The sequence below is a fragment of the Synergistales bacterium genome (assembly GCA_021736445.1).
Taxonomy (GTDB): domain Bacteria; phylum Synergistota; class Synergistia; order Synergistales; family Aminiphilaceae; genus JAIPGA01.
In genome coordinates this window covers 1-54,726 of record JAIPGA010000006.1, presented here as the reverse complement: position 1 = coordinate 54,726, position 54,726 = coordinate 1, and the positions used below count along the sequence as shown (strand labels likewise).

The 54,726-nt window shown below is 62.7% G+C and carries 54 protein-coding genes, 5 tRNA genes and 1 other RNA gene; 52 read left to right on the top strand and 8 right to left on the bottom strand.

Annotated features, from left to right (window positions below; translation table 11 throughout):
* The 49 genes from K9L28_02265 to K9L28_02025 form a co-directional block, all read left to right on the top strand.
* The coding region (locus tag K9L28_02265) for a hypothetical protein (GenBank protein MCF7935155.1) at positions 1-518 on the top strand (518 nt) is incomplete at its 5' end.
* Positions 488-1,231: a hypothetical protein gene (locus tag K9L28_02260; protein MCF7935154.1), complete on the top strand. Its 744-nt coding sequence runs from the start codon at positions 488-490 to the stop codon at positions 1,229-1,231. The genes K9L28_02265 and K9L28_02260, both read left to right, overlap by 31 nt.
* A 1-nt stretch (position 1,232) precedes the next feature.
* Complete coding sequence (locus K9L28_02255; GenBank protein ID MCF7935153.1) at positions 1,233-1,451, top strand: 4Fe-4S binding protein; 219 nt, start codon at positions 1,233-1,235, stop codon at positions 1,449-1,451.
* Positions 1,452-1,522: 71 nt separating this feature from the next.
* Complete coding sequence (vorB, locus tag K9L28_02250) at positions 1,523-2,596, top strand: 3-methyl-2-oxobutanoate dehydrogenase subunit VorB (protein ID MCF7935152.1); 1,074 nt, start codon at positions 1,523-1,525, stop codon at positions 2,594-2,596.
* Complete coding sequence (locus tag K9L28_02245; protein MCF7935151.1) at positions 2,596-3,342, top strand: 2-oxoglutarate oxidoreductase; 747 nt, start codon at positions 2,596-2,598, stop codon at positions 3,340-3,342. The genes vorB and K9L28_02245 overlap by 1 nt, the downstream gene beginning before the upstream one ends.
* Positions 3,343-3,354: 12 nt before the next feature.
* Entirely contained in the window at positions 3,355-3,912 is a 558-nt protein-coding gene (locus K9L28_02240) for a 2-oxoacid:acceptor oxidoreductase family protein (protein ID MCF7935150.1), read from the top strand.
* Between the two features lie 13 nt (positions 3,913-3,925).
* Positions 3,926-4,456 (top strand): NUDIX hydrolase, encoded by a 531-nt coding sequence (locus tag K9L28_02235; protein MCF7935149.1) that lies wholly within the window; start codon positions 3,926-3,928, stop codon positions 4,454-4,456.
* A gap of 94 nt (positions 4,457-4,550) precedes the next feature.
* Positions 4,551-5,438, top strand: coding sequence for a tyrosine-type recombinase/integrase (locus K9L28_02230; protein ID MCF7935148.1), 888 nt, complete (start codon positions 4,551-4,553; stop codon positions 5,436-5,438).
* A gap of 44 nt (positions 5,439-5,482) precedes the next feature.
* Complete coding sequence (locus K9L28_02225; GenBank protein ID MCF7935147.1) at positions 5,483-6,316, top strand: purine-nucleoside phosphorylase; 834 nt, start codon at positions 5,483-5,485, stop codon at positions 6,314-6,316.
* Positions 6,309-7,616 (top strand): thymidine phosphorylase, encoded by a 1,308-nt coding sequence (locus K9L28_02220; GenBank protein MCF7935146.1) that lies wholly within the window; start codon positions 6,309-6,311, stop codon positions 7,614-7,616. The genes K9L28_02225 and K9L28_02220 overlap by 8 nt, the downstream gene beginning before the upstream one ends.
* Entirely contained in the window at positions 7,613-8,122 is a 510-nt protein-coding gene (locus K9L28_02215; GenBank protein MCF7935145.1) for a sigma-70 family RNA polymerase sigma factor, read from the top strand. Before K9L28_02220 ends, K9L28_02215 begins: the two co-directional genes overlap by 4 nt.
* A 200-nt stretch (positions 8,123-8,322) precedes the next feature.
* Positions 8,323-8,409: transfer RNA gene (locus tag K9L28_02210), tRNA-Leu, on the top strand.
* Positions 8,410-8,605: 196 nt separating this feature from the next.
* The gene (locus K9L28_02205; GenBank protein ID MCF7935144.1) at positions 8,606-9,559 is read left to right on the top strand and encodes a DUF72 domain-containing protein; all 954 of its coding nucleotides are present in this window, start codon (positions 8,606-8,608) and stop codon (positions 9,557-9,559) included.
* Position 9,560: 1 nt separating this feature from the next.
* The gene (locus tag K9L28_02200) at positions 9,561-10,202 is read left to right on the top strand and encodes an HAD family hydrolase (GenBank protein ID MCF7935143.1); all 642 of its coding nucleotides are present in this window, start codon (positions 9,561-9,563) and stop codon (positions 10,200-10,202) included.
* A 100-nt stretch (positions 10,203-10,302) separates the two neighbouring features.
* A tRNA-Met gene (locus tag K9L28_02195) sits at positions 10,303-10,379 on the top strand.
* A gap of 4 nt (positions 10,380-10,383) precedes the next feature.
* Positions 10,384-10,460: transfer RNA gene (locus K9L28_02190), tRNA-Met, on the top strand.
* 71 nt (positions 10,461-10,531) lie between these two features.
* The gene (tilS, locus tag K9L28_02185) at positions 10,532-11,953 is read left to right on the top strand and encodes a tRNA lysidine(34) synthetase TilS (protein MCF7935142.1); all 1,422 of its coding nucleotides are present in this window, start codon (positions 10,532-10,534) and stop codon (positions 11,951-11,953) included.
* A 56-nt stretch (positions 11,954-12,009) separates the two neighbouring features.
* A complete protein-coding gene (gene hpt, locus K9L28_02180) occupies positions 12,010-12,543 on the top strand; it encodes a hypoxanthine phosphoribosyltransferase (protein MCF7935141.1) in 534 nt (177 codons plus the stop codon).
* 31 nt (positions 12,544-12,574) lie between these two features.
* Entirely contained in the window at positions 12,575-14,581 is a 2,007-nt protein-coding gene (ftsH, locus tag K9L28_02175) for an ATP-dependent zinc metalloprotease FtsH (GenBank protein ID MCF7935140.1), read from the top strand.
* Between the two features lie 115 nt (positions 14,582-14,696).
* Positions 14,697-16,709, top strand: coding sequence for an excinuclease ABC subunit UvrB (gene uvrB / locus K9L28_02170; GenBank protein ID MCF7935139.1), 2,013 nt, complete (start codon positions 14,697-14,699; stop codon positions 16,707-16,709).
* Positions 16,669-19,506, top strand: a complete 2,838-nt coding sequence (gene uvrA / locus K9L28_02165) for an excinuclease ABC subunit UvrA (GenBank protein MCF7935138.1) — start codon at positions 16,669-16,671, stop codon at positions 19,504-19,506. Before uvrB ends, uvrA begins: the two co-directional genes overlap by 41 nt.
* Entirely contained in the window at positions 19,499-20,254 is a 756-nt protein-coding gene (gene rlmB, locus K9L28_02160; GenBank protein MCF7935137.1) for a 23S rRNA (guanosine(2251)-2'-O)-methyltransferase RlmB, read from the top strand. Before uvrA ends, rlmB begins: the two co-directional genes overlap by 8 nt.
* 35 nt (positions 20,255-20,289) lie before the next feature.
* A tRNA-Val gene (locus tag K9L28_02155) sits at positions 20,290-20,364 on the top strand.
* Between the two features lie 360 nt (positions 20,365-20,724).
* A complete protein-coding gene (locus tag K9L28_02150; GenBank protein ID MCF7935136.1) occupies positions 20,725-21,096 on the top strand; it encodes a holo-ACP synthase in 372 nt (123 codons plus the stop codon).
* Positions 21,093-22,622, top strand: coding sequence for an NAD(P)H-hydrate dehydratase (locus tag K9L28_02145; protein ID MCF7935135.1), 1,530 nt, complete (start codon positions 21,093-21,095; stop codon positions 22,620-22,622). Before K9L28_02150 ends, K9L28_02145 begins: the two co-directional genes overlap by 4 nt.
* On the top strand, positions 22,615-22,845 hold the full coding sequence (locus K9L28_02140; GenBank protein ID MCF7935134.1) for a hypothetical protein: 231 nt from the start codon (positions 22,615-22,617) through the stop codon (positions 22,843-22,845). The genes K9L28_02145 and K9L28_02140 overlap by 8 nt, the downstream gene beginning before the upstream one ends.
* Before the next feature lie 51 nt (positions 22,846-22,896).
* Positions 22,897-23,403, top strand: coding sequence for a tRNA (adenosine(37)-N6)-threonylcarbamoyltransferase complex ATPase subunit type 1 TsaE (gene tsaE, locus K9L28_02135; protein ID MCF7935133.1), 507 nt, complete (start codon positions 22,897-22,899; stop codon positions 23,401-23,403).
* On the top strand, positions 23,403-24,059 hold the full coding sequence (gene tsaB, locus K9L28_02130; GenBank protein ID MCF7935132.1) for a tRNA (adenosine(37)-N6)-threonylcarbamoyltransferase complex dimerization subunit type 1 TsaB: 657 nt from the start codon (positions 23,403-23,405) through the stop codon (positions 24,057-24,059). The genes tsaE and tsaB overlap by 1 nt, the downstream gene beginning before the upstream one ends.
* A gap of 157 nt (positions 24,060-24,216) precedes the next feature.
* On the top strand, positions 24,217-24,537 hold the full coding sequence (locus K9L28_02125) for a (2Fe-2S)-binding protein (protein ID MCF7935131.1): 321 nt from the start codon (positions 24,217-24,219) through the stop codon (positions 24,535-24,537).
* A gap of 13 nt (positions 24,538-24,550) precedes the next feature.
* Complete coding sequence (locus K9L28_02120) at positions 24,551-25,651, top strand: NAD(P)/FAD-dependent oxidoreductase (protein ID MCF7935130.1); 1,101 nt, start codon at positions 24,551-24,553, stop codon at positions 25,649-25,651.
* 4 nt (positions 25,652-25,655) lie between these two features.
* Positions 25,656-26,162 (top strand): 4Fe-4S dicluster domain-containing protein, encoded by a 507-nt coding sequence (locus K9L28_02115; protein ID MCF7935129.1) that lies wholly within the window; start codon positions 25,656-25,658, stop codon positions 26,160-26,162.
* A gap of 2 nt (positions 26,163-26,164) precedes the next feature.
* On the top strand, positions 26,165-26,446 hold the full coding sequence (locus K9L28_02110; GenBank protein MCF7935128.1) for a (2Fe-2S)-binding protein: 282 nt from the start codon (positions 26,165-26,167) through the stop codon (positions 26,444-26,446).
* Complete coding sequence (locus K9L28_02105) at positions 26,446-27,600, top strand: FAD-binding oxidoreductase (GenBank protein MCF7935127.1); 1,155 nt, start codon at positions 26,446-26,448, stop codon at positions 27,598-27,600. Before K9L28_02110 ends, K9L28_02105 begins: the two co-directional genes overlap by 1 nt.
* A gap of 209 nt (positions 27,601-27,809) precedes the next feature.
* The gene (locus K9L28_02100) at positions 27,810-28,019 is read left to right on the top strand and encodes a 4Fe-4S binding protein (GenBank protein MCF7935126.1); all 210 of its coding nucleotides are present in this window, start codon (positions 27,810-27,812) and stop codon (positions 28,017-28,019) included.
* Positions 28,012-29,145 (top strand): 2-oxoacid:acceptor oxidoreductase subunit alpha, encoded by a 1,134-nt coding sequence (locus K9L28_02095; protein ID MCF7935125.1) that lies wholly within the window; start codon positions 28,012-28,014, stop codon positions 29,143-29,145. The genes K9L28_02100 and K9L28_02095 overlap by 8 nt, the downstream gene beginning before the upstream one ends.
* A 2-nt stretch (positions 29,146-29,147) precedes the next feature.
* Positions 29,148-29,963 (top strand): 2-oxoacid:ferredoxin oxidoreductase subunit beta, encoded by an 816-nt coding sequence (locus tag K9L28_02090; GenBank protein ID MCF7935124.1) that lies wholly within the window; start codon positions 29,148-29,150, stop codon positions 29,961-29,963.
* Between the two features lie 4 nt (positions 29,964-29,967).
* Positions 29,968-30,513, top strand: a complete 546-nt coding sequence (locus tag K9L28_02085; protein MCF7935123.1) for a 2-oxoacid:acceptor oxidoreductase family protein — start codon at positions 29,968-29,970, stop codon at positions 30,511-30,513.
* Positions 30,514-30,658: 145 nt separating this feature from the next.
* Entirely contained in the window at positions 30,659-32,044 is a 1,386-nt protein-coding gene (gene rlmD / locus K9L28_02080; protein MCF7935122.1) for a 23S rRNA (uracil(1939)-C(5))-methyltransferase RlmD, read from the top strand.
* A 38-nt stretch (positions 32,045-32,082) separates the two neighbouring features.
* Positions 32,083-32,158: transfer RNA gene (locus K9L28_02075), tRNA-Gly, on the top strand.
* A 255-nt stretch (positions 32,159-32,413) separates the two neighbouring features.
* Positions 32,414-32,713 carry a hypothetical protein gene (locus K9L28_02070; GenBank protein ID MCF7935121.1) on the top strand — a complete coding sequence of 100 codons (300 nt, stop codon included), beginning with the start codon at positions 32,414-32,416 and terminating at the stop codon, positions 32,711-32,713.
* A complete protein-coding gene (locus K9L28_02065; GenBank protein MCF7935120.1) occupies positions 32,694-34,703 on the top strand; it encodes a V-type ATP synthase subunit I in 2,010 nt (669 codons plus the stop codon). Before K9L28_02070 ends, K9L28_02065 begins: the two co-directional genes overlap by 20 nt.
* Positions 34,704-34,726: 23 nt before the next feature.
* Positions 34,727-35,206 carry a V-type ATP synthase subunit K gene (locus K9L28_02060; GenBank protein ID MCF7935119.1) on the top strand — a complete coding sequence of 160 codons (480 nt, stop codon included), beginning with the start codon at positions 34,727-34,729 and terminating at the stop codon, positions 35,204-35,206.
* A gap of 25 nt (positions 35,207-35,231) precedes the next feature.
* A complete protein-coding gene (locus K9L28_02055; GenBank protein ID MCF7935118.1) occupies positions 35,232-35,813 on the top strand; it encodes a V-type ATP synthase subunit E in 582 nt (193 codons plus the stop codon).
* A gap of 18 nt (positions 35,814-35,831) precedes the next feature.
* Complete coding sequence (locus tag K9L28_02050; GenBank protein MCF7935117.1) at positions 35,832-36,845, top strand: V-type ATPase subunit; 1,014 nt, start codon at positions 35,832-35,834, stop codon at positions 36,843-36,845.
* A 22-nt stretch (positions 36,846-36,867) separates the two neighbouring features.
* Entirely contained in the window at positions 36,868-37,173 is a 306-nt protein-coding gene (locus tag K9L28_02045) for a V-type ATP synthase subunit F (GenBank protein ID MCF7935116.1), read from the top strand.
* Between the two features lie 45 nt (positions 37,174-37,218).
* A complete protein-coding gene (locus K9L28_02040) occupies positions 37,219-39,015 on the top strand; it encodes a V-type ATP synthase subunit A (GenBank protein MCF7935115.1) in 1,797 nt (598 codons plus the stop codon).
* Positions 39,005-40,435 carry a V-type ATP synthase subunit B gene (locus tag K9L28_02035; GenBank protein ID MCF7935114.1) on the top strand — a complete coding sequence of 477 codons (1,431 nt, stop codon included), beginning with the start codon at positions 39,005-39,007 and terminating at the stop codon, positions 40,433-40,435. Before K9L28_02040 ends, K9L28_02035 begins: the two co-directional genes overlap by 11 nt.
* A gap of 19 nt (positions 40,436-40,454) precedes the next feature.
* Positions 40,455-41,081 carry a V-type ATP synthase subunit D gene (locus K9L28_02030; protein ID MCF7935113.1) on the top strand — a complete coding sequence of 209 codons (627 nt, stop codon included), beginning with the start codon at positions 40,455-40,457 and terminating at the stop codon, positions 41,079-41,081.
* A 57-nt stretch (positions 41,082-41,138) separates the two neighbouring features.
* On the top strand, positions 41,139-41,660 hold the full coding sequence (locus tag K9L28_02025; GenBank protein ID MCF7935112.1) for a gamma carbonic anhydrase family protein: 522 nt from the start codon (positions 41,139-41,141) through the stop codon (positions 41,658-41,660).
* Here K9L28_02025 and K9L28_02020 read toward each other — a convergent pair.
* Entirely contained in the window at positions 41,645-42,451 is an 807-nt protein-coding gene (locus K9L28_02020; GenBank protein MCF7935111.1) for a protein-glutamate O-methyltransferase CheR, read from the bottom strand. The genes K9L28_02025 and K9L28_02020 overlap by 16 nt on opposite strands.
* Before the next feature lie 149 nt (positions 42,452-42,600).
* Here K9L28_02020 and rnpB point away from each other — a divergent pair.
* Positions 42,601-42,972, top strand: an RNA gene (rnpB, locus tag K9L28_02015) — RNase P RNA component class A.
* An 83-nt stretch (positions 42,973-43,055) separates the two neighbouring features.
* Here the strand turns inward: rnpB and K9L28_02010 are convergent.
* Positions 43,056-45,044 carry an ABC-F family ATP-binding cassette domain-containing protein gene (locus K9L28_02010; GenBank protein MCF7935110.1) on the bottom strand — a complete coding sequence of 663 codons (1,989 nt, stop codon included), beginning with the start codon at positions 45,042-45,044 and terminating at the stop codon, positions 43,056-43,058.
* A 181-nt stretch (positions 45,045-45,225) separates the two neighbouring features.
* On the opposite strand from K9L28_02010, the gene K9L28_02005 reads away from it, so the two are divergent.
* Positions 45,226-46,638 (top strand): purine/pyrimidine permease, encoded by a 1,413-nt coding sequence (locus K9L28_02005; GenBank protein MCF7935109.1) that lies wholly within the window; start codon positions 45,226-45,228, stop codon positions 46,636-46,638.
* Between the two features lie 101 nt (positions 46,639-46,739).
* Here the strand turns inward: K9L28_02005 and K9L28_02000 are convergent, their stop codons facing one another.
* From K9L28_02000 to K9L28_01985, 4 genes are all read right to left on the bottom strand, one after another.
* Positions 46,740-47,669, bottom strand: coding sequence for an ABC transporter permease (locus K9L28_02000; protein MCF7935108.1), 930 nt, complete (start codon positions 47,667-47,669; stop codon positions 46,740-46,742).
* Positions 47,669-48,733, bottom strand: a complete 1,065-nt coding sequence (locus tag K9L28_01995) for an ABC transporter permease (GenBank protein MCF7935107.1) — start codon at positions 48,731-48,733, stop codon at positions 47,669-47,671. The genes K9L28_02000 and K9L28_01995 overlap by 1 nt, the downstream gene beginning before the upstream one ends.
* Positions 48,723-50,255, bottom strand: coding sequence for an ABC transporter ATP-binding protein (locus K9L28_01990; GenBank protein MCF7935106.1), 1,533 nt, complete (start codon positions 50,253-50,255; stop codon positions 48,723-48,725). Before K9L28_01990 ends, K9L28_01995 begins: the two co-directional genes overlap by 11 nt.
* A 158-nt stretch (positions 50,256-50,413) precedes the next feature.
* Positions 50,414-51,499 (bottom strand): BMP family ABC transporter substrate-binding protein, encoded by a 1,086-nt coding sequence (locus tag K9L28_01985; GenBank protein MCF7935105.1) that lies wholly within the window; start codon positions 51,497-51,499, stop codon positions 50,414-50,416.
* Positions 51,500-51,676: 177 nt separating this feature from the next.
* On the opposite strand from K9L28_01985, the gene gpt reads away from it, so the two are divergent.
* Positions 51,677-52,162, top strand: a complete 486-nt coding sequence (gene gpt / locus K9L28_01980) for a xanthine phosphoribosyltransferase (protein ID MCF7935104.1) — start codon at positions 51,677-51,679, stop codon at positions 52,160-52,162.
* 50 nt (positions 52,163-52,212) lie between these two features.
* Here the strand turns inward: gpt and K9L28_01975 are convergent, their stop codons facing one another.
* Both K9L28_01975 and K9L28_01970 read right to left on the bottom strand, forming a co-directional pair.
* Entirely contained in the window at positions 52,213-53,196 is a 984-nt protein-coding gene (locus K9L28_01975) for a paraslipin (protein ID MCF7935103.1), read from the bottom strand.
* Between the two features lie 137 nt (positions 53,197-53,333).
* Positions 53,334-54,726, bottom strand: a 1,393-nt coding sequence (locus tag K9L28_01970) for a FapA family protein (protein MCF7935102.1), incomplete at its 5' end; no start/stop codon positions are given.

Genomic DNA, 54,726 nt, shown 5'->3' with positions numbered 1-54,726 from the left:
GGCCGCTCCTCGGCCGTGAGCGAGTGGCGATCGGGTCGGAGGAAACCGCCGGCGGGATGCTGGAGGACCTGGCCCGTAAGGGTGGTAAAATTCTGACGGATGTTTTACAATTATTACAGAATAGCGAGGTCGACGAGCGGCCGCAGGATCACCAAGAGGCCACCTGCGCGCCGAAGATCAGCAAAGACGAGGCCTGTATCCGGTGGGATGCAGGAGGAGATGCCGTTCACAACCTGGTCCGAGCGCTCCATCCTTCCCCTGGGGCGTACGCTCTCCTAGCAGAGAAACGAGTCAAGATATGGAAGACCCAGCCTGTACGGCACGCACTGCCGGCGGGTTCGCTCCAGCCGGATAGCGATGGGTACCCGCTGGTCGGATGCGGCACTGACGCGGTGCGGCTGCTTTCCGTACAGCCCCAGGGAAAGAAGCCGCAGGACGCCCGGGACTGGTTCAACGGACTGCAGGGAAAGAAGGGACTCTGGTTTTCATGCAGCCACAGGAACGACGCACGGCACTGATCGAGAAGCTCCAGACTGGTCCGCAGGCACTGGGCAAGAGCATCGCCCTGATCGGGGCACTCGGCTCGGGCAAGACCGAATGGCTTGTCAATCTCGCTGCGGTGTTTGCCGATCTGGGAGGGCCCTCTTCTCTCGTCGATGCGGACATCATCAACCCCTATTTCAGTCTCCGGAGTATCGAAACGAAGCTGGAGGACAAGGGGCTGGAGGTGATCAGCACCGAGGGGAACGCCCGGTGGTCCGATCTGCCCCTCATCCCGTCGCGGTTGCCTTCGCTGGTGGCGGGCCCCAGACGGGTGTTCCTCGATATCGGCGGTGGTCAGCGGGGGACGCTGGCGCTGACCCAGCTGCGGCCGTACATGGAGGAGGCGGGCTATTCGCTGCTTGTGGTGGTCAATGCGGCCCGGACCGGGACGACCCGGCCGGAGCCGGTGGTGGATTTCGTCCGTTCCGTAGCGGCCCGGACGGGGCTCGAGCCGACGGGACTCATCAGCAATGCCCATATTATGGAGCAGACCGGAACGGATATCATCCGGTCCGGCATAGCAGTGGCAGGGGAAGCGGCGGCTGAGCTGTCGCTTCCCCTTTTGTTTGCGGGAGTCGGCGAAACATGCTGGCCTGCGGTAGAGGAAGAGTTGGGGACGGAAGTGGATGGGGTCCCCCTCTGGCCGCTCGCGCGGTACGTTCTATTGCCATGGGAAAGGGGTGAGTGATTTGCCCAAGGGACACATCAGGGTGAACGAGGAACGGTGCAAAAGCTGCGGACTCTGTGTGGAGGTCTGCCCTTCGGGGGTTCTCCGGATCTCGGAACGGATCAACAGCCGGGGATACAGGCCGGTGGAGCAGTTCAAGGAGGGCTGCATCGCCTGCAGGATGTGTGCGCTTACCTGTCCCGATGTGGCCATCGAGGTCTATCGTGACGACGAGGAGTAGGCAGACTGGATGGGAACGGTGTTCGGGGTGCCCAGGCGCGCCCCGTGGTTTCGGAGGAGGTGTAACCATCGATGAGTGATCGAGTGCTCATGAAAGGGAACGAAGCGCTTGCGGAAGCAGCCGTACAGGCGGGGTGCCGGCATTTCTTCGGGTATCCCATCACCCCGCAGAACGAGCTGCCCGAATACATGTCCCGCCGGTTGCCCGAGGTGGGCGGCGTCTACCTGCAGGCCGAGAGCGAGGTTGCCGCGATCAACATGCTGATGGGTGCCGGGGCGACGGGAGAGCGGATCATGACCTCCTCGTCGAGTCCCGGGATTTCCCTGATGTCCGAAGGAATCAGCTATATCGCCGGTGCCGAGGTGCCCTGCGTGCTGATCAACATGGTGCGCGGCGGACCGGGACTGGGCGGGATCCTCCCCGGGCAGGCCGACTACCTGCAGGCCACCAAGGGCGGGGGGCACGGCGACTACCACCTGCTGGTCCTGGCGCCCAGCACGCTGCAGGAGGGCCTGGATCTCACCATGCTCGCCTTCGATCTCGCCGAGAAGTACCGCAACCCCGTGATGGTCCTGGCCGACGGGTTTATGGGCCAGATGATGGAGGCTGTGGAGTTCCGCAAGCCCGAACCCATGGATCTGCCCGACAAGAGGGAGTGGGCCATCGGCTACATGAAGGAACGGGGCGGGCGTTCCCTGGTGGAGAGTGTCCACCTCGATCCCGACGAGCTGGACGAGCACAACGAGAAGCTGCAGGCGAAATACCGGCGGATGCGCGATGAGGAGATCCGCGTGGAGACCTATCGCCTCGACGATGCCGAGCTTGTCGTCGCCGCCTTCGGCACCACGGCCCGGATCGCCCGCTCCAGTGTGGACACCCTGCGCGAACAGGGGGTCAAGGTGGGGCTGGTCAGGCCCATCACGGTCTATCCCTTCCCCTATGAGACCTTCGAGACACTGCCGGAGAGCGTGAAGGCGATCCTGACGGTGGAGATGAACTGCGGCCAGATGATCGAGGATGTGAAGCTCGGCGTGGGACACGACATCCCCGTCTCCTTCTTCGGGCATTCCGGGGGGCACCCGCCGCAGGTGGAGGAGATCACCGAGAAACTGACGGAGCTGGCACGGGAAAGGGGGTGTGCCTGATGGCGGAAACCAGGATCTTCGAACGTCCCAGGGCGCTCTATGACGTGGCGACGCACTACTGCCCGGGCTGCATGCACGGCACGGTGCACCGGATCATCGCCGAGGTGATCGACGAGCTGGGAATCCAGGAACGGACCTTCGGCGTAGCCCCCGTAGGCTGCTCGGTCTTTGTCTACAACTACATCGACACGGACATGTGCGAAGCGGCCCACGGGCGGGCTCCTGCAGTGGCGACGGGCATCAAGCGGGTCCGTCCCGATATGATCGGCTTCACCTACCAGGGCGACGGCGACCTGGCCTCCATAGGAACGGCGGAGATCATCCATGCCGCCAACCGCGGCGAGCGGATCTCCGTGATCTTCATCAACAACGCCATCTACGGGATGACCGGCGGCCAGATGGCCCCGACCACCCTGCTGGACCAGAAGACCACCACCTCGCCCAGGGGCCGGGATCCCAAGGCCCACGGCTATCCTATGCGGATGTGCGAGATGCTGGCGACGCTGGCGGCTCCCGGCTATATCGCCCGGGTGACCGTGGCGGAGCCCAAGTACATCACCAAGGCCAAGCAGGCCATCAAGAAGGCCTTCCAGGTGCAGATCGACGACCGGGGCTTCTCGATGGTGGAGGTGCTCTCCACCTGTCCCACCAACTGGGGCATGCGGCCTGTGGACGCCAAGAAGTGGCTTATTGAGAACATGATTCCCTACTATCCGCTTGGGGAATTCAAGCAGCCTGAGGAGTAAGGGGGGATACGCATGGCAGCCTTTTTCCGTAGTCTTATCGTTGCAGGGTTCGGCGGCCAGGGGGTGTTGACGCTTGGCCAGCTGGTGGCCTACACGGCCATGAACCAACAGCGCCAGGTGACATGGATTCCCTCCTACGGTCCGGAGATGCGCGGGGGAACGGCCAACTGCACCGTTGTGGTCTCCGAGGCGGAGGTGGCCTCGCCGGTGGTGCAGAGCCCCGACGTGCTGGTGATCATGAACAAGCCGTCGCTGGCCAAGTTCGTGGACAGCGTGAAGCCCGGCGGGACGCTTCTGTACAACCAGGATCTGGTGGAGTACGAGAACCCCCGTGATGACATCACCATTGTCCCCGTTAAGGCGAGCTCCATCGCCAACGAGCTCGGCAACAGCAGGGTGGCCAATGTGATCACCCTGGGTGCGCTCGCCGAGGCCACGGATCTTGTGGATCCCGAGATCTGCCTGGAGACCATCAAAGAGAAACTCGGCGCCAAGAAGGCCCATCTGCTGGAGGTCAATGTGGAGGCCTACGCCCGGGGCCGCGAGATCGGCAAACGCCACGTCTCGTGACAAAGGAGAGAGCATGAACGAAGCCTGTCGCTCCAGCGATATGATCTACAGGGGTCGGATCGTCAATCTCCGTGTCGACGAGGTGACGCTGCCCAACGGCAAGACCGCCGAGCGTTCCGTGGTGGAACACGCTCCGGCGGTGGGGGTGCTGGCCGAGACGGAAAGGGGCGACATCTTTCTGGTCCGGCAGTTCCGGTATCCGGTGGGCAAGATGCTGCTGGAGGTCCCCGCAGGCATCGTGGAAGAGGGCGAAGAGCCGCGGGAGACAGCCCACCGGGAACTGCAGGAGGAGATCGGCTTTGCCGCCGACGAACTGGAAGAGGTCGCCCGGTTCTACACCTCGCCGGGGTTCAGCGACGAGCTGCTGATTCTCTACCACGCGCAGGGCCTGACACGCTCCTCACTGGAAGGTGACGACGACGAGTTCATCGACATCGTCAGGGTGTCTTCGGAGGAGATCCCTCAGCTCCTCGCCCGGAATGCGGTGGAGGACGGCAAAACACTGACGGCGCTGTTCTGGCTGCTCTGCAACCGCCGGCGCTGAACCATCTCCGCGATGCCGCGGCAGCTGCATATGCTATCCTGTAGGCGGGCCGTGCGGCCCGCCTACAGACTTGTGCTGAGAGATGGTGACCCCCATGGAGCGCTGTAGTGAGGCCCTGGCGGCCTTTCTCGACTATCTCGCCATGGAGCGCGGCAGCAGCAGGAACACCCTGATGGCCTACGAGAGCGATCTCCGCCGCTGGTGCGCCTTCTGTGCGGACCGTGGGCTCTCTCCCTACGATCTCGGGGAGGCCCAGGTGACCGGCTATGCCCGTTCGCTGGCCGCTGCCAAGTACGGCAAGGCCAGTATCCAGCGGCATCTCGCTGCGCTGCGCTCCTGGGCCCGCTATCTTGCGGAAGAGGGTGCCATCGAGGACGAACCCTTTGCGGCACGCCTCCCCGACCGGGGGAAGACGCTCCCCAGGGTGCTCAGCGAATCCGAGGTGACCACCCTCCTCGATGCGGTGGAAGGCTCGGACCCCCTTTCCCTGAGAGACAGGGCGCTGCTGGAGGTTGCCTACGGTTGCGGCTTGCGGGCCAGTGAGCTTGCGTCGCTGACCATGGCGCGGCTGGACGGGGCGAACGGCACCATCAAGCCCGCCGGCAAGGGGCAGAAGGAGCGGCTGCTGCCCTTTGTCGGCGAGGTACGGCGCCGGACGAAGCGCTACACCGAAGAGGGGAGACCGCGGCTGAACCGCCAGGAACGGAAGGAGCTCTTTCTGTCGCGCCGGGGGAACCCAATGGGGCGCGAGGATATCTGGCTGGTGGTCAAACGACGCGGTCTGGCCGCGGGGCTGCCGGAGCGCAAGCTCTACCCGCATATCCTGCGTCACTCCTTCGCCACCCATCTGCTCCGCCGCGGCATGGATCTCCGTACGCTGCAGGAGATGCTGGGGCATGCCTCCATCGCGACCACGGAGCGGTATACCCATCTCGACGACGAGACCCGCAGGGTCTTTGACGCCTGTCATCCCAGGGCGTAGGAACTGCTGCTGGAACGATAACCAAAAAAGGTGGTGCATGCTTCATGGAGAGCAAAACAAGGGTAGACAAGGCCTGTTCGCTCCTGCAAGAACGGATTGGGGCCCGACCGAGGGTGGGCCTGGTTCTGGGCTCCGGCCTGGGCGGACTGGCTGATTTCATCACCGGGGCGACGGTGGTGCCCTACGAGGAGATCCCGGCCTGGCCGCACAGCACGGCTCCGGGCCACGAGGGCCGGCTGATCGCGGGAGAACTGGGGGGCGTGTCTGTGCTCGCCATGCAGGGGAGGGCCCACGCCTACGAGGGGTACAGCCTGGAGGAGGTTGTCTTTCCCGTACGTGTCATGGGGCAGCTGGGGATCTCCGTCTATATCGCCACCAACGCCTCCGGCGGTATCCACAGCGGACTGAACCCCGGGGACCTGATGCTCATAAAGGATCATATCAACCTCATGGGGGCGAACCCGCTGGTGGGGCCCAATGAGGCGTCCTGGGGGGACCGCTTCCCCGACATGTCTACAGCCTACGATCCCGGACTGCAGGCTGTGGCGGAGGAGACCGCCGCAGAACAGGGGATCCAGCTGAAAAAGGGGGTCTATGTGGCCTTTGGCGGCCCCTCCTTTGAGACCCCTGCGGAGATCCGCATGGCCGGCATGCTCGGCGCCGATGCGGTGGGGATGTCCACCGTTCCGGAGGTGATCGCGGCCAACCATATGGGCATGAAGGTCTGCGCCATCTCCTGTGTGGCCAACTACGCCGCCGGGATCTCCCGGACCCCCCTGAGCCACGAAGAGGTGCTCCGCGAGGTGGGCAGATCGGCGAACCGGCTCCAGCGGCTTGTCTCGTCGATGCTCGGAAAGCTCGGTGAAGACGGTGCGTGACCCGCTGGCCTTCGTCGAGGCGAAACGGGACGGCAGGGCCCACGGCACAGCGGAACTGCAGGACTTCGTCCGTGCCTGCGGGGCGCAGGAGATCCCCGACTATCAGATCGCGGCCTGGTTGATGGCGGTATATTTCCGGGGCATGGAACCGGAGGAGCTGGTGGCCTTCACCGACGCGCTGGCCCGGTCGGGCAGCATGGTGGCCTTTCCCGGCGGGCAGCGCTGTATGGACAAGCACAGCACCGGCGGCGTGGGGGACAAAACCACGCTGATTGTCGCGCCGCTGGCCGCCGCCTGTGGGGTTCCCGTGGCCAAACTCAGCGGCCGGGGGCTTGGCTTTACCGGCGGGACGGTGGACAAGCTGGAGTCGATCCCGGGTTTCGACGCCCATCTCTCCATGAAGACCTTTGTCGCCCAGGTGGAGAGGCTGGGATGTGCCGTCTCGGGCCATTCCGGCGAGCTGGCCCCGGCGGAGGGGATCTTCTACGCTCTCCGGGATGTCACGGGAACGGTGCCCTCGCTCCCGCTGATCTGCAGCAGCATCCTCGGCAAGAAGATGGCCGGCGGTTCGGCGGGCTTCGTCTTCGATGTCAAGTGCGGCAGCGGCGCCTTCATGGAGACCCCGGAGGAGGCCCGAACACTGGCCGAACAGCTGGTGGGTCTTGCCCGGCGGCTGGACAGGAGGGCCGTCGCCCTCATTACGGGGATGGAACAGCCCCTTGGCGAGTGGGTGGGCAACGCCTGCGAGGTCCGTGAGGCCTGTGCGGTGCTGCGGGGTGGAGGGCCCGCCGACACGAGGGAGCTCTGCCTGGAGCTCGCCGCGGAGATGATCCTTCTCCACGGCGACGCCGCGTCCCCGGAGACCGCCAGGGAGCGCTGCCGCAGGGTGCTCGATTCGGGGGAGGCCTACCGCCGTTTCCTCGCCATGCTGGAGGCCCAGGGTGTGGAACGACGCGTGCTGGACAGTCCGGAGGAGCATATGGAGCTTGCCGCTTCGTACTACGATATCAGGTCGGACCGGGAGGGAACGCTCCTGCGGCTGGACGGACGACGGATCGGCGGTGCGGTGCGCGATCTCGGCGGCGGTCGGAAGCGTACCGACGATCCCATCGACCACGCCGTGGGGATACGCATGCTGCGCAAGGTGGGCGATCCGGTGTCGAGGGATGATGCCCTGCTGCGGCTCTACTACAACGACGGAAGTCGGCTGAACGATGCCCTGGCCATGCTTGAAGATGCATGGACCGTCGGCGACGGGGCCGCTGCCCCGTCTCTGATGCTCGGTCGTGTGGGATCATGAGTGTCGAGGAACACCAGGGGGAGGGGGGCGCTCCCGTTGATGCCCGGGAGGCCCTCATCGCCTTCCTCCCCTATGCCCGCAAGAAGGCCGGCGACCTTGCCGGAGGGGACGCCCATCTCAAGGACGATCTGATCCAGGAGGGGATGATCGGTCTCTACAACGGGATCGGGCGGTTCCGCCCCGAGCGGGGTTCCTTCGCCGGCTTTGCCTGCAGCTGCATTCGGAACCGGATGATCTCCTACCTCCGGCGGATCCGGCGCTATCGGGAGCAGCCGGAGACCATGCCCGAGCACGATCGCCCTATCTGGGACGTGGTGGAACGGAACGATCTCTTCGAGCGGTTGCTCGAAAGGCTGACCCCGCTGGAGACGGCGGCGCTGGATGCCTTCTGTGTCGCCGGGGGATGTGCGCAGGCGGCGCGCCTGCTGGGGTGGCCCTACAAGCGTATGGAAAACGCCCTCTCCCGTATCCGCACCAAGGCCTGGGCGCTCTGGAGGGAATCCTGACCGCCTCCTGTCCCGCAATGCCCCCTCCTGCCTTTCCATTCGGTACGAACGCAGGACGGAGACGTTTCGCCGAAAGCCTTCGAGGAGTACACGGGACGAGAGGAAAAGCCTCTCTCGGAGCGCTGTGACCGCCTCCCGGCGACCGGTGCGCGAACCCGCTTGACGACTGCCTCTGTGCGCTTATAATGAGGTTATCCCAAGCCGGGCTGGCGGAAGTGGTAGACGCACGGGACTTAAAATCCCGGGGGCAGGTGCCCGTGGGGGTTCAAGTCCCCCGCCCGGCACCAGAACTGATGTTTCCCGTAGAGCAGGGAGGTTTGCCCCTTGGTTCTGCGGGCTTTTCTTTGTCTGGCCATCCTTCCTCCTCGACGATGATATACTGCCTTACAGGGCGTACCACATCCCGGCATGCCGGTGCGGTGTTCCCGAGGGGAGCGCGGCACCGGAAGGAGCAGGCTGTGGAAGGGCCGGATAGGAGGCATCATGGGAGAGCTGCGGATCGGGACCTGCTCCTGGGCGGAATCGAGTCTGATCGATTCGGGGTTCTATCCCGGGAGCGAAAACAGACCCGCCAAACGGCTGCGCTACTACGCGAGGTTCTTCGATACCGTCGAGGTAGACAGCACTTTCTATGCCATGCCGGCCCAGGAGACGGTCTACCGCTGGGCCGCCCGGACGCCGCCGCGTTTTCTGTTTAACGTAAAGGCCTTCGGGCTTTTCACCTTCCATCCCGTGGTGGTGACGCGATTGCCCCCCTGGGCACGGGGGGCCGCGCCGCAGAAAAAGGAGCGGGTCACCCTCTGGGATCTGCCGCTGGGTGTTCGGCGGCAGCTCTGGGCCTATTTCAAGCGGTCCGTCGGCCACCTCGCGGGGATGGGGAGGATGGGATACCTGCTCTTCCAGCTGCCGCCGTGGTTCAAGTTCTCCCGGAAGAACCTCGAGTACTTCACCCGGATCAGCGAGGTGGCCGCCCCCATGAAGGTGGCTGTGGAGGTGCGCCACCGTTCCTGGTTTGACGAGGAGAACCGACAGCCCTTTCTGAAGACCCTGGAGCGGGAGAACATCGCCTACGTCGGCGTCGACGAGCCGGAGCTCGCCTGGACGGTGCCGCCGGAATGGCCCAGGACGGCAAGCTGGGGGAGCGTCCTCCGTTTCCACGGCCGCAACAGGCGGGCCTGGAGGAAGAAGGGCGCTACCGTACAGGAGCGGTTTGCCTACCGCTATGACTCGGCCGAGCTGGAAGGGTGGAAGGATCGGATCGCCGGACAGGTCTGGAAGGAAGGACGGGTCTTTGTGATGTTCAACAACTGCTACCGGGACTGGGCTGTGGAGAGTGCGCGGAAGATGCAGGCTCTGTTCGGCTTCGCCCCGGAGCGGGGGCCGCGGCAGATGACCCTTACCGAAGGAATCGGATTGAACGATGGAGGCATTCCCTGAGATGAAGACGGTACTCTTTGATTTCGACATGACCCTGGTGGACAGCGCGCCGGCGATCACCTACTGCATGAACCGGCTCGCCGAGGAGGCGGGTCTGCGCCGTTGCTCGGAAGAAGAGGTCCGGGCCACTATCGGCCTGCCCTTCCGCGAAGCATTGATCGAACTCTGGGGCGACTACGATCCCGAGTGGCCGGAGATCTACCGCTCCCGACTCAGGGGGGAGGAGCATCCCCGGCTGAGCCTGATGGAGGGGGCCCGGCAGCTGCTGGCGTACTGCCGTGACGAGGGGATCGCCACGGCGATTGTCACCAACCGGCACCATGCCGGGAAGGCAGCCGGCGCCATCGGGCTGAACGACGCCGTGGATCTGGTGATCGGTCTGGAAGAGGGGGTTGCGGCAAAGCCCTCGCCGGCGATGCTCGAGCTGGCCCTCCACAGGCTGGGCGGGGAGAAGGAGAGCGCCTGCTATGTGGGCGACACCGCCATCGATATGCGAACGGCTGTAGCGGGTGGTGTCCCCGGGATCGGGGTCGCGACCGGGGCCACGGGACGCGATGACCTTGCCGAAGCCGGCGCGGCCGTTGTGGTGGATTCCCTGCTCGAACTGGTCCCGTTTCCCGAGCCGGCACCGCAGACCGGATAGCCGCGGCCCCAGTTCGACGGATTTGAAACTTTTTTGCGAAAACCCCTTGCCAGGGACGGCGAGGTTTGGTATCATTCCTCTTGTCGCAAAAAACAGGGATCGCGGGGTGGAGCAGTCCGGTAGCTCGTCGGGCTCATAACCCGAAGGTCGCAGGTTCGAATCCTGCCCCCGCAACCAATTCGGCGGTGTAGCTCAGCTGGCAAGAGCATGCGGTTCATACCCGTAGGGTCGGTGGTTCGAGCCCACTCACCGCCACCAGGCAAGGAAGCTCAAAGCAGTTTTATAGAGGGCGGGAGCGCTGCTCCCGCCTGATTTGTGCGTGGTGAGCGATGGAACGGTACGAGTGTGGCCGCGTGATCCTTCCCGCGGCAATCCGCGAATCTGTGGTCAGACATGGAGAGAAAGAGGAATGGCTCTACGGATCGGGAACGATCCTGGTCGCCGTCTCCGGAGGATGCGATTCCGTCGCCCTTCTGGTGATCCTTGCGGCGCTCGTGGAGCGCAGACGGCTTGTGGTCGCACATCTCGAACACGGCATGCGCGGTCAGGAATCCCTTGAGGACGCGGCCTTTGTCCGCAGGCTTGCCACCTCCCTCCACCTTCCCTTTTCATCCCGGCAAACGAACATCACCAGGCGCAAAGAGCGCCACGAAAGCGGAGAGCAGTGCGGGAGAAGACTCCGGTACGCCTTCCTGGAACAGGCCGGAACGGCCCATGGCGCCTCGTGGATCGCGACGGCCCACATCGAGGATGACCAGGTGGAGAGCATCCTGTTCAATATCGCCCGGGGGAGCGGCCTCGACGGTCTGCAGGGGATCGCCCGGAAGCGGGGGCGGATCATCCGTCCCCTCCTGGATATCGACAAGGAAACCCTCAGGGCCTTTCTGCTGGAGAATGGCTATACGTGGAAGGAAGACCACACCAACCGGGATATCCGGTACAGCAGGAACTACATCCGCGCCGTGCTCATCCCGGGCTTCGACAGTGTGAACAGTGGGGCCCGAAAGCATATCCTCTCGCTGGGGAAGGAAGCGGAGGAGCGGGTGCTGTGGGACCGCCGGTGGGCGGAGGCACGTATCTCCGCCATCCGGCACACGCTTCCCTTCGGTCTGGACTGCTGGAGGCAGGAAGCGCTGCGGCGCCGGGAGGATCCGGCGCTGCAGATCCTCTTCCGCGTCGGGGCGGAGCGGCTTGGTCTGCCCACGCTGGAACGGAAACGGCTGGAGGAGCTGATCGCTCTCCTCCGCAGGAGCGCCTCCTGGCGGTTCCAGTGGAAAGAGGATTTTGAGCTCTTCTGCGGCAAGGGTATGATTGTATGGGGGAAACGGTGTATGCTTGATCTGTTGCCTTCATGCCCCCTCCGGTCCGGCGTCAACGGCCGGTTCCGCTGGGGCCCCTGGGAGATCCGCCTCGATGTGGGGTGTGCCGGAGCAACCTCTGGTGAGGTGCAGAGCGGCTGGACGACCTGCTTTGCGGTGGAACCCGACGAAGAGGTCCTTCTTCGGCCGGTGTCCGGGGGCCTTCCCAAAAAGAAGAGAAGGGCTGTCCCCTGGTGGGCCAGAGCGCAGTGGCCTGTGGTTCTCTGTGGCGACGGCCGGTGGTGGGTGCCCTATTGGGGCGGAAGAAACGGAAAATCCGACGGCAATCCATCGGCACAAAAATCAAATCATGTTAGAATGATTCGGCTGAATATGAGCCTTGGTCCGGATTCGGCACATGCGGCCTGCGGCCAGGCCCCCGAAAAGGGCTGACCGATGGCGGCAGGCAGGGACGGACCGAGGTAGACAGGGAGGGTGTTGGATCTCCGATGGCGTTGACGTTGGCAGAGAATCTGCTTTCCAGGGACCAGATCGCCGCACGGGTGCAGGAATTGGGAACGCAGATTTCAGATGAATACGCAGGAAGCGAACTGGTATGTGTGGGTATCCTCAAAGGTGCCTTTGTCTTTCTATCCGATTTGATCCGTCATATCGACGAACGCGTGGATACGCGGATTGACTTCATGGCTGTCTCATCCTACGGTGACGCAACGAAATCCGCGGGAATCGTCAAGATCGTCAAGGATCTCGATGCCGATATCAGAAGCAAGCATATCCTCATCGTCGAGGATATTGTCGATACCGGCCTCACCCTCTCCTATCTCTCCTCGATCATTCGAGAGCGACTTGCGGCGTCCACGAGGATCTGTGCGCTGCTTGACAAGCCCGAACGGCGAGAGGTGGATGTCGCGGTGGATTACGCGGGATTCCGTATCCCCGACAAATTTGTTGTCGGATACGGCCTTGACGCTGGAGAACGGTGGCGTAATCTGCCGGATATAGCAACAATCGAAGAAAATTAGGGAGCGGCGCACGCGAAAGGGTGGTTAGAGTTTGAAGAGGCTTGCAAAGAACCTGGGGCTTTACCTGGTGCTGATCGTCCTTGTCGTCAGTATCGTCAATGTTTTTCTGACACCGACGACAGGTCCGCAGCAAGCCCGGGAGATTTCCTACAGTTCCTTTCTCAAAGCGGTGGATGCCGACCGCGTCCAGAGTGTGACGATAAAGGAAAACAGCGTGGAAGGGGTCTTCAAAGACGGGAACGCCTTTGTGACCCATGTGGTGGGGGTCGGCGATATGGCCCCGAAGCTTGCCGAAAAGAATATCGAGGTGAAGGTGAACCCGCCCCAGCAGACCCCCTGGTGGGCCAGCATCATGTCCACGCTCTTCCCGACGATGCTTCTGATCGGGGCGTGGATCTTCATCATCTACCACATGCAGGGCGGCGGCAACAAGGTGATGAACTTCGCCAAGAACAAGTCGAAGGTCTTTATCGACAACCGCCCCAAGGTGACCTTCGCGGATGTGGCCGGCTGTGACGAATCCAAGGAGGAGCTCCAGGAGGTCATCGAATACCTGAAGGACCCGGATCGCTTTACCAGCTTCGGGGCCCAGGTGCCGCGGGGCGTGCTCCTTCTGGGGTCGCCTGGAACGGGCAAAACGCTGCTCTCGCGGGCAGCCGCCGGCGAGGCGGATGTGCCCTTCTTCAGCATCAGCGGTTCCGACTTCGTGGAGATGTTCGTCGGCGTCGGCGCCGCCCGGGTGCGGGATCTCTTTGAGCAGGCCCGCAAGTCCCAGCCCTGCATCATCTTCATCGACGAGATCGATGCCGTGGGACGCCAGCGGGGCGCCGGCCTCGGCGGAGGGCACGACGAGCGGGAGCAGACCCTCAATCAGCTGCTGGTGGAGATGGACGGTTTCGAGGCCACCACCGGGATTATCCTGATCGCCGCCACCAACCGGCCCGACATCCTTGACCCGGCGCTGCTGCGCCCCGGCCGTTTCGACCGGCAGATCATGGTGGATCGTCCGGATGTGAAGGGGCGCAAGGAGATCCTTGAGGTCCATTCCAAGGAGAAAAAGCTCGACGACGAGGTGGATCTCGACGTGATCGCCCGCCGGACGCCGGGCTTCGTCGGCGCCGATCTGGCCAACCTGATCAACGAGGCCTCGCTGCTGGCGGCGCGGCGCAAAAAGAAGAAGGTCCAGATGGACGAACTCGAGGAGGCCATCGACCGTGTGCTGGCCGGTCCGGAGCGCCGGAGCCGGATCATCAGCGACAAGGAGAAGGACATCATCGCCTACCACGAGTCGGGCCACGCCATCTGCGCCAAGCTCCTGCCGGGGACCGACCCGGTCCACAAGATCTCCATCATCCCCAGGGGAAGCCAGGCGCTGGGCTACACGCTGCAGCTGCCCGAAGAGGACCGGTTCCTGATCTCCAAGAGCGAGATGCTCGACAGGATCAAGGTGCTCCTCGGCGGCCGGGTGGCGGAGCATATGCACACCGGCGACGTGACCAGCGGTGCCCAGAACGACCTGGAGCGGGCCACGGATATCGCCAGGGAGATGGTGACCCGCTACGGCATGAGCGACCGTCTGGGACCGATCACCCTGGGCCGGAAGAAACACGAGGTCTTCCTCGGCCGGGATCTCGGCGAGGATCGCAACTACAGCGACGAGGTGGCCTACGCCATCGACCAGGAGATCCGGAGTATCATGGACGATTGCTACGACGAGGTGACCCGGATCCTCGGCGAGAACGAGGAGATCCTCGAACGCCTCGCCAGGTCGCTGCTCCAGCGTGAGGTCATCGAGGCCGACGATCTCGAACAGCTGATGGTGGGAGAGCTGCCGCCCCTGGAGGAGAAAAAGGAAGAGGAGGAACCCGCCCCTTCTGAAGAGAACGATGAGGACCGGACCGCCGACGAGGATGCCTCCTCAGAAGCAGAAGCAGAAGCAGAAGAAGCGGCCCAGGCGGCCGAAGAGGAATCGGGCGCAGACGAGGCCGATTCCGGGGAGAAGCAGCACGAATCCGACGAGAACGTCAGGCAAGCCTAGACCGCCGCGGTCCAACGGCGGAGGCGACGGGCAACCGAGACAGGATAAGGGAGCATCGGACACGCGCTGCAGCTCTAGCTGCAGCGCGTGGATTGCGTTCAAGGAGGGCCGGCGAATGAGCTCTCATGCATTTTCCCTGGAAGCGGACTGGGAGCCGGCAGGGGATCAGCCGAAGGCGATCCGCGAGCTCACCGAAGGCATCGAGCAGGGCGAAGAGCTCCAGACCCTGCTGGGGGTCACCGGCAGCGGGAAGACCTTCACCATCGCCAATGTGGCCATGCAGATCCAGCGTCCCATGCTGGTCATGGCTCACAACAAGACACTGGCGGCCCAGCTGTACAGCGAGTTCAAGGCCTTTTTCCCCAACAACTCGGTGAATTACTTTGTGAGCTACTACGACTACTACCAGCCGGAGGCCTACGTCCCCACCCAGGACCTCTATATCGAGAAGGATGCCTCCATCAACGAGCGGATCGAGAAGCTCCGCCTGGCCACCACGAAATCCCTGCTCGAGCGGCGGGATGTCATTGTGGTGGCCAGCGTTTCCTGTATCTACGGCCTGGGGAAGCGCCGGAACTACGAGGAGGCCATCTTCTCCTTCTCCGTGGGGGAGACCGTCACCAGGCGGACCTTTGTGGAGCGACTGGTCCAGAGCTACTACGAGCGGAACGACTATGCCATGGAACCGGGCTATTTCCGGGTCCGGGGCGATGTGGTGGAGGTCTACCCCGCCTACAGCGATACGGCGCTGCGGGTGAGCTTCTTCGACGACGAGATCGAGACCATCGACGAGATCGACCCGGTGAGCGGCCACAGGATCGAGAAGAAGGACCACGGCGCCGTCTACCCGGCGCGGCACTACGTGACGGGGCCGGAGGCGATCCAGAAGGCTCTGTCGCAGATCGAAGCGGATATGGAGCGTCAGGTCGAGGCCTTCGAACGGGAGGGCAAGTATGTGGAGGCGCAGCGCATCCGTTCCAGAACGCGCTACGATATGGAGATGCTCTCCGAGGTGGGCTACTGTTCGGGCATCGAGAACTACTCTGTATACCTCGACGGCCGGAACGCCGGCGAGCCTCCCGGCGTGCTGCTGGACTTCTTCCCCGACGATTTCCTGATGGTCATCGACGAATCCCACATGACCATCCCGCAGATCCAGGGGATGTTCAACGGCGACCGGGCGCGCAAGCAGACCCTGGTGGACTACGGGTTCCGCCTCCCCACGGCGCTGGATAACCGGCCCCTCCGCTGGGAGGAGTTCCAGTCGTACATGAACCAGGTCATCATGGTCTCGGCGACCCCGGCGGACTGGGAGCGGAGTCACTCCTCCCGGATTGTGGAGCAGATCGTCCGGCCCACCGGTGTGGTGGACCCGGAGGTGGTCATCGTTCCGGCGCAGACCCAGGTGGACGACGTGATGGAACGCATCCGCGGCACCGTGGAGCGCCGGGAGCGGGCCATCATCACCACCCTCACCAAGCGTTCCGCCGAGGATCTGGCCGAGTACCTGGGGGAGCTGGGGATCAAGGTGCGCTATATCCACTCCGAGCTCGACGCCTTCGAGCGGGCGGAGCTGATCCGGGATCTCCGACAGGGGACCATCGATGTCCTGGTGGGGGTGAACCTCCTGCGGGAGGGGATCGACCTCCCGGAGGTGACGCTGGTGGCGATCCTCGACGCCGACAGGGAGGGGTTCCTGCGCTCAGCGCGTTCGCTCATCCAGATCATCGGCAGGGCGGCCCGGAATATCAGCGGTACGGTGGTGCTCTACGCCGACGAAGAGACCAGGGGTATCCGCCAGGCCTACCAGGAGACGGCGCGGCGGCGCGGTATCCAGCAGCGGTTCAATGAGGAGCACGGCATCACGCCCCGGAGCATCGAGAAGGCCATCACCAGCCTGCTCCCCGATGAGCTGATCGAGAAGGAGGCGACACCCAAGAGAAAGGGGGAGCGCGTCGCCGAGAGCCGCGATCTGCCGCCGGAATCGCTGGAGGAGTTGATGTGGGACGCCGTGGAGAACCTCGACTTCGAGCGGGCGGCCCAGCTGAGAGATCTGATTTCCAAGGAGCAAGGAGGTGCCCCGACGGGTGTCGCAGCAAATCGTCGTACGAGGCGCACGAGAGCATAATCTCAAAGACATCGATGTGACCCTCCCCAAGGAGCGGATCACCGTGATCACCGGACCGTCGGGGTCGGGCAAGTCCACGCTGGCCTTCGACACGATCTATGCCGAAGGGCAGCGGCGCTATATCGAATCGCTGTCCGCCTACATCCGGCAGTTTCTCGGGGTGCAGGGCAAGCCCGATGTCGAGGACATCTCGGGGCTCTCGCCGGCCATAGCCATCGAACAGCGGGTGCACTCCCACAACCCCCGTTCCACGGTGGGGACCACCACCGAGATCTACGACTACCTCCGGCTGCTCTTTGGCAGGGTGGGGCGGCCCACCTGCCCCTCCTGCGGCAGGGAGCTGCAGCGGCACACCCTGGACGAGATCGTCGATGTGGTGCTCCAGCAGTACAGCGGGTCGCGGCTGGAGATCCTGGCCCCGGTTGTGCGCAACCAGCGGGGGCAGTTTCGGAATCTCTTCAAGCAGATCCAGCAGAAAGGCTACCTCCGGGCCCGGGTGGACGGTACGGTGTTCTGGCTCGAAGAGGAGATTCCCCTGGAGAAGAACGCCAAGCACACCATCGAGATTGTCCTGGATCGGCTGCGGGCGGCCGAGGAGAAACGGGATCGGCTCAGCGAGGCCGTACAGCTTGCCATGCAGGAGAGCGACGGCTTTGTGCTGCTCGTCGTGGACGGTGGCTCGGAGCATCTCTTTACCGAGAAGTACATCTGTCTGGACTGCGGGGTGGCCTTTCCGGAGATCGAACCGCGGCTCTTTTCCTTCAACAGTCCCTACGGCGCCTGTCCGGACTGCCACGGACTGGGGAGCCACGAGTACTTCGCCGAGGATATCGCCGTCGACCCCGCCCTCTCTGTCTTCGACGGGGCGATGCTGCCCTGGAAGGGCAAGCACTACATGCTCCGCCGTCTGCGGCAGCTGGCCGACGCGAAGGGGTGGGATCTCTCGGGGGCCTTCGGAGAGCTGGACGAAGACCTCCGGCAGGTGGTGCTCTACGGCAGCGATGAGCGGGTTCCCATGACCTTCTACGAGGGCAGCCGCGAGCACAGCTACATGGGCCGCTACGAGGGGCTGATGCACTGGCTGGAACGGCGCTGGAACGAGACGGAGTCGGAGGGTGTCCGTGAAGAGCTCGCCAGATACAGAACCGAGGAGCTCTGCCAGACCTGTCGGGGGGTCCGGCTCCGGGAGGAGGCCCGGAGCGTTCTGGTGGACGGCCACAGTCTGCCCGAGCTCGTCAGCGCATCTGTGGAGAATCTGTTGGAGATCCTCCGGTCGCTGCGGCTCGGCGAAACGGATCGGACCATCGTGCACCAGGTGCTGGAGGAGCTCGACAAACGGGTCTCCTTCCTTGCCGAGGTCGGCCTGGGCTATCTGACGCTGCTGCGACGCGCCGATACCCTGAGCGGCGGCGAGAAACAGCGGATCCAGCTGGCTACCCAGATCGGCTCCAAGCTCTCCGGCGTTCTCTACGTGCTTGACGAGCCCACTGTGGGGCTCCATCCAAGGGATACCGGCCGCCTGCTCAACACGCTGCGGGAGATCCGGGATCTCGGGAACACGGTGATTGTGGTGGAGCATGACCGGGACACCATGCTTGCGGCGGACCACCTGGTGGAGATGGGGCCCGGCGCCGGCGAGCAGGGTGGGGAGATTGTGGCCGTGGGCGGACCGGAGGAGATGCAGAGCCGGCACTGCCTCAGCGGGCCCTATCTGACCGGGACGGCCACCGGAGTGGTGCAGTCCCTGGCGAAACGCAGGCCGCCCACAGGGTGGATCGCCGTCGCGGGGGCGGCGGAGAACAACCTGCAGGAGATCGACGTGGCCTTCCCCACGGGTGTTCTGGCCTGCCTCACCGGCGTCTCCGGCTCGGGCAAGAGCTCCCTCATGTACGAGGTGCTCTACAAGGGGTTGCGGCGGAAACTGGACCGCCAGTACCGCGTGCGGCCCGGGGCCCACCGCTCCGTAGCGGGATACGAGGCCCTGCGGAATGTGGTGCTCATCGACCAGAGCCCCATCGGCAGAACGCCGCGGTCCAATCCCGCCACCTATACGGGGGTCTTCACGCCGATCCGGGAGCTCTTCGCCCAGCTGCCGGAATCGCGGATACGGGGGTACAGGCCCGGGCGGTTCAGCTTCAACGTCAAGGGCGGCCGCTGCGAGGCCTGCAAGGGCGACGGTGTGGTCAAGGTCTCCATGCTCTTTCTCCCCGATGTCTACGTAACCTGCGATGTCTGCAAGGGGAAACGCTTCAACCGGGAGACGCTGGAGGTGGAACACCACGGCAAAAACATCTCCGATATCCTGGAGATGACCGTCGACGAGGCGCTGGAGCAGTTTGCGGATATCCCGCGGATCGCCGGAAAGCTCCGGGTCATCTCCGAAGCGGGTCTGGGCTATATCCGGCTGGGACAGTCGGCCACCACGCTCAGCGGCGGCGAGGCCCAGCGGGTCAAGCTGGCTACGGAGCTCTCCAAACGCTTCCGCGGTCAGACCTGCTATCTGCTGGACGAGCCCACCACGGGACTGCACTACACGGATGTGCGCAAGCTCCTTCGCCTGCTCCACAAGCTGGTGGACCAGGGGAATTCCGTGTTGGTGATCGAACACAACCTCGATGTGCTTGCCTCGGCGGATTATCTGGTCGATCTCGGTCCCGAGGGCGGCGAGCGGGGCGGCACCCTGGTGGCTGCGGGTACGCCTGAGGATGTTGCTGCCGGCGGATCGGGCCATACCAGTGCCCATCTCAGCCGGTTTCTGGAACAGATCGGTACGGGGGGAGGACAACAGGATGGCTAAGAGCGTACAGAGCACCTTCTTCTGCACCGGGAAGTGGGCGGTGCTCTCCCTTCTGGAGCACAGCCCGGGCCATGTGGAACGGGTGCTGGTTCAGGAGGGCACGGAAAATGACCGCCTCAGAGAGGTGCGCAGGTTGACGGAGCGCGGGGCGGTCCCTCTGGAGACCCTGGCCAGGGGGGAGCTTGCCAGAGTGGTGGGCGAGCCGAAACACCAGGGCATCGCCGCGGAGGTCCGCCGGCTGGAACAGAAGGGATTCGGAGCCTTCCTGGAGGCCCGGGAGGGAGAGGGGCCGCTGCTCGTGGTGGCCCTGGCCCATCTGCAGGATCCCCACAATGTGGGGGCGGTGATCCGGTCCGCCGAAGCCTGCGGCGCGGCTGCCGTGGTCCTGCCGGAACGACGTTCGGCGCGGATCGCCGGCGGTGTGCTGAAAAGCAGCGCCGGCGCGGCGGCGCGTCTGCCGCTTTTCGCGGTGCCCAATCTCTCCAGGGCGCTGCGGGAATCAAAGGAGCGGGGGCTGTGGGTGGTCGGTCTCGACCCTGAGGGATCTGCCTCGCTCTGGGAGTGTGACGGCATGCCCGCACGCTGTGTCCTGGTGGTGGGCAACGAAGAAAGAGGGCTCGGCCATGCCGTCACCAGGAATGCCGACATGCTCTACCGCATACCGCTTCAGGGGACAACGGCCTCGCTCAACGCCAGTGTGGCCGCGGCACTGGGGATGTTCGAATGGGCCAGGCGAAGGAAATGTTGACAACTCCCCGTTGGTCGAGTAGAATCTCTGCCGTTGGGTGGTTAGTTCAGAGGAAGAACGCTTCCTTGACGCGGAAGAGGTCATAGGTTCGAGTCCTATACCACCCACCATCTGAAAGCAACCCCTTGTGCCCCAGGGCATGAGGGGTTTTTTCTGCCTTGCAAAAATACCCCCTGAAATCCACGTCCGCTTCCTAGCCCGTTTTCTGTTGTCAGGAAGATGGCATTTTCTCCTCCTTGGGGCTTTTTGTCAGCCCTTAAGTGTTGCCCACCGATTTGCTTTCCAAATTGTCAGCCTGCCGAATTGCCGGTCATTCCCCCTTCCGCGGCCTCCGCGTGGTTGCTCATTGTATTATATGAAAAAATTGTGAGGCTGGATACCATGGCCCATCGAAGAGATGGGCATTTCCGTGTATCATTGATTCTGTTCGCCGACCTGCAGAGCGGTATACTTGTGCCCGGGGTGAGCCCATGATAGTCGGTGTTGGTGTGGATCTCTGCTCAATCAGGAGAATGGCGCGGGCTGCAGGGAGTGATCATTTTCTGCGGCGCGTGTTTCTGGACGAAGAGCTGGAGTACGCCCGTGGCGGGAATCGGATGGCCCAGTCCCTGGCCGGCTCCTTCGCGGCCAGGGAGGCCTGTGCCAAGGCCTGCGGGCAGGGGCTCGCCGCGCTGGGGTTGCGCGGGGTGGGGCTCCGACGGGGGAGTGACGGCCCGTCGCTGATCATCGACGAGAGGGTCGGGCGGATGTTCCGGCGTCGCGGGGTGACATCCAGTTTTGTCAGCATCAGCTATGAAGAGGGGATGGCGGTTGCTGTTGTGGTATTGGAGGGAAGAGAATGAGGCATCTCTATACGGCGGAACAGGTACGTGAAGCGGACCGCAGGGCCATCGAGGACATGCAGATTCCCGGAGAACTGCTGATGGAAAACGCCGGAGGAGGGGCTGTCCGGGAGATCCTGCGCCGTTTCCCGAAGACGCGGAGGGCCGTGGTCCTCGCCGGCCCGGGGAACAACGGCGGTGACGGATTCGTGGCGGCCAGGCACCTCGCGATCAACGGTGTGGAGCCGGTGGTCGTCGCAACGGCCGAGGCCGGGCGGTATCGGGGGGATGCCGCGCTGAACAGGGGCATCGCGGAGCGTCTGGGGATTCCGCTCCATCTGTCCGGCGCACTGGCCGATCGCGAGATAGGAGGGTTGCTCGACAGGACGGATCTGGTTGTCGACGCCCTTCTGGGAACCGGGAGCAAGGGGGCGCCGCGGGGCGAGATCGAGCGTCTGCTCACCTTCTGCCGCAACTGCGGTGCGCCCGCTGCGGCCCTGGATGTCCCCAGCGGGATCGATGCGACCACAGGCGAACGGGCAGATCTCTTCTTCCGGGCGGACCTCACCGCCACCTTTCTGGGGGCCAAGGCCGGTCTCTACACAATGCCTGCGCGGGAGGCGGCCGGGGAGATAACGGTTGTGCCCATCGGCGTGCCCGGGAAGGCGGTCTTCCCCCAGGAGAGCGGGTACGCGCTGATGGAGCCCGCCGAGCTGCGGGCCTTCTATCCCGGAAGGGCGAAGGACACCCACAAATCGCGGGAGGGTGTTGTCCTTGTGGTCGGTGGGAGTGCCTTCTACCGGAGCGCACCGGTGCTGACCGCTCTCGGCGCGCTCCGGGCCGGAGCGGGGCTGGTGGTCCTGCTGGTGCCGGAGGCGGCGGCCGGAAGCTGTGCCGCCCAGCTCCCCGAGGCCGTTGTCCAGAGCGCCTGTCCGGGCGATGTGCTCGGCCCCGATGCAATGGAGACGGTCCGCGCCTGGACGGAGCGTGCGGATGTGGTGGTGCTGGGCCCCGGCTGCGGCAGGGAGGAGTCCACTGTCCAGCTTTGCGCCTCCCTGTGGGAAGAGCTGGATATCCCCATGGTTGTTGACGCCGATGCCCTCTACGCCCTGGCTGTGCAGACGGTGCGGCGCTTCCGCGGTGACACCGTCCTCACCCCCCATGAAGGGGAGGCCGCCCGACTGCTGGGGAGCAGTGTCGCCGGTGTCGCCGATGCACGGATGGATGCCGTCCGGCAGTTGGCGGGACGGTACGGCTGCTGCCTGCTCAAAGGGGCGAACACCCTGGTGGCCGATGCACATCGTGTCTTTGTGGTGGACCGGGGCGGCCCCCGGCTGGCGGTCCCCGGTTCCGGGGATGTCCTGGGCGGTGTCATCGCCTCACTGATGGCGAAGGGGCATCCGCCGGAGAGAGCGGCCGCCGCAGGCGCCCTCCTCCATGCCATGGCCGGAGAGGCGGCGGGGGAGAGCTGCTCCGAGGAGGGGCTGCTGGCCTCGGAGATCGCCCATGCTGTCCCGAAGGTCCTGGGGTGTCCCGCCGATGACTAGAAAGAGACGGCGCGTGGACTGGGAGGAGGAGGAACGGCGCACCGAGGAGACCCGGATCAGGGGATTGAAGTTCACCCTGGGTGCCTTTGTGATCGCCCTGGGCTTTCTGCTGGCCACCAAATCCCTGCACCGAGGGTGGCCTGTGGGGTCTGCGGTCACCGTTCTGGCGGCGCTCGCGGGCGGGACGCTTCTGCTGATCCTGATGGCGCGGGGGAAGAAGTGACTGTATGGAAACCCTGATCGAGACGGAGGGATAGGGCTGAAGGAGTATCGATTGTATCTGGAGGATCTCGCCGAGACGCAGCAGTTGGGGCGCGTTCTGGCGGAATCCGCCTACGAAGGACTCATTGTGTTGCTCGACGGCGAACTCGGGACGGGGAAGACGGAGTTGGTCCGGGCTATCGCAGCCCGTCTGGGGACAGCGGAGACGAGGAGCCCATCGTTCACCCTGGTCAACGAGTATAGAGGGACCGTCCATGTGGTCCATGCCGACCTCTACCGCATTGCTCCGGAAGAGGTGGGCGAGCTGGAACTGGAGGAGTACGCCCGGGAGGGCGCGCTTCTCCTTGTCGAATGGGCCGAACGGTGGCGCCGCCCCCCGGGCAGTGATGTCTGGCGCATCACGCTTGCCTTCGGGGAAGGTGTCGGGACGCAGCCGTGGAACGCCCCGCGATCCTGTCGTCTCACCGCCCGGGGGAACCGGGCATGGATCTCCCTGGACGGTGCCATGGCGGCCCTGGCGGGGGCGGACGCCGCGTCCGCGGAGAGGGAGGTGGAGTGATGGGTGTGACCCTTGGAATCGACTGTTCGCTGCGTGCGACCAATATCGGGCTCGTAGAAGATGGTAGCTGTATCGGCGAGACCACGCTTGTTTCCGGCCGGCGGCAGGCCTCCGCGCTTCCCGGTCTGGTGGATCATCTCTTTGCCTCTCTTGGCTGTTCCCTTCAGGATCTCGACCTCATCGCCATCGCCAACGGCCCCGGCTACTTCACTGGGATCAGGGTGGGCCTCGCCTACGGGGCCGCCCTGGCGCATGGACTGGGGATTCCCGTCTGCCCGGTGAGTACGCTGGAGGCCATGGCGTGGCAGCTTCCGGTCCCCGGCAGGAGGGTCTATCCTGTCGTTCGGGCCAGAAGGAATCTTGTCTTTACTGGGGGGTTCCTCTGCACCGATGAAGGGGGGCTCTGCTCCATTCTCGGCGAGACGGTGATGCCGGAAGACGAATGTCTAAAGATTCTTGCATCGGAGGAGCGCACCACGGTCCTCTGTAACGACCGGGCCTCTCTTTCGTTCCTTGAAGGGGCCGCAATGCCGGTGATAGACGGCATTACGGCCCGGGGAGGGACGGTGGCGCGCATCGGCGGGAGACGGATCGATCAGGCGGTTGCCCCGGACACGATCCAGGGCAATTATCTCCGCAGCCCCGATATCGGGTAAGCTGTGCCTTGCGGGCTTGTGAACGGAGTGCTATAAATTATGTATCATATACTGGATACAGTTGAACCTCGCTTCAGGAGCTGTGGGGGTGGTTCGCAGGGACGAAAACGGCGTTGCATGCTGGCACCGAGTATATCCAACAAGGAGGGGTGAAGTATTGAAACTGATCGAGGAGCATCCGATACTGGATTTTTCCCACGGACGTCGCGTGACGTTCTCCTTTGACGGGAAACCCATGGAAGGTTTTGAAGGCGAGCCCATCGCGGCGGCGCTGCACGCCAACGGTGTCCGGACCTACCGGGTCACGCCGGAGATGGAACGGACGCGGGGGTTTTTCTGCGCCATCGGAAAGTGTTCTTCCTGCTTCATGGTCGTCGACGGCGTACCGAACGTGCGTACCTGCGTGACGCCCCTGAGCGAGGGAATGCAGGTGGAGACACAGAAGGGCAAAGGCGTCATCAGCCCGGAGAAGGCGTAAGGGGGTAGATCAGGTGCGTCAGACAGAGGTACTCGTAATCGGAGGAGGCCCGGCCGGACTTTCGGCGGCCGTGGAAGCAGCGAAACTGGGAGCGGAGGTCACCGTCGTGGACAGCGACCTTCGGCTCGGCGGCCAGCTCATCAAGCAGACCCACAAGTTTTTCGGTTCCCGGGAGGAGCACGCCGGGACCCGGGGGTACAAGATCGGCGACATCCTCTTTGACGAGCTGGAAGGACTGAAAGACAAGGTCACCATCCTCTCCAACTGTACCGCCACAGGGTACTACAAAGAAGACGGCGTGGTGTCCTGTACCATCGGCGAAGACGAATACTTCCGGATGAAACCCAGGAAAGTCATCGTCGCCACCGGAGCGCAGGAGCGGCTCATCCCCTTCCCCAACAACGACATGCCCGGCGTCTACGGAGCCGGAGCCGTCCAGACCCTGATGAACGTCTACGGCGTCCTGCCCGGTGACCGGGTGCTCATGGTAGGAGCAGGGAACATCGGCCTCATCGTCAGCTACCAGCTCATGCAGGCAGGCGTGGACATCGCCGGCGTCGTGGAAGCCATGCCCAAAGTCGGCGGGTACTGGGTACACGCCGCGAAGATCCGCCGCCTGGGCGTTCCCATCTACCTGCGCCACACCGTCAGCGAAGCCTACGGCGAGGGCATCGTAGAAGGCGCCGTCATCCAGGAGATCAACGAGAACTTCCAGCCCGTGGGCGATCCCAAGAACATCGACTGCGACATCATCTGCATGGCCGTCGGCCTCACCCCCACCTGCGAACTCCTCTGGCAAGCCGATGCAGAGATGCGTTTCGTCCCGCAGCTCTGCGGATACGTGCCGCTGCGGAGCGACGACATGCGGACCAGCAACCCCGATTTCTGGGTCGCCGGAGACGCCGCCGGAATCGAAGAAGCCTCGTCGGCCATGGTGGAAGGACAGATCGCCGGAGTCTTCGCCGCCGCCTCCCTGCGGCACGGGAACGAAGAAGACATCAGGGAGAAATCCAGGCATCTGCGCGAGCGGCTGAACCACCTCCGTGCCGGAGAAGTGGGCGCCAAGATCCGCAGCGGGCTCGAAGAAGTCTGCCAGACCTGCTGGGAGGTATAAAGCCATGACAGAGAAAGAACAGCTCTTCAACAGCGGCGTGCTCACCGAAGAGCGTGCCGGCGCCGTCACCCCGCCGAAAGATCTGTGGGAGAACAAAGCCAACGGACTCGTCATCATCGAATGCCCCCAGCGGATCCCCTGCAACCCCTGCCACACCAGCTGCCCCACCGGCGCCGTGCAGCCCTTCAAAGACATCAACGACGTGCCCACCATCGACTACAGCAAGTGCACCGGCTGCGCCATGTGCGTCGCCAAGTGCCCCGGCCTCGCCTGCTTCGTCGTGGACCTCACCTACGGCGGCAAAGACGAAGCCCTGATGAAGCTCCCCTACGAGATGCTGCCCCGCCCCGAGAAAGGCCAGGAGGTCGCCTGCCTGGACCGGGAAGGCCGGGAAGTCTGCCGGAGCAACGTCGTGAACGTGCAGGAACCCTGGAAAGACAGCACCCTGGTGGTCCACGTCAGCGTCCCCAGGGACAAGGTCAACGACGTACGTGCCGTGAAGGTGGTGTAGAGATGGCTGACAAGAGCAACGAAATCGTCGTCTGCCGCTGCGAAGAGGTCACCATGGGCGAGATCCGCGAGTGGATCGCCAAGGGATACGACACATTCGACGAGCTGAAGCGGGTGCTGCGGGTCGGGATGGGCCCCTGCCAGGGCCGCGGGTGCCGGGACATCATCCTGCGGGAGATCTCCAGGATGACCGGCACCCCCTACAGCGAGGTTCCGCCGGGCACCTTCCGCCCGCCCAGCAAGCCCGTCAAGCTCGGTTTGCTGGCCGAGGGGGGCGACGACTGATGGCCGAGTGGAAGAAGAGCGCCGATGCGGTGATCATCGGGAGCGGCGTGCAGGGCTGCTCTCTGGCCTACAATCTGGCCAAACTCGGCATCAAGGATGTGGTTGTCCTTGAAAAGGATTCCCTCTGCTCCGGTTCCTCCGGCCGCTGCGGCGCCGGCATCAGGGCGCAGTGGGGAACAGAGATGAACTGCCGTCTTGGTCTGGCCTGCCTGGAGAACTTTGAAAACCTCGAAGAGGAACTGGGCATGAAGATCGACCTGCATCAGGGTGGCTACATCATGATCGCCTACGGCGACAAGGAGTACCAGCAGCTGAAACAGAGCGTAGGTCTGCAGAACCGAATGGGCATCGCCTCCCGGGAGCTGTCCAGGGAGGAGGCCTGCGAGATCGCTCCCGGCCTCTGGGCCGAGGACGCGGCGGGCTTTTTCTATCACGACAGGGACGGCCACGCCGATCCCTTCCTGACCACCTACGCCTACCACGAAGCCGCCAAGCGCCTGGGCGTCACCTTTCTCAAGTTCACCGAATGCACGGGCATCAAGGTGGACAAGGGACGGGTGGCCGGTGTGGAGACCACCCGCGGCGAGATCGACACGCCGGTGGTGGTGAACTGCGCCGGCGGGTACGCCCAGCAGGTGGCCAAGATGGCCGGCATCGAGCTGCCCAACTACTCCGAACGGCACCAGATCATCGTCACCGAGCCGGTGGAGTACGGCCTCTGTCCGCCCATGCTGATGAGCTTCACCGGCAACTTCTATATCCAGCAGCGCCCCAACGGCTCGATCATCGGCGGCTGCAGCCCCGAAGGGCATCCCGACGACATGGCCAACGGCAACACCTGGGAGTTCCTGGAGAAGATGTCCCGGAAGTTCACCCGGCTCCTTCCTGCCACCAGGGAGGTCAGGGTTGTCAGGCAGTGGTCCGGCCAGTACAACATGACCCCCGACAAGCAGCCCATTCTCGGCGAGGCCGACGGAATCAAGGGGTTCTATCTCTCTGTCGGCTATTCCGGCCACGGGTTCATGTTCGCCACCATTACGGGGCCGCTCATGGCCGAACTGATCAATGGGCAGGAGCCCTCCATTCCAATCGAGATGCTGCACTACCGACGCTTCGCCAAAGGCGAGCTGATCCTGGAACCGGCGGTCGTCTGATCGGGGAGTGTTGGCAAGGCTTGAAGGGAGAGGGGATGCCCCTCTCCTTTTTCTTGGCGCGCCACAGGGCGCCCAGGGGTGAATTGTCGGAAAATTAGTATTTTTTGCGCAATGTGCTCACAATTCGCGCTTGCAACTTTGTTCAAAAAGTGTCATAATGCCGAGCGGTTTCGAGCGCCGAAGCTCCACACGGAAGGATGGTGCAACGAGTGAGTAAGCAATTCACAGTCACGATCAACAAGGGTTGGTGCAAGGGATGTGAGCTGTGCATCTCGGTCTGTCCCAAGAACGTTCTCGAGCTTGACGACAAGATGAAAAGTGAGCCGGCCCGCATGGATGATTGCATCGGGTGCATGCAGTGCGTCAATATATGCCCGGATCTGGCAATAACGGTAAAGGAGCGTGGAACGGATGCCTAAGACGGAATTTTGGCAGGGCAATGTAGCGCTCGCCCAGGGAGCCCTCGCCGCCGGGTGCCGATTCTTCGGCGGATACCCCATCACGCCGTCCTCCGAGATCGCCGAAACGATGTCGAAGGAGCTGCCGAAACGAGATGGCCGTTTTATCCAGATGGAAGACGAGATCGCCAGCATCGCGGCCACCATCGGCGCGTCCCTGACAGGGAAAAAATCGCTGACCGCCACCTCGGGGCCCGGTTTCTCGCTGAAGCAGGAGAATCTGGGGCTCGCCTACCAGGCGGAGGTCCCCATTGTGGTGGTCGATGTGATGCGTGGCGGTCCCTCCACCGGGCTCCCCACCAAGATCTCCCAGCAGGATGTGATGCAGGCCCGCTGGGGAACCCACGGCGACCACGCCACCATCGCACTCTGCCCCTCGTCGGTGCAGGAGTGCTACGAGCTGGCGATCGATGCGTTCAACCTGGCAGAGCGGTTCCGCCAGCCGGTGATCATCCTCAGCGACGAGGTGCTGGGCCACATGCGGGAGCGGGTCATCGTCCCCGAGAGCGATTCCATTGCACTTGTAGACCGGAAGAAGCCGGAGGTCTCCCCCTCGGACTTCGTCCCCTACAAGGCCGATCCCAAGGATGACATCCCCGCCATGGCCGGTTTCGGCGACGGATACCGCTGGCACGTCACGGGGCTCACCCATAACGAGTGGGGATTCCCGACCAACAAGGCTCCCGAGATCGAACAGAAGATGCTGCGGGTGATGCGGAAGGTCGAGCGGTTCCGTGACGACATCATCAAATACGATACGGAAAGCATCGAGGATGCCGAGGTCATCGTGCTGGGGTACGGCAGCGTGGCCCGCACCGGCCTCAGCGCAGTGCGCGAGGCCCGCGCAGCCGGGCACAAGGTGGGATACTTCCGTCCCGTGACCCTGTGGCCCTTCCCGGATAAAGAACTTCAGGCGCAGCTGGATACGGCCAAGACGGTCATCGTGCCGGAACTGAACTGCGGCCAGATGGTACACGAAGTCGAACGAGCCTCCTGCGGGCGCGTTGAGGTTGTCCAGCAGACACTTGTCAACGGAGAGCTTTTCAAACCCTCCGAGATTCTCGAGAAAATTAAGGAGGTTGTATAGCCATGCCCCGCCCAGAAGTAATGGACTGGTTGCGGACGCGGTTCTTCCCGCATATCTGGTGCCCGGGTTGCGGCCACGGCATTATCATGCACGCAATCCTCCGTTCCCTGGTTGACACGGGCAAGAAGCCCGAGGAGACGGTCATCGCCTCGGGGATCGGCTGTTCCAGCCGTATGCCGGGATACATCGATGCCTGTACGGTGCACACCACCCACGGCCGTTCGCTGGCCTTCGCCACCGGCATCAAGCTGGCCAATCCCGAGCTGACCATCGTCGACGTGATGGGTGACGGAGACTGCAGCGCCATCGGCGGCAACCACTTCATCCACGCCGCACGGCGGAACATCGATATCACCGCCGTGATCATGAACAACAACATCTACGGCATGACCGGCGGGCAGTCTTCGCCGACAACGCCTATCGGGGCCAAGGCTTCCACGGCTCCCTACGGCGCCATCGAGCCCAATTTCAACCTCTGCGAGCTTGCCGCCGGTGCCGGCGCCTCCTATGTGGCACGGTCCACTGTGGCGCAGCCCAATATCTGCGAGAAGTACATCAAGAAGGGGATCGAAAACAAGGGCTTTTCCGTGGTGGAGATCATGACCTTCTGTCATACACAGTTCGGCCGGCGGAACAAGATCCCCAAGCCTGTGGACAACATCAACCGACTCAGGGATAAGAGCGTTCCCAAAGCCAAGGCGGAGAAGATGGCTGCTGAAGAGCTGCAGGACAAGATTGTAACCGGTGAGTTTGTTGAAAAGGACACTCCGGAGTTCGTGGCGGAGTACGAGCAGCTCATCGAACGGGTGAGGGGGTAGCATCATGAGTGATCGCTTTGAGATTCGTGTCGCCGGTTCCGGCGGTCAAGGCGTTATCCTTTCCGCCGTGATCCTTGGAGAAGCCGCGGTGCTCCATGAGGGGCTGCTGGCGGTGCAGAGCCAGTCCTACGGGCCGGAGGCCCGGGGCGGATCCTCCAAATCGGAGGTTGTGGTCTCCCGGAGCGAGATCGATTATCCCAAGGCAACGGCGCCTGATCTGCAGATCATCCTTACCCAGGAGGCCTGCGGTGATTACCACGGTGACACCAAACCCGGCGGGGTTGTCATTCTCGATGATTTCTTTGTTACCGATATCCCTGAAATCGATGGGGAGGTCCACCGTCTTCCCATCGTGCGCACCGCCAGGGACAAGATCGGGAAGATGATCGTGACGAATATGGTCGCTCTCGGTGCTGCGGCGAAGTTCCTGGAGCGCAAGGGGCTTTTCAAGCCGGAGTCCATCAAGAACGCCATCCTCGACAGGGTTCCCAGGGGAACGGAGGAGCTGAACGCCAAGGCCTTTGAAGAGGGGTACGCCCTGGTGAAGTAGATCCCTTCCGCAGGGAACCCCTGAAGATATCACCTGATAGAATAGGGGGAGGAGCAGGGTTTCCCTGTGTCCTCCCCCTATTTGTCGTTTCTCCCCTTCTGTCCCTGATCTGCAGGAACCAGAGGAGTCTATGGAGCTGAGGCGTATGCATGAACAGGCAAGAACATTCGAGGTTTCCGCTGTCAACAGCCGCGGTGAGGGGATCGGCCGCGAACCGGAGAGCCGGAAGGTGGTCTTTCTTCCCGGGGCGCTCCCCGGGGAACGGGTGATCGCCAGGACCATCCGGGAACGGAGGAGCTATGCCTATGGAGAGGTGCTGGAGATCCACAGGTCGAGTCCCTTCCGTATCGCTCCGCCCTGCAGCCACTACGGCAGCTGTGGCGGCTGTCATCTCCAGCATGCCGCGCCGACCTTGCAGATGAGACTGAAGCAGGCGATTCTGGAAGATCACTTCAGAAGGATCGGCGGCGGGATCGTTCCCGAGGAGGGGATCCCTCTCTGTCAGCCAAGCCCGGATCGCTTCGGCTATCGGAACCATGCGATCCTGCGGGGCTGGTATCCGGCGGGATCCCGGCGGCCGAGTGTTGGGTTCTATCAGGAGAAGAGCAGATCTGTGGTTCCCCTTTCCCGGTGTCCCGTCCTTGCCCCTCCCCTGGAACGGCTGCTCCAGGATCTTCCTGAGCTTCTGGAAGGGATGCAGGGTGCCCTTGGAGAGCACAAAGGGAGTGAAGGAGTCGCACTGCGCCTCCGTACGGGGGTGCGCACGGGGCATGTGGCTCTCGGGATCGACCACGCGTCACCGTTCTCCGAAAGGGAGCTGGACAGGCTGTATGGAGCGCTCCGGGAGTACGGTGCCTCCGCGTCCGTCTTCGGCCGGTTGCCCGGAGAGCGCCGTTACAGGAGCATGCACGGGGAGCCCTCGCTTGCGGAGTGTCTCTGCGGTCTCCGGTTTGCCTTTCATATGGAGTCCTTTTTCCAGGTGAACACCCTGCAGGCGGAGCGGCTCTTCAACTATGTCCTTGCCGAGGTGGATCGCTGCGGCTGCGAAAGGGTGGTGGAGCTCTTTTCCGGTGTCGGCGTGCTGGCCCTGATGCTGGCGCCTCATGTAGGGGAGGTGGTGGCGGTGGAGGGACAGAACGCGGCTGTCAAGGATGCCCGGCGTAACGGCGCCGCCCTCGGTGCGTCGAACGTGTCCTTTGTCTGCGATGACGTCACGGCGGCCGTGAGGAGGATGGAACGGTGCCCCCAGTGCGTTGTCCTCGATCCGCCCAGGAGCGGCTGTACGCCGGAACTGCTCCAATGGATCCAGAGCGCCGGGCCGGAGACGGTGGTCTATGTTTCCTGCAATCCCGCTACGCTTGCCCGGGACCTCCGTGTCCTTGTGGAGCGAGGTGGGTACAGGATGCCCCGGATGCGTCTCTTCGATATGTTCCCCCAGACCTATCATGTGGAGTCCGTGGTGACGTTGCAGAGGGACCTGCGGAAAACGGGGCCCCGGGAGAGTGAATGCAATAATTGGCGCTTGCATTGATGCCCCTGGGCTTCTATAATTCAGGGCGTGTTGCGAAGGCGGAAATAGCTCAGTTGGTAGAGCATCAGCTTCCCAAGCTGAGGGTCGCGGGTTCGAGTCCCGTTTTCCGCTCCAGGGTATTCAGGGAGGCCTAGCCTCCCTTTTCTTGTATCTGCCGAAAGGTTGATGCAAGTTTGTCTTTCTTTCGAATATTTTGCGAATTTTTCGCGAATTGCCTGATTTGACACAACTTTGTGGCTTCGCGTAGAATTGTTTTAATGTCCTGTGGGGTAATCCCACAAATTGTCTTTCCTGAGGAAGCACCGACAACGTGCTGAAAAGGGGGGTGGTATGGTGAACGCGCAGAATACGACCGAGGAGATACGTGCAATGGAACGGGAGGCCCAGGAGACGGTCAAGACTGCACGACGAGAGGCGCAGCAGATTGTCGAGAAGGCCAGAACCGATGCGGAAGAACGGAAGAAGGAGGCGCGCCAGCAGACAACGAGAACCTACCGTAAATCCATTGAGCGCTTCAGGCAGGAGGCCGCCGAACACGCGGAATCGATCCGGAAGAAGGGCATCGAGAAGGCGGAAGAGGACGTCCGGAAGCAGGAGAGTCGTGTGGATAAAGTGGCCGACTGGGTTGCGCAAGAGGTGATGAAGCAGTATGGCTATCGCAAAGGTTAAAAAGGTCAGAATCATAGCGCATCGCGACGCCAGGGATGATATCATCGGCATTCTGCAGGATATGCGTTCCTGTGAGCTGATTTCGGAGCAGGAGCAGGGTGGGAAGAAGAAACAGGCCGGGGGGATGGACAGCGACGCATTGCAGCATCTCGAGAATGAGCTGACCGATCTCCGCTTTGCCCTGCGTTTCCTCGAGTCCCACTACGATGACCCGGAAAACGCCATGGAACGGCTTCTCGGAGCAAAGGATTCCTATTCCCTGGAGGAGCTGAAGGATCTGAAGGACGCCGCCGACTTCGCCTCTCTCTCCAAGGAGAGCCGTACGCTGGAACGGCGGCTGAGCCAGATCAACACGGAGAGGGGACAGATCGCCTCTCTGCTTGAGACGTTGTCTTCCATCCGATCATTTCCCTACGAACTCTCCCTGCTGACAACGGGAACAGAGCGTGTCCGCGGCGTGGTGGGAACGATCCCTGCGGCGCAGGCGGAGCAGTTCGAGGCGGTGATCGAGGAAAATCTGGATACCATGGGGGAATGCCGCCGCTTTGCCCCCGAGGAGAAGGATGCGCCGCCGGTGGTCGCCATCCTGTACGAGACGGAGAAAGCGCAGAAGATCGAAGAGCTGCTCGGGCAGTATCCCTTTTCCAAGGTCGACCTCCCGCAGAGTCTGTCCGGGTTTGTCGGAGACGAGGAGGCACGCCTCCACGATCGTGAGGAGGCGTTGCAACAGGAGCGTCTCGAGCTGGAAGAACGGGCCGCTGCACTGGCTGATGAATGGGTGCCCGAATGCCGGAAGGCAGTGGACTACCTCGGTGTGTTGCGGGACCGCGGCGAGGCCTTGAACAAAGCGGGACGTACGGAACGGACGGTGGCGTACACGCTCTGGTGCCCCGCGGATCGGCTGGAGGAGCTTGAAGCAGCGGTCAGCGCCCTGGATCTTCCCACCGATCTGAGCAGCACCGACCCCGAGCCTGACGAAGACCCGCCCGCCCTGCTGCGGCTTCCTGCCTACGCACGACCCTGCGAGGTCCTGACCAAGCTCTACGGGGCACCGCACTACCATGCCATGGATCCAACCGTTCCCATGGCGCCCTTTTTTATCCTCTTTTTCGGAATGTGCCTGAGCGATGCCGGATACGGGGTGGTCATCACGGGATTGATCCTCCTTCTGATCTACAAATACAGGATGGAGGGTGAAACCCGTCGCTTTTTCAATCTCTTCCTCTTCGGCGGCGTCTCCACCATTGCTGTAGGCATCCTCTGCGGGAGCTGGCTCGGCAACCTCTTTGCCGCCTTCCCCTTCCTCTCCTTCTTCCAGCCTGTGGTAGAGGGGATCTCGCTCATCAACCCCATGGAAGATCCCATCACCTACCTGCTCATAGCCCTGGCGTTAGGATTTGTACAGGTGCTGTACGGTCTCGGTCTCGCCTTCCGCGACAACTGGAAGCAGGGAGACCGGATCGCGGCGATCGGCGATCAGGGCGGCTGGGGGCTCATCCTTATCGGAATCCTCCTGATCGCGCTGGGGTCGCAGGGTGTGGGCGCCTCGTTTTCCCTTCTCGGGAAGCTCTGCGCCGCCTTCGGCGCCGGCCTGCTTGTGGCGACCCAGGGCCGGGAGAAGCCCACACTTCTGGGGAAGGCCATGACGGGTTTGCTCAGCCTGTACAATGTGACCTCCTATATTTCCGACATCCTGAGCTACAGCCGTCTTCTCGCCCTGGGCATGGCGACAGGCGCCATCGCGATGATCGTCAACATGCTGGTGACGCTGATAGGCGATGTTCCCTATGTGGGGTGGCTCATCGGTCTCTTTGTATTCCTGATAGGGCATACCTTCAGTATCGCCGTCAACGTACTCGGGGCCTTCATCCACTCCCTCCGTCTGCAGTATGTCGAGTTTTTCAGCAAGTTCTACAGTGCCGGCGGACGGTTCATGGAGCCCTTTGAATACAATACGAAGTACATCAACATTAAGCATAATAAAACGTGATTTCTTGAGAGGAGTGGTTTTTTATGGAAGATATCATGGGCACCATGCTTGCCGCCCTTGGGGCAGCATTGGCTGCAGGGTTCGCCGGAGCGGGTTCCGGTCTGGGAATCGGCGTGGCCGGCGAAGCCGGTGCAGGTGTGATGACCGAAGACCCGAAGAAGTTCGGCCTCGTGCTGCTGATGCAGGCGCTCCCCGGAACACAGGGCATCTACGGGCTGCTGGCGGCCTTCTTTGCCATCCTCAAGGTCGGCCTCTTCGGCGGCGGTGATGTCGAGGTCTCCCTCTGGCAGGGACTGGGTATCCTCTTTGCCTGTCTTCCCATCGCCATCGCCGGGTTCTACACGGGTTGGGCCCAGGGCAAGACCTGCGCTGCCTGTATCCACATGGTCGTGAAGCGTCCGGAAGAAACGGGGAAAGCCATCGTTCTGCCGGCAATGGTGGAGACCTACGCAGTCTTTGCGCTCCTGGTGACCATTATCCTGCTGAACAGCATCCAGCTGTAACTCCCCACGGGAAGGGGGAACCATTGTGGCACTCGCAGATATCAAAACGAAGATACAGCAGGAGGCCGACGAGAAGGCCCGGGAGATAAAGGAAAAGGCGAACCGAAAAGCGACGAAGACAAAGGAGTTCGCCGAACAGGAGATAGAGGAACGGGAAAAGGAAAACCAGAGGAAGATCAACGACGAAAAGCCCAAGGTGTTTCAGCGTCATGAAATCGTTGCCGATCTGGACATCAAGAAGGCCAGGCTGGGCTTCCAGAAAACGCTGATCCGCGATGTCTTTGCCAAGGCTCTGGACAGACTGCAGAATCTCTCCAATGAGGAATACGGTTCCTTTGCGGAGCAGCTTCTGGAAGAGGCCATGGTTTCCGGAGACGAGGAGGTCGTCGTCGGGAAGGCGGAGAAGGTGCTTACCCGGGAATGGCTCGATGCCTTCAACGAAAAGCACGGTTCTTCGCTGAAGCTTGCCGGAGAGCAGGGCTCTTTCCAGGGTGGTTTTATCCTCCGTCGCGGCCGTATCGAGACGAACTGCACCTTTGAGATGCTTGTCGCAACAACACAAGAGGATCTGGAATCCACGGTCTATGAAAAGCTCTTTTCCGCGTAAGCGAGGGTGGTGCGCCTGATGTCCAGAGTAGAAGCCTACGGGTATGCCATTGCACGGATACACTCCATGGGAGTCCGGCTGATCGATGAGAGGGTCTACAACCGCCTGCTTGAGGCCCCGGATTTCGCTGCGTGCTACAAGATACTCGGCGAGACCGCCTACGCCCCCTGGCTCAACGAGGCGGGCGAGAGGACGGACTTCGAGCAGGTTCTCGTGCAGGAGCTGGCAGACATCTTCACCCAGGTCAAACGTTTTGTGCCGGACCCGCAGCTGGTCACCCTCTTCCAGCTGCCCTACGATGTACACAATCTGAAGGTGGCGTTCAAAAGCACAATACTCCAGAAACAGGGGAAGGAGCGCCGATGGGATCTGCTCTCCTCCCTGGGGAGCATCGAAACCGACACGATCATCTCGGCTGTCGAGACGGACAACTTCGACCAGCTCCCCTACGGGTTCGATGACGCGATGCGCGACTGCAAATCAACCTGGGAGCAGCATCACGAGATGCTCTGGGTGGAGTGCGAGCTCGATGCCGCCATGTACAAGATCATGGGCGCCTTTGTCTCCAGGCTGGCGTACCCCGGGGTGATCTCCTGGTACAAATCCCGGGTGGACGCCGAAAACCTGCGTTCCCTCATGCGGCTCAAGCGCTTCGGTGTCGAGCAGGGATCGATCTACGGCTTTCTCCTCGACGGCGGGGTGATCTCGCAGCCGGTCCTCTCTGCCATGTACGCCGAAACCCCCGAGTCCTGGAGCAGACTGCTCGGCTACGCCGACGCCTCGGCCATGATGGCGAAACTGGAAGAGCCGCGGAACTACGAGCTGAGCGTAGAAACCCTGGACAGGCTGCTTGACGAATTTCTGACGTTTGTTATCGACAGGTACGCCAATCAGCCCTTTGCCCCGGAAGAGGTCATCCGGTTCCTCTGGCAGAAGGAGATAGAGACCAAGAATCTCCGGATTGTGCTGGTGGCGAAGAAGAATCAGATGAATACGGACAAAGCCTGGGAGTTGTTGCGGAATGTCTCCTGAACGGAATAATCGGAAGGCCCGGATGGTGGCGGCGGGGGACAGGGACAGCGTCCTTCCCTTCCAGGCTGTCGGTGTCGAACCCCATGTCCTTGATGAGGGGGAAGCACTGGAAAGCCTGCGCAGGCTCGCAGCGGAGTGTGCGGTGATCTTTCTCGACGAGAACTGGTTTATCGAACTCCGCGAAGAGGTGAACGAGCTGAACCAAACCTATCCGGTGAGTATCATCCCGCTCCCGAACCAGAAGAGCGCCACGGGAATCGGATCGGAGATGATTCGGACGAGTGTCGAGAAGGCTGTTGGCATGGACATCTTTGCGAGTGGTTCCTAAGACACCGCTTGCGTATCTGGCAGGATATTCTGGAGGCGATACTTGGTGGCCCAGCAAAAAACAATACAAGGCAGTATCAAGAAGATATCGGGGCCGTTGGTCATAGCGGAGGGCATGCAACAGGCTGGCATGTTCGACGTGGTGCGCGTCGGTGAGATTGGGCTTGTCGGCGAGATCATCGAACTGAAATCCGGCGAGGCTTCGATCCAGGTCTACGAAGAAACCTCGGGCATCATGCCCGGCGAGAAGGTGGTGAGTACCGGGGAACCGCTGAGTGTGGAACTCGGTCCCGGCCTTATCGAGCAGTTCTATGACGGTATCCAGCGGCCCCTTCGGTTGATCGAGGAGGAGGCGGAGAGCCCCTTTATCTCCAGGGGGATCTCGGTCCCCGCAATCAACCGAAATCAGGAGTGGGCCTTCGAGCCCCAGGTGGAACAGGGGAGTACCGTCAACCCCGGCGATGTCCTGGGCGTGGTACAGGAAACCGTTCTGGTGGAGCATCGTGTGCTGGTTCCCGGAGGGGTCTCCGGAACGGTCAAGAAGATCGAGAAGGGCAGTTTCACCGTCGAGGACGTGGTGGTCGTCATCGAGGATGACAACGGCGGAAAACACGAGGTCAGGATGCTGCAGCGCTGGCCGGTGCGGTTCCCCCGGCCGGTGAGCCAGAGGCTTGCGCCGGAGGTGCCGCTCAACACGGGACAGCGTGTGGTGGACACCTTCTTCCCCATCGCCCGGGGGGGCACCGCCTGTGTCCCCGGTCCCTTCGGTTCGGGGAAAACGGTGATCCAGCACCAGCTGGCCAAATGGGCCGATGCGGAGATCGTGGTCTACGTAGGCTGCGGGGAACGCGGCAACGAGATGACCGACGTGCTGCTGGAATTCCCCGAGCTGGAAGACCCGCGGACCGGCCACCCTCTGATGAAACGGACCGTGCTGATCGCCAACACCTCGAACATGCCGGTGGCGGCCCGCGAGGCCAGCATCTACACGGGGATCACCATTGCCGAATACTTCCGCGACATGGGGTACTCCGTGGCGCTCATGGCCGATTCGACGAGCCGCTGGGCCGAAGCGCTGCGGGAGATCTCCGGACGTCTCGAGGAGATGCCCGGAGAAGAGGGCTATCCCGCCTATCTCGGTACCCGGCTTGCCTCCTTCTACGAACGCGCCGGCAGGGCGATCTGCAAGGGCAGACAGGAACAGGAGGGCGCCGTCTCGGTGATCGGCGCCGTCTCGCCGCCGGGGGGCGACCTCTCCGAGCCGGTCACCCAGAATACGCTGCGTGTCACCAAGGTGTTCTGGGGGCTCGATGCGAATCTCGCCTATCAGCGGCACTTCCCGGCCATCAACTGGCTGAACAGCTATTCACTCTACGACGATCGGTTGGGGCAGTATTGGGACCGACAGTACGACGACGAGTGGAGCGCCCTGCGCACCGAGGCCATGTCGCTTCTCGAGGAGGAAGACCGGTTGCTTGAGATCGTGCGCCTTGTCGGTGTGGACGCTCTCTCCAGAAAGGAGCGGATGGTGCTGGAAACGGCGAAGTCCCTGCGCGAGGACTTTCTCCACCAGAACGCCTTCCACGAGATCGACACCTATGCATCCATGGAAAAGCAGTTCCTGATGCTGAAAAACATCCTGGAGTTCCACAGGGAAGGCCTCGATGCGCTCAATCGGGGTACGCCCATGGATTCCCTGTTTTCACTGCCCGTGCGGGAGAAGATCGCCCGTATGCGCTATCAGGAAGAATCCGACCTCGATACGATACGGGCGCTGGAAGACGAGATTGTGCAGGCGATCCAGGAGATCCTGCCGACAGGTGGTGAATCTGATGTTGCCTAAGGAATACCGAACCATATCCGATCTCTCCGGACCGTTGCTGATGGTGGAGAGGGTGGAGGATGTCCGGTACGATGAACTGGTGGAGATCCAGCTCAGTAACGGGGAGCGCCGCAACGGCAGGGTGCTGGAGATCTCCACGGACAGCGCCATGGTGCAGGTCTTCGAGGGAACCTCCGGTATCGACCTGGACACCACCAGGGTGCGCTTTCTCGGCAAGGTGCTGACCCTGCCGGTGAGCGAGGGGATGCTGGGGCGTATCTTCAATGGACGCGGCGAGCCCATCGACGGGGGCGAACAGATTGTCGCCAACAAGAAGATCGATATCAACGGGTACCCCATCAATCCCTTTTCCAGGGACTACCCTTCGGAATTCATCCAGACCGGGGTCTCGGCCATCGACGGGATGAACCCCATTGTCCGGGGACAGAAGCTGCCGATCTTCTCGGGGAGCGGCATGCCCCACAACCGGATCGCCGCCCAGGTGGCGCGGCAGGCCACGGTCATCAGCGGTCACGAGGCCTTTGCCGTGGTCTTTGTCGCCATGGGGATCACCTTCGAGGAGGCCTCCTTCTTCATGGAGGATTTCCGGAAGACCGGTGCCCTTGAGCGGGCGGTCATGTATGTCAACCTGGCCGATGATCCGGCGATCGAACGGATCACCACACCCCGGCTGGGCCTTACCTGTGCCGAATACCTGGCCTTCGAGCAGGACATGCACGTCCTGGTTATCATGACGGACATGACCAACTACTGCGAAGCGCTGCGGGAGATCTCGGCGGCCCGCAAGGAGGTCCCCGGACGCCGCGGCTACCCGGGCTATCTCTACACGGACCTGGCCACCATGTACGAACGCGCCGGACGGATCAAGGGGCGCAAGGGCTCGATCACCCAGTTCCCCATCCTGACCATGCCTGAAGACGACAAGACACATCCCATTCCCGACCTCACCGGCTACATCACCGAGGGACAGATCATCCTGAGCAGGGCGCTCCACCGCAAGGGGATCTATCCGCCGGTGGATGTCATGCCTTCCCTCTCCCGTCTGAAGGACAAGGGGATCGGCAAGGGCAAAACAAGGGAAGACCACGCCGACCTGATGAATCAGCTCTTCGCCGCCTACGCGAGGGGCAAGGAGGCCAAGGAGCTTGCGGTGATCCTCGGCGAGGGGGCGCTCTCCACGGAGGACAAGGCCTTTGCCGATTTCGCCGACGACTTCGAGGAACAGTACATCCGCCAGGGCGAGTACGAAGAGCGCACCATCGAACAGACCCTCGAGCAGGGGTGGTGTCTCCTCACCCGGATACCCACCAGGGAGCTCAAGCGTGTCCGCGACGCCTACATCGAGAAGTATCTGAAACCGCGGCTGGAGGGACTGGAAGAGCAGAATGAAGAGTCGACCGAGAAAGCGGAGCAGCACTAGCGTGTAGGGAGGCGTGGCCATGGCCAAACGACAGAATGTGAATCCCAACAGGATGGAGCTTTCTCGGCTGAAGAAGCGCCTCATCGTTGCCAAACGGGGTCACAAGCTCCTCAAGGACAAACAGGACGCCCTCATTAAAGAGTTCCTGCAGCGGGCCAAAACACTGCGGCAGCTCCGGGAAGAGGTGGAGGAGCATCTCATGACCTGCCGGAAGAACTTCCTCCTCGCCCGGGCCCAGACGGTGCCCGCCGTTCTCGAACAGGCGTTGATGATTCCCGGCATCCAGAGCAGTCTCAATGTACGCTTCAAGAACGTCATGAGCGTGGAGGTGCCGGAATACGACATTGTCCAGGAGGGCAGTGTCCGCAACTACGGATTCGCCACCACCGGCGGAAGCCTCGATGTGGCCCTGGAGCATTTCTCCAGGCTGTTGCCCGAACTGCTCAAACTGGCTTCGGAGGAGAAGGCGCTCAATCTGATGGCTACCGAGATCGAGCGCACCCGGCGGCGTGTCAACGCCCTGGAGCATGTTCTGATCCCTTCCTTTGAGGAGACCATCCACTACATCACCATGAAGCTGGACGAACAGGAGCGCGCCACCCTGAGTCGGCTCATGGTGATCAAGGAGATCATCAGGGCCCACTAGCCGGAAGGCCCTGCAGCACGAGACTGCGCCGGCAGAACGACAGATGGGAGTGATCCGATGGGTGTTCCCTATCTTTCCATCCCCTTCGACGGCAACACTCCCCGGACAGCGGAGGCAGCGTGGATAGCGCCCTCCGCTGTCCTTATCGGGGAGGTTTCGCTCGGCACGGACGCCAGTGTGTGGTTCCATACGGTGCTCCGGGGGGATATCAAGCGGATCGAGGTGGGAGAGCGTTCCAACATACAGGACAACAGTACGGTCCACGTCACCCGGGAGCTCCCGGCCCTGATCGGAAGCGACGTGACCGTGGGCCACGGCGCCACGGTCCACGGCTGTACCGTTGGGGACGGGACGCTGGTCGGGATGGGGGCCACGGTCCTGGATGGAGTGGTGGTGGGATCGCACTCCGTGGTCGCCGCCGGTGCGCTGGTCCCGGAAGGCATGGCGATACCCCCCTGCAGTCTCGTCATGGGGGTGCCGGCGAAGGTGGTCCGTCAGGTCAGTGAAGAGGAGGCGGAGCGGCTGCTCCGCCAGGCGGGGGAGTATGTCCGTTTGGCAAAGGCCTACCGCGGCCGCTGATAGAGAAAGGGTCCGGCCGAAGCGAAACCGATCTTTCGGTATTCGAAGATCTGCTCCGTGGAACCCACAACGAGGTAGCCGCCGGGTTTCAGCGCGTTGAAGAACTTTCTGTACAGAAGCGACTTGGTCTCCGGGGAAAAGTAGATCACCACGTTCCGACAGAGGATCATATCGAAGTGCTCCTCCGAGAAGGCATCGTCGATGAGGTTGCCCCGGACGAAATTGACCCTGTCTTTGATATGCTGTTTGACGGTGTAGATATTCTCTTCTACAGGCTCCAGATGCCGCTGCAGCCATTCCTGAGGCACGTTGGCGAGCTGCCGCTTGAGATAGTGGCCCTTTTTCGCCTTGGCCAGGGCTCCCGCATCGATGTCCATGGCCTGCACCTTGGGCGGGACCTTGAGCCCTATCTCAGCAGAAAGGATGCCCAGCGAGTAGGGCTCTTCACCCGTGGCGGCGCCGGCGCTCCACAGGGCAAGCTTCTTCGATTTCCGCAGTTCCATGAGGTTCGGGATGAGACTGTCTCTGATCTCCCACCAGCGTGGGGGGTTCCGGAAGAACTCGGATACGTTGATGGTCAGGTAGTCCAGGAACTCCCGCAACCTGTCCTCGTTGTCTTTGAGGAGGCGGAAGAAGGCCGTGTAGTCGTCGATACGCCAGCGCTGCATCAACATGTGGACCCGGCGATGGATCTGGTATTTGTAGGAGTTCAGGTCGATGCCGGTGAGATTCCGGATCTGCTTTTTGAATTCTTCGTATTCGGGCGGGGCTGGATAAACGCGTTCGCTCATGGTATCCCTCTCCGTTTCTTGGACTGGTGTCGGCAAAGCGATGGTGCCTGTGGCGAGGAACGAACAATCGATGCTCTGTAGCCTGCTATTGTACACGGAACGCCGACGTGCTTCCATTTTTGCGGATCCCTGGTATAGTATCTCCCTGGTGAGTACTTCAGACCACCGCCGGTGCAAACCGGAGGAAAGTCCGGGCTCCGCAGGGCAAGACGCTGGATAACGTCCAGTGGGTGCGAACCCCAGGCTGTGCCACAGAAATATACCGCCCGGTACCCTGCTGTAGGTTCTATGCTGCTTTGGTTTCTTCCAAGTGCCGGGTAAGGGTGAAACGGTGAGGTAAGAGCTCACCAGCCGCCGGGCGACCGGCGGGCTAGGTAAACCCCGTCTGGAGCAAGACCGAATAGGGGGGGACGAGGCGGCCCGCTGACCCCCGGGTACGGTCGCTGGAGGGAGGGCGCGAGCCCTCTCCGAGATAAATGGTGGTCTTTGATACAGAACCCGGCTTACGGAGTGCTCACCGACGTCCCGTGTCAGGCCTTTCGCCTGGTGCGGGACGTGTTGCGCCGGGCCGCATGCCCGGTGGGGTTGCCGTGTCCCCTGGGGGTCAGCCTGTGGCCTCTTCGGCGGCGTGGAGCTGTTCCATCAATCTCTCCCACTGCGGAAAGAGTGTGTCGAGGGTTCCATTGATGTCGTTGAGGCGCCGCATCAGCGACTGTACCTCCTGAGCGTTCTGGAGCGTTTGGGGGTCGCAGAGCCTTTCTTCCACCTCGCTCTTTTCCCGTTCCAGCTCCTCGATCTGTTCTTCCAGCGGTTCAAGCTGGTCGGTGACCTCTCTCCGTTCCCGACCTTTCTGTTTGCGTTCCTCCGATTCCTTCCGCCGTGCTTCCTTCCGGGAGCGGGGCTGTTCCGGCGTCGGCGTTTTGGTGGCGGTGTCGCTGGATTGGGAGGCGGTATCCCCCTGCCGTTCGCGTTGTTCCGCCCGTTTCTCGATGAAATAGCTGTAGTTGCCGAGGTATTCGTGAAGTCCTCCCCCACGGACCTCCAGGACCCGCGTGATCAGCTGGTCGAGGAAGTACCTGTCGTGGGAGACGATGATCACCGTGCCCCCAAAGGAGAGCAGCGCGTCCTGGAAGAGGTCCTTGGTGGTCATATCCAGGTGGTTGGTCGGTTCATCGAGGATCAGCAGATTCAGCGGCTGGAGGAGGAGTTTGAGCAGGGCCAGCCGGGATTTCTCTCCCCCCGAGAGGAGTTGCACCGGTTTGTGGATGTCGTCGTCGCGGAAGAGGAATCCGCCCAGGAGATCCCGTTTCCTGCAGGCGTTGATCTCCGACCCCGTGTTGGTGATCTCCTCCCAGACGGTGCGGCTGTAGTCCAGGTTGTGCTGGCTCTCCTGGGAGAAGAAACCGAGGTGAACATTGTAGCCGTAGGCCACATCCCCAAGGGTGGGCGGCTCCTGCATGCTGAGCATCCTGCACAGCGTCGATTTCCCGGCCCCGTTCGCCCCCACAAGCGCCACCCGCTCCCCGCGCTGGACCTCCAGGGAGACACCATCGAAGACGGTGTTCTCCCCGTACTGTTTCCGTACATCCCTGGCTGTGACGACCTGCAGGCCGCTGCGCGGGCATTCGGGGAAGGCGAAGCGGACGCGTTGCGGTTCTTCGGGAAGCGTCTGCTCCTGCGCCTCCAGTTTCTCCAGCTGCTTGATCTTGCTCTGCACCTGCGAGGCGTGGCTGGCGGTGTAGCGAAAGCGGCCGATAAAGCGTTCGAGCTGCTGTTTCCGCTCCTGGAGCTGGGCCTGTTCCCTGCGGATCTGTTCGATATACTGGTTCCGCTTCTGCAGGAACTGGCTGTAGTTGCCCTGGTAGACCATGATCCGTTGCGATACCAGCTCGGCGATGCCGCCCATGATACGGTCGAGGAAACGATGGTCGTGGGAGATGGCGATGATCGTCCCGGAATGGGCCTGGAGATACTGTTCCAGCCATTCCATACTCTCGGTATCCAGGTGGTTGGTCGGTTCGTCGAGAAGCAGGATATCAGGTCTGGAGAGGAGCAGAGCGCTGAGGAAGATCCGCATCTTCCACCCCCCCGAGAATTCGCTGCAGGCCCTGGAGGCGGCACCGGGGGGGAACCCCAGGCCCGCCAGGGTTCTGCTCATCTCGGCTTCAAAGCCGTATCCGCCGAGGAGGTGGAACCGGTGGAGGACCTGGTCGTGGCGGTGGAGGAGCGACTGGAGTTCCCGGTCATTGTCGTGCTGTTTCCTTGCGCTCAGCCCGGTGATCCGCTCCTCGAGGCGGGCCAGTTCCGCTTCCAGCTGCGCCATACCTGTGTAGGCTTTGAGATAGGAGAGCACCGTGCCCTCGCCGAGAGCCACCGTTTCCTGGGGAAGGAATCCCAGCCGCGCCTTGCCAGGGGTGGTGACCGTACCGCTGTCCGGGGTCTCCTGGCCGAGCATCAGGCGGAAGAGCGTGGTTTTGCCTGCGCCGTTGCGGCCTACCAGGCCGATCTTGGCGCCATCCGGGATATGCCAGGTGAGGTTCCGGAAGAGTTGGGTCTCCCCAAAGCTCAGGTTGATCCCTTCGAGTTTGATCATCGATGACCGACGTCCTTTCTATGCTGCTGCATAGGAATTCTAGGGGTGCGGCGCCCTGCTGTCAAAATGGACGCTTTGAGACAACGGCGGTGGAAATCCTGTGCCGGTTCTGTGATAATGTCCGAGGTTTTCGGACTGCCCTGCAAAAGATAGAGGCAGTATCCTGAGGGAGGTTACAGTGATGTCGAGAAAGACAGTGGTGTACGGTCTGCTGGACAGGCCGCCGTTGCCGATCATGCTGCTCGCCGGAGCACAGCATGTGTTGACCCTCTTTGGGGCGACCACGCTGGTTCCGCTGGTACTGGGGCCTGCGATGGGGATGAATACGGCGCAGATCGCCGCCCTGATCTCCTGCGTCTATCTGGCCATGGGGATCGCGACACTGATCCAGACCAGTCCGTTGCTGGGGTCGGGATTGCCGATCGTGCAGGGGTCGAGCTTCAGCTTTATCCCCCCTATCATGACGGTGATCGGTATCTACGAAGCCATGGGGCCCGGCGTGATCATGCAGTATGTCGGGGGAGGTCTGATTGTGGGCGGTCTCTTCCTTTCGGTGATCGGATACAGCCGGATCGTGGGGTTGATCCGCAAGCTGATCACGCCGATCGTCATCGGGCCGACCATCATGGCCATCGGGTTTTCCCTCTACGATGTGGCCGTCAAGTCCAACGCCGCCCAGTACTGGCCGGTCTCGCTGCTTGTGGTGGTCTGTGTGTTCTTCTTTGGGCTGATGAGCAAAAACAGATACTTCAATATCTTTTCGGTGCTTTCTTCCGTGGTGATCGCCTACCTGGTCTGCTACATCGGCAGTGTCGCCGGGATCTTTGGGCCCGGCCATCCGGCCTTTGTGGATATGACGGAGATCGCGAACGCCCAGTGGTTCCGGTTCACCGGGTTGATGCACTGGGGGCCCCCGAAGTTCAGCTTTGTGGCGGTCGGTGCGCTGGCTGCCGGATTCTTTGCCGCCATGATCGAGTCCATCGGCGACTACCACTCCTGTTCCTATGCCGCGGGGCTCGACGACCCGAGCCCGCAGACCATCAGCAGGGGGGTTGGGGCTGAAGGCGCCAACTGTGCCCTGGCCGGTTTCCTCGGTGCCGTGGGGACCACATCCTACACCGAGAATGTCGGTCTCATCGGACTGACAGGTGTGGCCTCCCGCTGGGTGGTGCGGACCGGTGCCGTCCTGCTGATCATGATGAGCATGGTGGGGAAGCTGGGCGCCCTGGTCGCTACGGTACCCACCCCGGTGATCGGCGGTGCCTACATAGCGCTCTTCGGCACCATCGGCGCCCTGGGGATCCAGGTGCTCACCAGGGCCGACATGGGCAGTCAGCGGAATATCCTCATCGTCGGGTTTTCGTTCCTCATGGCGCTCGGATTGCCCGGCTGGGCGACCGAACAGAAGGCCTACTTTTTCGGTATCGGTGTCGCCGGACAGGTGGTCTGGGCCCTCATGAGCACGCCCATGGCCGTCGCCGGGATCTGTGCGGCCTTCTGGGATTCCATCGTTCCCGGGACGCCCGAGGAACGCGGTATCGGTGTCCCCATGCCCGGAAGCGAGCCGCCGGAGGAACCGAAACAGGAAGAGTAAAGGGAGCCGGGAACGTCGCCCGGTACTGAATCGATGAGCGCGGCCGTGGGGGAACCCGTGGCCGCGCTCATCTGTACTGGAGAGGAAGGATGCGCTCCAGTCTATTCCCGTTCCTCGCGGTTGAAGTGCTGACCCAGGCCCGCCGGCGCGCCGAGGAGCACGCCTTTGCCTTTCCGTACGGCGATAAACACAAGAACGACGATAGTGAGGATATAGGGCAGCATCAGGAGAAGGGGAGCGGGGACCCGGGTCCCAGCGGCCTGGATACGGAGCTGGAGCGCACCGACTCCGCCGAAGAGGTAGGAACCGAAGGCGGCCCGCAGGGGATGCCAGATTCCGAAGATCACCAGGGCGATGGCGATCCAGCCCCGGCCCGCCGTCATCCGTTCCACCCACATATGGCTGGTGACCACCGAGAGATAGGCCCCGCCCACTGCAGCGATCCCGCCTCCCAGCAGTGTGTAGAGGTACCGTGTCCTGGCCACGCTCAAACCCACCGATTCGGCGGACTGCGGGCTCTCGCCGACGGCCCGAAGACTCAGTCCGGGCCGGGTAGAGGAGAGGAAGAACCAGATCCCTGCGACCAGGAAGAAGGAGAGATACACCAGCGGATCCTGCCGGAACAGCACAGGGCCGAGAACAGGGATATCCCCCAGAAGGGGGAGATGGACAGGGGAGAGGCCCTGAATGGTCTTGCCGATGAGATCCCTGCCGAGCAGTGCGCTGGCGCCGGTGCCGAACATGGTGATGGCCAGGCCGCTGACCACCTGATTGGCTCCCAGGCTGACACAGAGCACGGCGTGGATGGCGGCGGCGGCCACACCGACAAGGAAGGCGACCCCCAGGCCGATCCAGGGCGACCCGGTGGCGAAGGTGGTCGCGAATCCGGAGAAGGCGCCGAGCAGCATGATGCCTTCGATCCCCAGATTGAGGACACCCGCCTTCTCCGTAAGGATCTCCCCCAGGGTTGCGTAGAGAATGGGTGTGCCGCTCCGTACGGCCGCGGCGAGGATCGGTATGAGAATGTCCATTACGCCCTGCCCCCTTTGCCCGGGAACCGGATTCTATAGCGGCGGAAGAAGTCCCCGCCGAGAACGGAAAAGAGGATCAGCCCCTGCAGAACCTGTACGCTGGACAGGGGAAGCCCCATGACGATCTGCAGCGTGTCCCCTCCCACCAGAAGGGCCCCCATCAGGAAAGAGACCACGATGATCCCCACGGGGTGGAGACGCGCCAGCCAGGCCACAATGATCGCCGTGTAGCCGTAGCCCACCGAGAATCCGGGCTGGAGCCTCCCTTGAAGGCCGGCGAGTTCGCACATGCCCGCGAGGCCGGCGACGGCACCGGAAAGAAACATGACCAGCACCACATTCCGCGTTGTGTTGATCCCGGCGTATTCGGCTCCCCTGGGGTTCTCGCCGGTGACACGTATCTCGAAACCCCATTGGGTCCACCGCATGAGTACCCGGTAGAGAACGGCAAAGAGCAGCGCCAGAAGGATCCCCAGATGGACCCGCGTCCCGAAGAGCTGAGGAATCCGGGCCGCCTCGGGAAAGGGCGGCGTCATGGGGAATCCAAGGCTTGTGGGATCCCTCCAGGGGCCGTAGACGAAATAGTCCAGGCCAAGGAGGGCGATGTAGTTCATCATCAGCGTGGTGATGATCTCGTTGACGTTCCAGCGGGCTTTCAGATACCCGGTGAGGGCTGCCCAGAGCCCCCCGGCGATGCCGGCGGCGAGGAACATGAGGCAGAACATCACGAACCAGTTGTCCACCGTTACATGTCGCACAAGGGCAGCGGATGCCAGGGCGCCCATCACAAGCTGTCCCTCGGCGCCGATATTCCAGAGGGTCATGGAAAAGGCGAGGGCTACGGCGATCCCCGCCAGGATCAGTGGGATCGCCTTGACGATGGTCTCCGAGAGACCATAGCTGTCGCCCAGCGCCCCTTTGAACATCTCCATGTAGGCTGTGACCGGCGAGACGCCCATCAGCGAGATCAGCATCCCTCCGAGGAGAAGGGCCACCAGAACGGCGACGGTGGGGATCACGAAGGATGTCCACCCTGGTGCGTCGTACCGGCGTTCAATGTGCATGGTCCCGAACATCCCTTTCCATATTCAGTTCGGAGATCGGCGTACCCGCCATCATCCGGCCGAGCTGTTGTTCCGTCACCGCCGATGTGTCGGTGACGGTCCCCATGATCCTTCCGGCGTGGATCACCGCCAGGCGGTCGGAGAGAGCCAGGAGCTCCTCGAGATTCTCGGAGATCAAAAGGATCCCCGCCCCCCGTTCCCTCTGCTGGAGCAGTGTCTCCCGGACAAAGGTGGTGGCGCCCACGTCCAGCCCCCAGGTGGGCTGCATGGCGATGATCGCCCTGGGGGTTCCCGTCAGCTCGCGGCCCAGCATGAGCTTCTGGAGGTTGCCGCCCGAGAGCATCCGCACGGGCACATCCAGCGAAGGTGCGCTCACGCTGTATCGTTCCACCAGCGAACCGGTATGACCGGCCACAGCCTCCCAGTTGATGAAGATGCCCCTGGCGAAAGGCGGGTTCCAGTAGTCGCGGAGCACGCTGTTTTCCCGAAGATTCATCGTCGCGATCAGTCCGGTTCCCTTCCTGTCGGCGGGGATATAGGAAATCCCGGCGTCGATAAAGTCCCGCGCCGGCCGGCCGGTCATGTCCTTTCCTTCAAAACGCACCGCGCCGGAGCGTAGCGGGCGCAGCCCGGCGAGGGCCTCGCAGAGCTCCCGCTGGCCATTGCCGTCGATGCCCGCGATCCCGAGGATCTCGTTGCCCTTCAGCTCCAGGGAGAGCTCCTTGACGGCTGGGAAGTCCTTGTCGTTCCAGGCGGTGATCCGCTCCGCCCGGAGCAGGGAGCGGCCGGCAGGCAGGGATGTCCGGTTGACCACGGGCACCACCTTCTTGCCCACCATCAATTCGGCGAGCTCCTCCTGACAGGTATCCCCGGTGTCCACGGTGGTGACCCGTCTCCCGCCCCGCAGGATGGTCACCCGATCGGCGGTACGCATCACCTCGTCCAGTTTGTGGGTGATGAAGATGACGCCGTGTTCCTCGGAGCGCATGGTCTGGATGGTGGCAAAGAGCCGTTCCGTTTCCTGCGGTGTCAGGACCGCCGTTGGTTCGTCGAGAATCAGGGTTTCGGCGTTCCGATAGAGCATTTTCAGGATTGCCACACGCTGCTGTTCTCCAAGGGAGAGCTGCCAGATCTTTGCTTCGGGGTCGACATGCAGACCGTACTGTCTGGAAAGGGATTCGATAGTCCGGATGATGCGGTGGGGTCGGAGGAGGAAGGGATGGGACTCCTGCCCGAGGATGAGGTTTTCCCAGACCGTCTGGACCGGCACCAGCATGAAATGCTGGTGGACCATGCCGATGCCGGCGTTGATGGCGTCCTTGGGATGCGAAAAGGAGTGGGGTGTTCCATTGATGCGGATTTCGCCCCGATCAGGGTGGTAGAGGCCGCAGAGCACGTTCATCAGGGTGCTCTTGCCGGCTCCGTTCTCGCCCAGAAGGGCGTGGACCTCTCCGGGCCGCACATCGAAATCGATGCTGTCGTTGGCGAGTTTGCCGAGAAAGGATTTGGAGATACCCCTCATGGTGACAATAGGTTCTCTGGTGTTCTGCAAAGGAGTGACACCTTCTTCCTCTTCTGCTGCATTCCGAACAGCTCGGCGTGAAAGGATCTCTGCGGTGGGGTATAGAAAAAGGGGGGCGCATCAGAGGCGCCCCCTCGGCAGTGTGTTCCCGATATCGCCTACTCGGGGATCTCGCCCTGCACGCCCTGGACGAACCAGCTCATGGAGAGCATCTGCTGGTCGGTCATCGATTCGCCTTCCGGGATCTTGATGTCGCCCTTCTGGTTCCGGAGCGGTCCGTCAAAGACATCCTTCTCTCCGGCGATGATGGCCTGCTTTTCGGCGGCTACGAGCTCTCTGGTCTCCTCGGAAACGGCGTCCCCGAAGGGCGCCAGGCCGACGAGCCCCTCTTTGAGGCCCCACCAGATATCCTCGGACTCCCAGGTGCCTTCGATGAGCTGCCCGACGACGCGCTTGTAGACCATCCCCCATTGCCAGATCGGTGCGGTGAGGTGTTTGGTGGGGGCGTACTGGGACATGTCGTTGTTGTAGCCCACCACGTAGACGCCCGCCTCCTCGGCGGCCTGAGGTGCGGCGCCTGTGTCGGCGTGCATGGCGATGACGTCGGCGCCGGAGTCGATGAGGGCCTTGGTGGCCTCCTTTTCCTTACCGGGATCGAACCAGGAGAAGAGCCATACCACCTTCACCGTGACATCGGGGTTGACCTTGCGTGCGCCCAGGGTGAAAGCATTGATGCCCCTGATGACCTCGGGGATGGGATGGGCCGCCACGAAGCCGATGACATCCTTGTCGGTGGCGTTGCCGGCAACCAGGCCGGAGAGGTAGCGGGCCTGGTACATCCTGCCGAAGTAGGTCCCCACGTTCTCGGCGCGCTTGAATCCCGAGCAGTGCATGAAGGTCACGTCGGGGTGGCGTTTTGCGGCCTCCATGACAAAATCCATGTACCCGAAGGAGGTGGCGAAGATCAGTTTGGAGCCGTTGCGGATGAAGGTCTCCATGACGCGGACCGAATCGGGGCCCTCGGGAACCGATTCGACGATACGGCTGTCCACCTTGGGGTAGGCCTCCTCCATGGCCAGCCGCCCCTGTTCGTGCATGTAGGTCCAGCCACCGTCGCCAACCGGGCCGATATAGACAAAACCGGGGTTCAGTTCTTCAGGTGGAACAGGACCCATCGTTGCGGCGGGGGGAGCAGCCGCCGTCAGGCAGAGAGCGAGCGCGAGCAGAATACCAAGCGGTTTCATGACAGTTCATCCCTCCATATGGAATGCTGAGCCGGTCTACCGGCATGTTGCTTGATGGTATCAAAGTACACAAATTCCTCTTTCAGGTCAACGGTTTGTTGCGGACACTCCCGACGATACCGTGTACAATGCCGACACAGTCGGCATCACACCATAACACGAACAGGGAGAGATAGCATGGGGAGCAACAGCAGTCGGTATACCCTCAATTTCCCGGTCTCCTGGGACCAGCTGCACCGGGACAGCCGGGCGCTTGCCTGGCGATTGCTCGGCAGCGGCGCCGCCTGGGAGCGGATTATCGCCGTGGTCCGCGGCGGGCTTGTGCCTGCGGCGGTGATCGCACGCGAACTGGACATCCACTATGTGGATACGGTCTGTGTCTCCAGTTACACGCTGCGGGAGCAGGGGCCGCTCTCGGTGCTGAAGGAGATCCAGGGAAGCGGCGAAGGATGGCTGATCATCGATGATCTGGTGGATACCGGCAAGACCGCCCGCGTGGTCCGGGAGATGCTCCCGAAGGCCCATTTCGCGACGGTCTACGCCAAGCCCGACGGCCGCCCCCTGGTGGACACCTTCGTCACCGAGGTGAGCCAGGATACCTGGATCCTCTTTCCCTGGGACTCGCAGTCCCAGTTTGTGCGTCCCCTGGTCGACAACGGGTAGTAGGGAGAAGCGGCGGGCTGCCGGATTCGCACCGGGGCCCGCCGGCTACGCTATTCCCCCTTCCGGGGGCTGTCGGCGGTCTCTCCCGCCGGTACCGCCATATGGCCGGTCTGTTCCAGCACCCGGGAGAGGGAGGCCACCGTTCCGGCGATATCGGAGAGGTTCTGCGGAACGATCATGGTGTTGTTCTCCCGGGCCAGGTGGCCGAACTGTTTCACGTACTGCTCGGCGATCCGCAGATTGACGGCCTCGGAGCCCTGGGGCCGGCTGATGGCCTCGGCGACCTTGGCGAGCCCCCGGGCCGTCGCGTCGGCCAGCCGTTCGATCTCGCCGGCTTCTCCCTCTGCCTCGTTGAGCCGCTTCTGCTTTTCCCCTTCCGAACGCTGGATCATCTCCTCCCGGTCGGCCTGGGCGCTGTTGATCTGGGCCTGCTTCTTCCCTTCCGACGTGGCGATGGTGGCCCGCTTCTCCCGTTCCGCCTTCATCTCCGACTCCATGGCCTGCCGGATCGATTCCGGAGGGGAGATATTGCGCACCTCGTAACGTGTCACCTGGACGCCCCAGGGATCCGAGGCCTCGTCGACGGCGCGGATGATCTTTTCGTTGATGCGTTCGCGTTCCTCGAAGGTCTTGTCCAGCTTCATGGTGCCGATAATAGAGCGCATGGTGGTCTGGGAGAGCTGGATAGAGGCGAACTCGTAGTCGCTGACGCCGTAGGAGGCCTTCACGGGGTCCACCACCTTGTAGTAGAGGACGCCGTCAACGTCGATGGAGACATTGTCCTGGGTGATGCACATCTGCGGGGGCACGTCCTTTGCCTGTTCCTTCAGCGAATGACGGTAGGCGACCCGGTCAAAGAACGGCATGACCAGGTGCAACCCCGAACTGAGGGTCTTTTTGTACTTGCCGAGCCGCTCGATGACGTAGGCGTTCTGCTGCGGGACGATCACCCCTGACTTGAACACCAGGGTGATGACAACAATGATTCCGACAACAATGCCCATGAGGTACATGAGTCCAAACGAGATCTGCACAGCTGTTCCCTCCTCGATAGTGGCGGTTTGCTTTCAGTATAGCACGCTGGTTCGTTGTTTCGGTGGTGTCCCGTGTCGGCGGCGAACCCCCGCTTTTCGTAATGCCGAAAGGGTGTTCCCGCGGCGTGTGCTCCACCTCAGGCGATCGAGGCGTGTCTGAAGTGGAAGCGCCCCGTAAAGGGGTCCATCGAAACGGAGAGATCCCTGCAGCCCCGCTCCAGACGCGCCGCGACACCGCTGAGGGTGACGTCTACGCCTGGCGTGGAGGAGCCGCTCAGGGAGAAGGTGGCGTTCCCCTGGAGATGGAGGAGCAGGTCGTGGAGGTAGAGCAGGCGCTCCTGGAGCTGCATGAGCTCCCGTGACCGTTCCCCGAATCTCCGTGCCAGCTTCTGCGCGTCCTGGGGAGACGTCCCGGAATCCAGGCTCCGGAGCCGGCTGCTGAGTTCCACGAGAACCTTCTTGCATCTGTTGATGCGGATCGGGAGGAGACGGTATTCGAAAAGAAGGGCGGTCCGGGAGACGCCGGGTATGGAGATCCTGGTGTCGTTCCAGCGGGCGGCGTGGATGTTGTTGGCGTGGACATGGGCGTTCGCCTTGATCGACGAGGAGGCGAGGAGGCCCTTCTTCCCCTGGGCCTTGACGCCTGTCCGGGCCTGGACGAGGGAGCGGGAGAGGTATTCGTTGACCACCACGGTTTCGGCCTCGATGATGGCCTCGTCGATGTACCCCGCACGCACCTCCCCGCCGGCGCGGAGATGCCCGCCGCCCCGGCCGAGCACGCCCCGGAATACGGTGATGTTGCCCTTCCGGCTCTCCAGATAGGCCCTTCCCACATTCCCCCGCACCTCCACGTGTCCCTCGGTGACAATGTTGCAGCCGTCCCTGACGTGGCCTGTCACCAGGAGATGGCCGGAGGAGGAGGGCGAGGCGGTTTCCGGGGAGAGGTCCCCTTCGACGATCTCCAGCGGTTCCACCGCGGTGGCCCCGCCCCGCCAGACCAATGTCCCCTGCTGGGTCGCGATGATGGATCTCCCCTGCAGCGCCAGCCCCCGGCCGAGGATGGAGGCGGGATGCCTGCCGCCTGCTGCGGGGATTGTGCGCCCCGTGACGGTGTGTCCCGGTTCCCCGACGGAAGGCGGGAGGTACTGTCCCACCGTCTGTCCGGATGAAACGGGAACGATGCTGTTGAGGAGGTAGGAGATCACCGTGCCGTCGTGCCCATGTACAGGATTCGACGAGGGGCGGGAGGTGATGAACGAAAACCGGCCGTCGCCTCCCGGGACGGCCCGGGTGCCCTCGGCGGCCAGTACCTCCGGCACGGCCGCGCCGGACCGGCTCTTCCCGAGAGCGGCGCGGATGGCATCCAGCCGGATGCCGTACACCACACCCGCCCCCTCCAGCGTCTCCAGCAGGGTGTGGGGATCGGTCCACCCGGCCGGGAGCCACAGATAACAGGCCATTTCGTCGTCGGTGATGCGGAGTCTCGGCACCCCCACACCGGTGGCCAGGCTGCCCACCGGTGTGGGGGTG

Coding starts and splice junctions, on each gene's coding strand:
- K9L28_01985 (MCF7935105.1), bottom strand. CDS start 51,499: ATGAAACCGCTTGGTATTCTGCTCGCGCTCGCTCTCTGCCTGACGGCG.
- tilS (MCF7935142.1), top strand. CDS start 10,532: ATGGAACGGTACGAGTGTGGCCGCGTGATCCTTCCCGCGGCAATCCGC.
- K9L28_02205 (MCF7935144.1), top strand. CDS start 8,606: ATGGGAGAGCTGCGGATCGGGACCTGCTCCTGGGCGGAATCGAGTCTG.
- K9L28_02060 (MCF7935119.1), top strand. CDS start 34,727: ATGGAAGATATCATGGGCACCATGCTTGCCGCCCTTGGGGCAGCATTG.
- rlmB (MCF7935137.1), top strand. CDS start 19,499: ATGGCTAAGAGCGTACAGAGCACCTTCTTCTGCACCGGGAAGTGGGCG.
- K9L28_02215 (MCF7935145.1), top strand. CDS start 7,613: ATGAGTGTCGAGGAACACCAGGGGGAGGGGGGCGCTCCCGTTGATGCC.
- rlmD (MCF7935122.1), top strand. CDS start 30,659: ATGCATGAACAGGCAAGAACATTCGAGGTTTCCGCTGTCAACAGCCGC.
- K9L28_02095 (MCF7935125.1), top strand. CDS start 28,012: ATGCCTAAGACGGAATTTTGGCAGGGCAATGTAGCGCTCGCCCAGGGA.
- K9L28_02235 (MCF7935149.1), top strand. CDS start 3,926: ATGAACGAAGCCTGTCGCTCCAGCGATATGATCTACAGGGGTCGGATC.
- K9L28_02150 (MCF7935136.1), top strand. CDS start 20,725: ATGATAGTCGGTGTTGGTGTGGATCTCTGCTCAATCAGGAGAATGGCG.
- K9L28_02005 (MCF7935109.1), top strand. CDS start 45,226: ATGTCGAGAAAGACAGTGGTGTACGGTCTGCTGGACAGGCCGCCGTTG.
- uvrB (MCF7935139.1), top strand. CDS start 14,697: ATGAGCTCTCATGCATTTTCCCTGGAAGCGGACTGGGAGCCGGCAGGG.
- tsaB (MCF7935132.1), top strand. CDS start 23,403: ATGGGTGTGACCCTTGGAATCGACTGTTCGCTGCGTGCGACCAATATC.
- K9L28_02260 (MCF7935154.1), top strand. CDS start 488: ATGCAGCCACAGGAACGACGCACGGCACTGATCGAGAAGCTCCAGACT.
- K9L28_02000 (MCF7935108.1), bottom strand. CDS start 47,669: ATGGACATTCTCATACCGATCCTCGCCGCGGCCGTACGGAGCGGCACA.
- K9L28_02110 (MCF7935128.1), top strand. CDS start 26,165: ATGGCTGACAAGAGCAACGAAATCGTCGTCTGCCGCTGCGAAGAGGTC.
- K9L28_02115 (MCF7935129.1), top strand. CDS start 25,656: ATGACAGAGAAAGAACAGCTCTTCAACAGCGGCGTGCTCACCGAAGAG.
- K9L28_02085 (MCF7935123.1), top strand. CDS start 29,968: ATGAGTGATCGCTTTGAGATTCGTGTCGCCGGTTCCGGCGGTCAAGGC.
- K9L28_02200 (MCF7935143.1), top strand. CDS start 9,561: ATGAAGACGGTACTCTTTGATTTCGACATGACCCTGGTGGACAGCGCG.
- gpt (MCF7935104.1), top strand. CDS start 51,677: ATGGGGAGCAACAGCAGTCGGTATACCCTCAATTTCCCGGTCTCCTGG.
- K9L28_01995 (MCF7935107.1), bottom strand. CDS start 48,733: ATGCACATTGAACGCCGGTACGACGCACCAGGGTGGACATCCTTCGTG.
- K9L28_02045 (MCF7935116.1), top strand. CDS start 36,868: ATGGTGGCGGCGGGGGACAGGGACAGCGTCCTTCCCTTCCAGGCTGTC.
- K9L28_02145 (MCF7935135.1), top strand. CDS start 21,093: ATGAGGCATCTCTATACGGCGGAACAGGTACGTGAAGCGGACCGCAGG.
- K9L28_02020 (MCF7935111.1), bottom strand. CDS start 42,451: ATGAGCGAACGCGTTTATCCAGCCCCGCCCGAATACGAAGAATTCAAA.
- K9L28_02030 (MCF7935113.1), top strand. CDS start 40,455: ATGGCCAAACGACAGAATGTGAATCCCAACAGGATGGAGCTTTCTCGG.
- K9L28_02105 (MCF7935127.1), top strand. CDS start 26,446: ATGGCCGAGTGGAAGAAGAGCGCCGATGCGGTGATCATCGGGAGCGGC.
- K9L28_01990 (MCF7935106.1), bottom strand. CDS start 50,255: ATGAGGGGTATCTCCAAATCCTTTCTCGGCAAACTCGCCAACGACAGC.
- K9L28_02035 (MCF7935114.1), top strand. CDS start 39,005: ATGTTGCCTAAGGAATACCGAACCATATCCGATCTCTCCGGACCGTTG.
- K9L28_02090 (MCF7935124.1), top strand. CDS start 29,148: ATGCCCCGCCCAGAAGTAATGGACTGGTTGCGGACGCGGTTCTTCCCG.
- hpt (MCF7935141.1), top strand. CDS start 12,010: ATGGCGTTGACGTTGGCAGAGAATCTGCTTTCCAGGGACCAGATCGCC.
- K9L28_02050 (MCF7935117.1), top strand. CDS start 35,832: ATGTCCAGAGTAGAAGCCTACGGGTATGCCATTGCACGGATACACTCC.
- K9L28_02240 (MCF7935150.1), top strand. CDS start 3,355: ATGGCAGCCTTTTTCCGTAGTCTTATCGTTGCAGGGTTCGGCGGCCAG.
- K9L28_02065 (MCF7935120.1), top strand. CDS start 32,694: ATGGCTATCGCAAAGGTTAAAAAGGTCAGAATCATAGCGCATCGCGAC.
- K9L28_02230 (MCF7935148.1), top strand. CDS start 4,551: ATGGAGCGCTGTAGTGAGGCCCTGGCGGCCTTTCTCGACTATCTCGCC.
- K9L28_02140 (MCF7935134.1), top strand. CDS start 22,615: ATGACTAGAAAGAGACGGCGCGTGGACTGGGAGGAGGAGGAACGGCGC.
- K9L28_02225 (MCF7935147.1), top strand. CDS start 5,483: ATGGAGAGCAAAACAAGGGTAGACAAGGCCTGTTCGCTCCTGCAAGAA.
- K9L28_02025 (MCF7935112.1), top strand. CDS start 41,139: ATGGGTGTTCCCTATCTTTCCATCCCCTTCGACGGCAACACTCCCCGG.
- K9L28_02010 (MCF7935110.1), bottom strand. CDS start 45,044: ATGATCAAACTCGAAGGGATCAACCTGAGCTTTGGGGAGACCCAACTC.
- K9L28_02245 (MCF7935151.1), top strand. CDS start 2,596: ATGGCGGAAACCAGGATCTTCGAACGTCCCAGGGCGCTCTATGACGTG.
- K9L28_02070 (MCF7935121.1), top strand. CDS start 32,414: ATGGAACGGGAGGCCCAGGAGACGGTCAAGACTGCACGACGAGAGGCG.
- vorB (MCF7935152.1), top strand. CDS start 1,523: ATGAGTGATCGAGTGCTCATGAAAGGGAACGAAGCGCTTGCGGAAGCA.